At 59.6% G+C, this 57,366-nt stretch carries 52 protein-coding genes (1 of these 52 only partly in view); 27 read left to right on the top strand and 25 right to left on the bottom strand.

The annotated features are described in order from the left end of the window. From ACM6I0_RS19235 to ACM6I0_RS19195, 9 genes are all read right to left on the bottom strand, one after another. Nucleotides 1-940: the beginning of a glycosyltransferase gene (locus ACM6I0_RS19235; RefSeq protein ID WP_414923030.1), read on the bottom strand. 2,657 nt of this gene lie to the left of the window's left edge; only the first 940 of its 3,597 coding nucleotides appear in the window; the start codon lies at nt 938-940; its stop codon lies off the left edge, out of view. Nucleotides 941-1,056: 116 nt separating this feature from the next. After that, nucleotides 1,057-2,634 (bottom strand): flagellar hook-associated protein 3, encoded by a 1,578-nt coding sequence (locus tag ACM6I0_RS19230; RefSeq protein WP_414923029.1) that lies wholly within the window; start codon nt 2,632-2,634, stop codon nt 1,057-1,059. 13 nt (nt 2,635-2,647) lie between these two features. Further along, nucleotides 2,648-4,687 carry a flagellar hook-associated protein FlgK gene (flgK, locus tag ACM6I0_RS19225; RefSeq protein WP_414923028.1) on the bottom strand — a complete coding sequence of 680 codons (2,040 nt, stop codon included), beginning with the start codon at nt 4,685-4,687 and terminating at the stop codon, nt 2,648-2,650. 23 nt (nt 4,688-4,710) lie between these two features. Beyond that, entirely contained in the window at nt 4,711-6,003 is a 1,293-nt protein-coding gene (gene flgJ, locus ACM6I0_RS19220; RefSeq protein ID WP_285434533.1) for a flagellar assembly peptidoglycan hydrolase FlgJ, read from the bottom strand. Nucleotides 6,004-6,014: 11 nt separating this feature from the next. Next, nucleotides 6,015-7,103 carry a flagellar basal body P-ring protein FlgI gene (locus ACM6I0_RS19215; RefSeq protein ID WP_167360535.1) on the bottom strand — a complete coding sequence of 363 codons (1,089 nt, stop codon included), beginning with the start codon at nt 7,101-7,103 and terminating at the stop codon, nt 6,015-6,017. Between the two features lie 27 nt (nt 7,104-7,130). Then, nucleotides 7,131-7,826 (bottom strand): flagellar basal body L-ring protein FlgH, encoded by a 696-nt coding sequence (gene flgH / locus ACM6I0_RS19210; RefSeq protein WP_222585212.1) that lies wholly within the window; start codon nt 7,824-7,826, stop codon nt 7,131-7,133. A gap of 51 nt (nt 7,827-7,877) precedes the next feature. Next, nucleotides 7,878-8,663 carry a flagellar basal-body rod protein FlgG gene (flgG, locus tag ACM6I0_RS19205; RefSeq protein ID WP_222585211.1) on the bottom strand — a complete coding sequence of 262 codons (786 nt, stop codon included), beginning with the start codon at nt 8,661-8,663 and terminating at the stop codon, nt 7,878-7,880. Nucleotides 8,664-8,709: 46 nt separating this feature from the next. Further along, complete coding sequence (locus tag ACM6I0_RS19200) at nt 8,710-9,450, bottom strand: flagellar basal body rod protein FlgF (protein ID WP_222585210.1); 741 nt, start codon at nt 9,448-9,450, stop codon at nt 8,710-8,712. Between the two features lie 321 nt (nt 9,451-9,771). After that, nucleotides 9,772-11,334 carry a sigma-54-dependent transcriptional regulator gene (locus tag ACM6I0_RS19195; protein WP_414923027.1) on the bottom strand — a complete coding sequence of 521 codons (1,563 nt, stop codon included), beginning with the start codon at nt 11,332-11,334 and terminating at the stop codon, nt 9,772-9,774. Between the two features lie 405 nt (nt 11,335-11,739). Between ACM6I0_RS19195 and phhA the strand changes: the two genes are divergently transcribed. From phhA to ACM6I0_RS19160, 7 genes are all read left to right on the top strand, one after another. Beyond that, a complete protein-coding gene (phhA, locus tag ACM6I0_RS19190) occupies nt 11,740-12,525 on the top strand; it encodes a phenylalanine 4-monooxygenase (protein ID WP_222585208.1) in 786 nt (261 codons plus the stop codon). A 105-nt stretch (nt 12,526-12,630) separates the two neighbouring features. Beyond that, a complete protein-coding gene (locus ACM6I0_RS19185) occupies nt 12,631-12,987 on the top strand; it encodes a 4a-hydroxytetrahydrobiopterin dehydratase (protein WP_064679132.1) in 357 nt (118 codons plus the stop codon). Next, complete coding sequence (locus ACM6I0_RS19180) at nt 12,987-14,180, top strand: amino acid aminotransferase (RefSeq protein ID WP_414923026.1); 1,194 nt, start codon at nt 12,987-12,989, stop codon at nt 14,178-14,180. Before ACM6I0_RS19185 ends, ACM6I0_RS19180 begins: the two co-directional genes overlap by 1 nt. A 554-nt stretch (nt 14,181-14,734) precedes the next feature. Continuing rightward, the gene (locus ACM6I0_RS19175; protein ID WP_414923025.1) at nt 14,735-15,118 is read left to right on the top strand and encodes a DUF6124 family protein; all 384 of its coding nucleotides are present in this window, start codon (nt 14,735-14,737) and stop codon (nt 15,116-15,118) included. A 296-nt stretch (nt 15,119-15,414) separates the two neighbouring features. After that, a complete protein-coding gene (locus ACM6I0_RS19170; RefSeq protein WP_010461912.1) occupies nt 15,415-15,546 on the top strand; it encodes a hypothetical protein in 132 nt (43 codons plus the stop codon). Between the two features lie 76 nt (nt 15,547-15,622). Beyond that, entirely contained in the window at nt 15,623-15,805 is a 183-nt protein-coding gene (locus ACM6I0_RS19165) for a hypothetical protein (RefSeq protein WP_285434584.1), read from the top strand. 104 nt (nt 15,806-15,909) lie between these two features. Further along, nucleotides 15,910-17,109 carry an MFS transporter gene (locus ACM6I0_RS19160; protein ID WP_414923024.1) on the top strand — a complete coding sequence of 400 codons (1,200 nt, stop codon included), beginning with the start codon at nt 15,910-15,912 and terminating at the stop codon, nt 17,107-17,109. Here the strand turns inward: ACM6I0_RS19160 and arfB are convergent. Both arfB and ACM6I0_RS19150 read right to left on the bottom strand, forming a co-directional pair. Continuing rightward, nucleotides 17,106-17,519: an alternative ribosome rescue aminoacyl-tRNA hydrolase ArfB gene (gene arfB / locus ACM6I0_RS19155; RefSeq protein WP_090181465.1), complete on the bottom strand. Its 414-nt coding sequence runs from the start codon at nt 17,517-17,519 to the stop codon at nt 17,106-17,108. The two genes, ACM6I0_RS19160 and arfB, sit on opposite strands and share 4 nt — an antisense overlap. 223 nt (nt 17,520-17,742) lie before the next feature. Beyond that, nucleotides 17,743-19,158 (bottom strand): amino acid permease, encoded by a 1,416-nt coding sequence (locus ACM6I0_RS19150; protein ID WP_414923023.1) that lies wholly within the window; start codon nt 19,156-19,158, stop codon nt 17,743-17,745. A gap of 930 nt (nt 19,159-20,088) precedes the next feature. Here ACM6I0_RS19150 and ACM6I0_RS19145 point away from each other — a divergent pair. Beyond that, a complete protein-coding gene (locus tag ACM6I0_RS19145; RefSeq protein WP_167360483.1) occupies nt 20,089-20,226 on the top strand; it encodes a hypothetical protein in 138 nt (45 codons plus the stop codon). A 68-nt stretch (nt 20,227-20,294) separates the two neighbouring features. Next, on the top strand, nt 20,295-21,260 hold the full coding sequence (locus ACM6I0_RS19140; protein ID WP_414923022.1) for a leucyl aminopeptidase: 966 nt from the start codon (nt 20,295-20,297) through the stop codon (nt 21,258-21,260). Between the two features lie 200 nt (nt 21,261-21,460). On the opposite strand, the gene rluB is transcribed toward ACM6I0_RS19140, so the two are convergent. The 6 genes from rluB to ACM6I0_RS19110 all read right to left on the bottom strand — a co-directional run bounded on the left by rluB (nt 21,461) and on the right by ACM6I0_RS19110 (nt 26,537). Next, nucleotides 21,461-22,729, bottom strand: coding sequence for a 23S rRNA pseudouridine(2605) synthase RluB (gene rluB, locus ACM6I0_RS19135; RefSeq protein ID WP_285434545.1), 1,269 nt, complete (start codon nt 22,727-22,729; stop codon nt 21,461-21,463). Between the two features lie 143 nt (nt 22,730-22,872). Then, nucleotides 22,873-23,064 (bottom strand): DUF1289 domain-containing protein, encoded by a 192-nt coding sequence (locus ACM6I0_RS19130; protein WP_414923021.1) that lies wholly within the window; start codon nt 23,062-23,064, stop codon nt 22,873-22,875. Nucleotides 23,065-23,207: 143 nt separating this feature from the next. After that, nucleotides 23,208-24,200 (bottom strand): SMC-Scp complex subunit ScpB, encoded by a 993-nt coding sequence (gene scpB, locus ACM6I0_RS19125; RefSeq protein WP_414923020.1) that lies wholly within the window; start codon nt 24,198-24,200, stop codon nt 23,208-23,210. A gap of 11 nt (nt 24,201-24,211) precedes the next feature. Then, nucleotides 24,212-24,970: a segregation and condensation protein A gene (locus tag ACM6I0_RS19120; RefSeq protein WP_197678948.1), complete on the bottom strand. Its 759-nt coding sequence runs from the start codon at nt 24,968-24,970 to the stop codon at nt 24,212-24,214. Between the two features lie 60 nt (nt 24,971-25,030). Then, a complete protein-coding gene (locus tag ACM6I0_RS19115) occupies nt 25,031-25,660 on the bottom strand; it encodes an L-threonylcarbamoyladenylate synthase (RefSeq protein WP_285434549.1) in 630 nt (209 codons plus the stop codon). Between the two features lie 13 nt (nt 25,661-25,673). Then, the gene (locus tag ACM6I0_RS19110; protein WP_222585199.1) at nt 25,674-26,537 is read right to left on the bottom strand and encodes a PHP domain-containing protein; all 864 of its coding nucleotides are present in this window, start codon (nt 26,535-26,537) and stop codon (nt 25,674-25,676) included. 87 nt (nt 26,538-26,624) lie between these two features. Here ACM6I0_RS19110 and ACM6I0_RS19105 point away from each other — a divergent pair, with 87 nt between their 5' ends. The 6 genes from ACM6I0_RS19105 to ACM6I0_RS19080 all read left to right on the top strand — a co-directional run bounded on the left by ACM6I0_RS19105 (nt 26,625) and on the right by ACM6I0_RS19080 (nt 30,823). Then, the gene (locus tag ACM6I0_RS19105) at nt 26,625-27,221 is read left to right on the top strand and encodes a septation protein A (protein WP_090181450.1); all 597 of its coding nucleotides are present in this window, start codon (nt 26,625-26,627) and stop codon (nt 27,219-27,221) included. 1 nt (nt 27,222) lies between these two features. After that, entirely contained in the window at nt 27,223-27,522 is a 300-nt protein-coding gene (locus tag ACM6I0_RS19100) for a YciI family protein (RefSeq protein WP_414923019.1), read from the top strand. A 109-nt stretch (nt 27,523-27,631) separates the two neighbouring features. After that, nucleotides 27,632-28,045 carry a translation initiation factor 2 gene (locus tag ACM6I0_RS19095; protein ID WP_285434552.1) on the top strand — a complete coding sequence of 138 codons (414 nt, stop codon included), beginning with the start codon at nt 27,632-27,634 and terminating at the stop codon, nt 28,043-28,045. Nucleotides 28,046-28,052: 7 nt separating this feature from the next. Further along, nucleotides 28,053-28,730, top strand: a complete 678-nt coding sequence (locus ACM6I0_RS19090) for a response regulator transcription factor (RefSeq protein WP_414923018.1) — start codon at nt 28,053-28,055, stop codon at nt 28,728-28,730. 125 nt (nt 28,731-28,855) lie between these two features. Then, complete coding sequence (locus tag ACM6I0_RS19085; protein ID WP_285434554.1) at nt 28,856-29,314, top strand: Spy/CpxP family protein refolding chaperone; 459 nt, start codon at nt 28,856-28,858, stop codon at nt 29,312-29,314. 174 nt (nt 29,315-29,488) lie between these two features. Next, the gene (locus tag ACM6I0_RS19080) at nt 29,489-30,823 is read left to right on the top strand and encodes a sensor histidine kinase (protein ID WP_285434555.1); all 1,335 of its coding nucleotides are present in this window, start codon (nt 29,489-29,491) and stop codon (nt 30,821-30,823) included. Nucleotides 30,824-30,955: 132 nt separating this feature from the next. Here ACM6I0_RS19080 and ACM6I0_RS19075 read toward each other — a convergent pair whose 3' ends face one another. After that, a complete protein-coding gene (locus tag ACM6I0_RS19075; RefSeq protein ID WP_285434556.1) occupies nt 30,956-31,519 on the bottom strand; it encodes an NAD(P)H nitroreductase in 564 nt (187 codons plus the stop codon). Between the two features lie 122 nt (nt 31,520-31,641). Here ACM6I0_RS19075 and ACM6I0_RS19070 point away from each other — a divergent pair, with 122 nt between their 5' ends. Then, nucleotides 31,642-33,096 (top strand): TrkH family potassium uptake protein, encoded by a 1,455-nt coding sequence (locus tag ACM6I0_RS19070; protein ID WP_285434558.1) that lies wholly within the window; start codon nt 31,642-31,644, stop codon nt 33,094-33,096. Here ACM6I0_RS19070 and ACM6I0_RS19065 read toward each other — a convergent pair. Next, nucleotides 33,053-34,114 carry an AraC family transcriptional regulator gene (locus tag ACM6I0_RS19065; RefSeq protein WP_285434559.1) on the bottom strand — a complete coding sequence of 354 codons (1,062 nt, stop codon included), beginning with the start codon at nt 34,112-34,114 and terminating at the stop codon, nt 33,053-33,055. The genes ACM6I0_RS19070 and ACM6I0_RS19065 overlap by 44 nt on opposite strands. A 163-nt stretch (nt 34,115-34,277) precedes the next feature. Between ACM6I0_RS19065 and ACM6I0_RS19060 the strand changes: the two genes are divergently transcribed. Next, complete coding sequence (locus ACM6I0_RS19060) at nt 34,278-34,589, top strand: Mpo1-like protein (protein WP_285434560.1); 312 nt, start codon at nt 34,278-34,280, stop codon at nt 34,587-34,589. Nucleotides 34,590-34,688: 99 nt separating this feature from the next. Beyond that, nucleotides 34,689-35,279: an HD domain-containing protein gene (locus ACM6I0_RS19055; protein ID WP_414923017.1), complete on the top strand. Its 591-nt coding sequence runs from the start codon at nt 34,689-34,691 to the stop codon at nt 35,277-35,279. 146 nt (nt 35,280-35,425) lie between these two features. On the opposite strand, the gene ACM6I0_RS19050 is transcribed toward ACM6I0_RS19055, so the two are convergent. Further along, complete coding sequence (locus ACM6I0_RS19050; protein ID WP_285434563.1) at nt 35,426-36,241, bottom strand: UDP-2,3-diacylglucosamine diphosphatase; 816 nt, start codon at nt 36,239-36,241, stop codon at nt 35,426-35,428. A gap of 129 nt (nt 36,242-36,370) precedes the next feature. On the opposite strand from ACM6I0_RS19050, the gene ACM6I0_RS19045 reads away from it, so the two are divergent. After that, on the top strand, nt 36,371-37,135 hold the full coding sequence (locus tag ACM6I0_RS19045) for an AraC family transcriptional regulator (protein ID WP_414923016.1): 765 nt from the start codon (nt 36,371-36,373) through the stop codon (nt 37,133-37,135). 93 nt (nt 37,136-37,228) lie between these two features. Next, nucleotides 37,229-38,122, top strand: coding sequence for a DMT family transporter (locus tag ACM6I0_RS19040; RefSeq protein ID WP_414923015.1), 894 nt, complete (start codon nt 37,229-37,231; stop codon nt 38,120-38,122). Here the strand turns inward: ACM6I0_RS19040 and ACM6I0_RS19035 are convergent. The 4 genes from ACM6I0_RS19035 to recQ all read right to left on the bottom strand — a co-directional run bounded on the left by ACM6I0_RS19035 (nt 38,116) and on the right by recQ (nt 43,042). Continuing rightward, nucleotides 38,116-38,403 (bottom strand): SelT/SelW/SelH family protein, encoded by a 288-nt coding sequence (locus tag ACM6I0_RS19035; protein WP_090181428.1) that lies wholly within the window; start codon nt 38,401-38,403, stop codon nt 38,116-38,118. The two genes, ACM6I0_RS19040 and ACM6I0_RS19035, sit on opposite strands and share 7 nt — an antisense overlap. Before the next feature lie 45 nt (nt 38,404-38,448). Then, the gene (locus ACM6I0_RS19030) at nt 38,449-40,233 is read right to left on the bottom strand and encodes a FimV/HubP family polar landmark protein (protein ID WP_414923014.1); all 1,785 of its coding nucleotides are present in this window, start codon (nt 40,231-40,233) and stop codon (nt 38,449-38,451) included. A 128-nt stretch (nt 40,234-40,361) separates the two neighbouring features. Further along, the gene (locus ACM6I0_RS19025; RefSeq protein WP_285434569.1) at nt 40,362-40,796 is read right to left on the bottom strand and encodes a MarR family transcriptional regulator; all 435 of its coding nucleotides are present in this window, start codon (nt 40,794-40,796) and stop codon (nt 40,362-40,364) included. A gap of 119 nt (nt 40,797-40,915) precedes the next feature. Beyond that, the gene (recQ, locus tag ACM6I0_RS19020; protein ID WP_414923013.1) at nt 40,916-43,042 is read right to left on the bottom strand and encodes a DNA helicase RecQ; all 2,127 of its coding nucleotides are present in this window, start codon (nt 43,040-43,042) and stop codon (nt 40,916-40,918) included. 401 nt (nt 43,043-43,443) lie between these two features. On the opposite strand from recQ, the gene ACM6I0_RS19015 reads away from it, so the two are divergent. From ACM6I0_RS19015 to ACM6I0_RS18985, 7 genes are all read left to right on the top strand, one after another. Further along, nucleotides 43,444-44,031 carry a YecA family protein gene (locus ACM6I0_RS19015; RefSeq protein ID WP_222585182.1) on the top strand — a complete coding sequence of 196 codons (588 nt, stop codon included), beginning with the start codon at nt 43,444-43,446 and terminating at the stop codon, nt 44,029-44,031. Nucleotides 44,032-44,041: 10 nt separating this feature from the next. Continuing rightward, nucleotides 44,042-44,437: a YbaN family protein gene (locus tag ACM6I0_RS19010; RefSeq protein WP_414923012.1), complete on the top strand. Its 396-nt coding sequence runs from the start codon at nt 44,042-44,044 to the stop codon at nt 44,435-44,437. Nucleotides 44,438-44,557: 120 nt separating this feature from the next. After that, nucleotides 44,558-45,265, top strand: coding sequence for a cysteine protease LapG (lapG, locus tag ACM6I0_RS19005; protein WP_414923011.1), 708 nt, complete (start codon nt 44,558-44,560; stop codon nt 45,263-45,265). A 22-nt stretch (nt 45,266-45,287) separates the two neighbouring features. Beyond that, a complete protein-coding gene (gene lapD, locus ACM6I0_RS19000; RefSeq protein WP_285434576.1) occupies nt 45,288-47,228 on the top strand; it encodes a cyclic di-GMP receptor LapD in 1,941 nt (646 codons plus the stop codon). A gap of 139 nt (nt 47,229-47,367) precedes the next feature. Further along, nucleotides 47,368-50,601 (top strand): hypothetical protein, encoded by a 3,234-nt coding sequence (locus ACM6I0_RS18995; protein ID WP_414923010.1) that lies wholly within the window; start codon nt 47,368-47,370, stop codon nt 50,599-50,601. Nucleotides 50,602-51,079: 478 nt separating this feature from the next. Then, the gene (locus ACM6I0_RS18990) at nt 51,080-51,436 is read left to right on the top strand and encodes a DUF6124 family protein (protein WP_285434580.1); all 357 of its coding nucleotides are present in this window, start codon (nt 51,080-51,082) and stop codon (nt 51,434-51,436) included. A 605-nt stretch (nt 51,437-52,041) separates the two neighbouring features. Next, on the top strand, nt 52,042-52,401 hold the full coding sequence (locus tag ACM6I0_RS18985) for a DUF6124 family protein (protein ID WP_414923009.1): 360 nt from the start codon (nt 52,042-52,044) through the stop codon (nt 52,399-52,401). 207 nt (nt 52,402-52,608) lie between these two features. Here the strand turns inward: ACM6I0_RS18985 and ACM6I0_RS18980 are convergent. Further along, nucleotides 52,609-57,366 (bottom strand): beta strand repeat-containing protein (locus ACM6I0_RS18980; RefSeq protein WP_414923008.1); only part of this gene is annotated, 4,758 nt, incomplete at its 5' end.

Here is a 57,366-nt window from a genome sequence, read left to right as displayed (position 1 = left end):
CCAGCCACTGGGCGTACAGCTCGGAGAAACTGACACTGGCAATGCCGACATGCCAGTCCTGAGTGGTCTGCTTGGTGCCCAGGGTTCGGCTCAGCGGTAACTCTTCCCAAACCCGGGGTAACTCGTCGGCCTTGGTCAGCGGCAAGTAGCGAACCCAACCCGGCGCTGGCGCAGATTCGCCGCTGCGGGCCTTGAGCATCTGCAACAGCCATTGCCGCTCGGCCTCGACCGAATCCCTCATCGATTGTTGACTGCTCAAACGCTCCGGGTACAGGCGCTCGACACTCAACACATGATTGGACACCACCAGATTACCGCGCCGCAGCAGGCACATGTACAAGGCGAAATCCAGGGTCGCGACAAAACAATGACCGGGTTGAGTCAAGGCCGGCAACAGCTCCAGTACATCGGCACGACGGAACATGGCATTGCTGAAACCGCCGAGGATATTGACCGGGAAACTCTCGAAGATCGCCAGCAGGTCTTCACCCTTGAATAGCCCGCACACAGGGGAAAGCGGTGTGTTTTCAAGCCGCGAAGGCAAAGGCAAATCATCGGCATCCCAGAACAACCGCTGGGCCAGTACCAGATTCACATCTTCACGATCGATGAGCACTTGTGCCTGACGCTCGATGCACGTGGCGAACAATTGGTCATCATCGCAAAGAAACTTGATGAACTCGCCTTGCGCTTCTTCCAGGCAGACTTGCAGGTTTCCCACCAATCCGAGCGTGCGGGGATTGCGCACATAGTGCACGACGACATCCGTCTGCCCGCTCAACGAATTGACCATCTCTTCGATTTCAGTGCCACGGCTATCGTCGCAAACAATGACCTCGAGATTGCCATAGTCTTGGCTCACGGCACTGTGCAACGCCCGACCAAAAAAGCGCGGATTGAAGGCGGGAATGACGAGGCTGACAAGAGGGAGTGAATTCACGGCGGACTCGCAGGCGGCGAGAGCTCGCCCAGAAAAGCGAGCCCTTGGAACCGCGGAAAAAGACAGTAGATATGGGAGGGTCAGCGGTCACCGGACGCTTGCGCGCCCGGCGGCCGTCAGATCTTGTTGAACAGCCCCAGCGAAGTGATCTTGCTGAACGCCAGTTGCGCGGCTTGCAGCATGGTCTGCTGCAGGGTCAGGCGCGTCATGACTTCGGCAGGGTCGGAGTCACGAATCGACGACTGGGTCGCCGTATTCGCCAGGCTCAGGCTCTGGTTAGTCGTGGTCTGATCGTCCAGTGACTGACCGCGCGCACCGATCGACGTAATGGCCGAGCCCAACTGGTTACTGGCGCTATCCAGATTCGCGAGGCCCGATTCCATGGCCGCCTGGAATTGCTGCTTGGCGTTCGTGTTGCCATCGACTGGCAAGCTCATCGCGCTGATCATCTTGCCCAATGTGTCGAGCACGTTCTGGGTCTGGTGATTGTTGGACTGGACCGCGAACTGATCGTTGGCGGCGGGTGCACCACCGCCCAGGGTGAATGTCACGCCCGCAGCAGTGGCGGTGGACGGAGGACCGGCCACCACGGCGCCCGAAGACACGGGGCGACTGTCGACGGTCACCGGCGCAGCGTAGAGGTCGAAGGCTGTCGGACTGGTGAACTTGAGGACCGCCCCACCCGTCGGGAACGCAGCATTGTAGGCCGCCGGGTTAGTGATGGCGGAACCGGTGATGACGGCTGTGGACGCGTTGCCGGCGCTGCGCGTGGCGTTGAACGAGTCCTGCGAGGCCGACAGCTGGAAGGTGTGACCGGCAATCACTGTGTCCGGTACATCGCCCGGCTTGAGGTTGATGTTCAGGTTCAGGTCGACGCCACGAAAGTTGACCACCTGGTTGGCGCCGTTGCTGTTGCTGAACGCGCCGTTCTGGCTGGCCTCGGTCGTTACGTCGTTGCCCAGTCCATCGGTGATCTTCAGCTGGGTGCTGCTCAAGAAGGTGACCGTGTATGGCTGGCCGCTGGCGAACTTGGCGTCGTAGGTTGCGCTGTTGCTGACCTGACCATTGGACAGGACCACGCGACCATCATCCACCGCCGGAGCGGTCATGGTGGCCTGGGTGCGGCTGGTATTGATGGTCTGCTGGAACGCGTCCCAGCCAGTGGTGTTGGATGCCACCGTCAACCCATCGCCGATGCCCAGGTTGATGCTGGTCTGGTCACCGTTGTAGGTGTAGGTGCCGTCGGAATTCTGTGAGTAAGGCGGGGTGTCGGTTTTCGAACCGGAGAACAGGAAGTTGCCGGAGGCATCCTTGGAGTTCATCAGGCCCAGCACTTGTTGCTGGATCTGGCCCAGTTCCGAGGCATACGCTTTACGGTCGTCGTCGGTGGCGATGCCGTTGTTGGCACTGAGGGCGATTTCCTTGGCGCGCTGCAAGGCGGTGCCAATGGAATCCAGGGTGGTTTCCTGCAGGCTCAATGAACTCTTGGTCGAACTGATGTTGGCGTTGTACTGATCCAGCATTGCGCTCTGCTGACCGAGCTGCAGCAAACGACCGGCACCGACCGGATCATCAGCGGCGGTGTTGACGCGCGTCAGGCTGCTGGCTTCATTGCTGGTCGCGATCGCCTTGTTGAAGTTGCGCTGATAGTTGGCAGCGGTTGTCTCGTAATACTGGGCGGTAGAAATGCGCATGAATTACGACTCCTTAAAGGCTGTTGATCAGCGTGCTGAAAATTTCCTGCGCAGCCTTGATGATCTGCGAAGACGCGGTGTAGTACTGCTGGTATTTGACGAGGTTGCCGGTTTCCTCATCCAGGTCGACCCCGGACAGGGAGTCACGGGCGCCCTTGGCCTGGGTCAGGATCGCCGAGGTGGCGGCGCTGTCAGACTTGCCTTGCGCGGCTTTGGTGCCGACGTTGGTCACCAGCGTGTTGTAGGCGTCGGTCAGGCTGATGCCCTTGCTCGCCGAACCGGTGTCCACGGTCTGTTTGGTTTGCAAACCGACCAGCGCTTGAGCGTTGCGGTTGTCCGAGGATGCCGCACCGGTCAGGGAGATCGAGAAGCTTTCGCCGTTGGTGGGCGAACCACCCACCGTGGTTTGCACGGTGAACGTTTTCTGCACCGGCGGAGCGCCACCCATGATCGGGTTGCCGCTGGCATCGATCATGGGCACTGTCAGGTTCAAGGTGTTGTTCTGACCCGGAACAATGGTGCCGCTACCCAACGGGTTGCCTTGTGCATCACTCAGGCTGTAAGTCTGGCTGCCACCGCTCGGGGAACCGAACGTCAACTTGACCGGCGTCGAGTACTTGAGCCCGGTCTGCATGTCGGCCTGGGCCGTCGGGCTGTAGATATCCAGCGTGCTGGTCAGCGTCGGCTGGGTGTAAGTGCCCGTGGCTTTGGAGCTGGCCACACCGCTCAGTGGCGCTGCCGCCGCGATCTTTTTCGGGTCGGTCAGGACTGTCTGGATGCTGGTTGCGGCGCCGCGAGTCGGGGTCACCTTGAAGGTATCGCCAGCGCTCAAGGCACCGCCGTTCAGTGACAGGCTGAAACCATCGATCACCGGAGGCGGCGTGGTCAAGGTGCTGAAGGCGCCCATGGCGGTGCCGTCAGAACGCTTGACGGTGTAGTCGGTAGGGGTGCTGAACGTCACCTGATAATCGCTGGTGGTCAGCTTGCCGGTGTCCTTGATGGTGACATCGAGGTTGCCCGAGCCGGCGCTATTGCCCGCCTGGCCGATACTGCGCTGACTGATCAGTGCGGCGCTGTTGATGTTGTTGAAAATCGCCGCGCCGAATTCACCGTTCTTGTCGATGCCCTGCGCCTGCTGACTGTTGATCTGGTCAGCCATCACCAGGGCCACACGCCCCAGCTCGTTGAGCGACGGGTCGAGCACTTCCTTGCGGTAAGTGAGCAGGCCGCCGATTTCGCCACCGCTGACCACCGACGTGATGTCGATGGTGCTGGAGCCGCGATCCATTTGCAGCGCCATGCGCGACGGATCGTCTTTGCTCGGCACGGTGCCCAGGGTGTTGGTGGTGTTGCCGATCACCAACGGCTGGCCGCTGCCGACGTAAATGTCGTAGCTGGTGCCACGCTCGACCACTTGGGCGCCGACCAGTTCGGACAGCTGACGTACCGCTTCGTTACGGTTGTCGAGCAAGTCGTTCGGCTGACCGCCGCTGGTGGAGACCTCACCGATTTTCTGGTTCAGCGACGCAATCGACGTGGCCAGCTTGTTCACCTTGGTCGCCATGTCGGACAGGCTGCCATTGAGGGTGGTGTTCTGGTCATTCAATTGCTTGGCGACGGTGTTGAAGCGATTGCTCAACGCCTGGGCACCGGTCAGCACCGACTGGCGCGACGTATCGTCGGTCGCCGATGACGAAACACCCTGCAGGGAGGTGAAGAACTTCTGCAGAACGCCGGTCAATCCGGTGTTGGTATCGGACAGCGTGGCGTCCAGTGGAGTGGCCTGAGCCTGGTACGCCGAGGCTTCGCTGTTGAGCGAGGTGGCGGTGCGCAACTGAGCATCGAGGTAGGAGTTGTAGACCCGGCGAACGTCCGCCAGGGTCGTCCCGGTGCCGATGAACACATTACCGAACTGCTGCGAAGCCTTGGTGCTCTGCACGGTTTGCTGACGCGAATAACCGGCGGTGTCGACGTTGGCAATGTTGTTGCCTGTCACAGACAAAGAGGATTGGCTAGCCGCCAGACCCGACATCCCGATATTGAGCAAACTCATGGTTCAGACCTTATGCCTTGTGCCTATAAAGGCGTGGTGGTAGCGCCCGCCGCAGCGTAGTTTTGGTAACTCGTCATCTGCTTGGCTATCTGCGAAATCTTGCTGGCGTAGGCCGGGTCGGTTGCATACCCGGCTTTCTGCAACTCGCGTACAAACTGTTCTGGGTTATCGGCAGACTTCACCACATCTTGATAGCGATTATTGGTCTGCAGCAAAGTCACCAGGTCATGGAAGCTGTCTTTGTACGAATCATAGGAACGGAACTCGGCCGTCTCCTTGACCATCTCGCCATTACGGAATTCGCTGGTGATCGCTCGCGCCGAATCACCCTTCCAGCTGCTGCCTGCCTTGATGCCGAACAGGTTGTGGCTGCTGCTGCCATCCTGGGCGCGCATGACCGATTTGCCCCAGCCGGTTTCCAGTGCGGCCTGAGCCACCAGGTAACGTGGATCGACGCCAATGCGGTCGGCGGCTTCCTTGGCCAGTGGCAACATCGTGTTGACGAATTCGTCGGCGGAGCTGAAGGCTTTTTTCGCGGGTGCCAAAGGAATCTGCGCCATGGCCCGACCATAAATCTGCATTTGCCCCTTTGACGATGTGTCCGTCTGCGAGGCCAGCCAATCGCCATTGAACAGCGGGCCGGCACCGGTCTTGCCGCTCTGCGGCAACTGGATCCTGGTCTGTGCGGTCGCGGCAGTGGCCGCGGTGTTGGAGACCGACGGCACCAGCCCGGCGAGCAAACGGTCCGCCAGTTTCGGCGGCAGCGCCAGGCGGCGCTGATTGAGCATCGCCACATCATTCGTGTGATCGGCGGTGTGCGCCGGCACCCTGCCCGAGCGCGACGTCCACAATGGACGCTGGCCATTGAGGCGCGACAACGGACCATTGGTGCCCGTCGTGCCTGCGTCTATCGGGGTTTGTACGGCTGCTTTCGCCGCCGCCTGTTTCGCCGCAGAGGCAGCCTCAGCCTCACCTGGCGCCAGCGGTTTGTTCTTCGACATCTGGCGCATCAGCACATCCGCCAGACCAATACCACCGCCTTCGCGGGACATGGAAATCGCCAATTGCTGGTCGTACATTTCCTGGTATTGCTTGGCGGCCGGCGTGTTGAGCGGGTTGTCCTTGCCCAGCGCTTCGGTGGCCGAACGCATGGACTTGAGCATTTCACCGAGAAACAGCGATTCGAACTCCTGCGCGACCTTGCGCATGTTGCCGTCGCTGTTCTTGTCGCCGACCTTGAGCTGGTTCAGGCGATTGAGGTCCGAATAGGACCCCGAATCGCTGGTACTGAGTGTGCCGGCCTTGCGCATGTCCATGGTCGCCGTCCTCAGATCACGATCAGGTCGGCTTGCAGCGCGCCGGCCTGTTTCAGTGCTTCGAGGATGGCCATCAAGTCACCCGGCGCCGCGCCGACCTGGTTCACCGCACGCACGATTTCGTCGAGGGTGGTGCCCGGGCCGAACTTGAACATCGGCTTGGCTTCCTGCTGGGCGTTGACCCGCGAGCGCGGCACGACGGCTGTCTGCCCGTTGGACAAAGGGCCGGGCTGGCTGACGATCGGGTCTTCGGTAATGGTCACGGTCAGGCTGCCGTGAGTGACGGCGGCCGGGGACACTTTCACGTTCTGGCCAATGACGATGGTGCCGGTACGGGAGTTGATGATGACTTTCGCCACCGCCTGGCCCGGATCGACTTCGAGGTTTTCAAGGATCGACAGATAGTCGACCCGCTGACTCGGGTCCAAAGGTGCCGTGACGCGAATCGAGCCGCCGTCGATGGCCTGGGCAACGCCAGGGCCGAGCATATCGTTGATCTTGTCGACCACGCGCTTGGCGGTGGTGAAGTCCGAACGGTTGAGGTTCAGGGTCAGGCTGTTGCCCTGGTTGAAACCGCTCGGCACTGAACGCTCGACCGACGCACCACCCGGGATACGACCCGCCGACGGAACGTTGACGGTGATCTTCGAACCGTCACGACCTTCAGCATCGAAACCGCCGACCACCAGGTTGCCCTGGGCGATGGCGTAGACGTTGCCATCGATACCCTTGAGCGGCGTCAGCAGCAAGGTGCCGCCGCGCAGGCTTTTGGAGTTACCGATGGAAGAAACGGTGATGTCGACCTGCTGACCCGGCTTGGCAAACGCCGGCAATTCGGCACTGATCGACACCGCGGCGACGTTCTTGAGCTGCACGTTGCCCGAACCTGGCGGCACCTTGATGCCGAACTGCGAGAGCATGTTGTTGAAGGTCTGCAGGGTGAACGGGGTCTGGGTCGTCTGGTCGCCGGTGCCGTTAAGCCCGACCACCAGGCCGTAACCGATCAATTGGTTGGTCCGCACGCCGGAAATGCTGGCGATATCCTTCAGGCGCTCAGCTTGAGCGTTGAAGGCTGCGGACAGCAACAGGGCGGCCACCATGAGACTTTTGAAGTTCAACGTAGCCACCTAGAAAGGGAACAGCGGGCTGAGGAAGAAACGGTCGAACCAGCCTGGCTGACTCGCATCGGCAAACGAACCGGTGCCCGAGTAGGTGATGCGTGCATCGGCAATGCGCGTCGACGAAACCGTGTTATCAGTGGCGATGTCATCGGCACGAACCAGGCCGGCAATCCGTACCAGCTCATCACCGGTATTGAGGGTCATCCACTTCTCGCCGCGCACCGCAATGATCCCGTTGGGCAACACGTCGGCGACGGTCACGGTGATCGAACCGGTGAGGCTGTTGCCCTGCCCGGCCTTGCTATCGCCCTTGGTTGCGCGGTCGCCGCTGTAGCTGGCATCCAGAGTCAGATCGCCGCTGCCGACCGGGTTATTCACGTTGGGCGTACTGCCAAACAGTGAGGACAGGCCAATGCTGGTCTTGCTGGTCTTGCCGACCTGGGAGTTGGCGTTCTTGCTGGCCTGGGTCTTCTCGTTCAGGGTGATGGTGATGATGTCACCGACCCGGAATGCCTTGCGGTCGCTGTACAGGTTCTGTTCGAAACCGGCCTGATAGATCGAGCCGTTGTTGGCGGCAGCCGGCAACGGCGTGCGCGGCAACACCGGGGCGTAATAAGGGTCATTGGGCTTGGGCGTCGGCGCGACGCAGCCTGCAAGCGAGACCACCCCACTCAGTGCCAGAACAGATACAAAGCGATTCATGACCCTACCTCACGGTGCTGCAGGCGGCTTCATGCCGCCTCATAGACTTGATTACAGATTCTGCGTTACGAACGAGAGCATCTGGTCGGCGGTGGAGATCACCTTGGAGTTCATCTCGTAAGCGCGCTGAGTGGTGATCATGTTGACCATCTCTTCAACGGTGCTGACGTTGGACCCTTCCAGGGTGTTCTGCAGCGTGGTACCGAAACCGTTCAGGCCCGGGGTGCCGACTTGTGGCGCGCCGCTGGCCGCGGTTTCCTGGAACAGGTTGTTACCGACCGCTTGCAGACCGGCCGGGTTAATGAAGTCGGCGGTTTGCAGGTTGCCGATCACCTGAGAGGCCGCGCTGCCGGGAACGGTGATGGACACCGTGCCGTCCGTACCGACCGTAAAGCTCTGGGCGTTGTTCGGAACGACGATCGCCGGTTCCAGGGCGAAACCGCTGGCATTCACGACCTGACCGTTGGAATCGAGGTGGAACGTGCCGTCACGGGTGTAGGACGTGGTGCCATCCGGCTGCAGGATCTGGAAGAAGCCGCGACCATTGACCGCCAGGTCGAGTGGCTGCTCAGTGGTCTGCAGGCTGCCGGCGGTGAAGTTTTTCTGGGTGCCGACAATGCGCACACCGGTACCCACTTGCAGACCGGTCGGCAGTGCGCTGTCCTGGGTCGACTGGGCGCCAGGCTGGCGTTTGATCTGGTACAGCAAATCCTGGAACTCGGCGCGGTCACGTTTGAAACCCGTGGTCGATACGTTCGCCAGGTTGTTGGAAATGGTGGTCAGGTTGGTGTCCTGGGCGGACAGACCTGTTTTGGCAACCCATAGAGCCGGAAGCATTTCGATTCTCCTCGTGCGCCTGTTTTACGGCGCGACGTTCTGGTAATTAGCTGATCTGCAAGACCCGAGCCATGGCCTGGTCATCGTCTTTGGCGGTGTTCATCATCTTGATGTGCAGCTCGAATTGCTTCGACAAGGCCAGCACCGAGGTCATTTCTTCCACGGCATTGACGTTGCTCGACTGAAGGAACCCGGACACCAGCTTGACGCTCGCATCGGCTTGCGCCGGCTTGCCGTCCTTGGTGTGGATTGAACCATCCAGGCCTTTGGTCATGTTCTTCGGGTCAGGGTTGACCAGTTTGATACGGTCGACTTGAGCGATCACCCGTGGGCCTTCACCCATCGAACGAATACTGATGGTGCCGTCCTCGCCCACTTCGATTTTCTGCTCGGGCGGCACGGCGATCGGCCCGCCATTGCCCATCACCGGCATACCGTTGCCGGCCCGCAGCACGCCCAAGGCGTCAACGTCCAGGCTACCGGTGCGCACGTAACTTTCGCTGCCGTCAGGGCTTTGCACGGCAATCCAGCCATCGCCGGTCACTGCAACATCCAGATCACGGCCGGTTTCTACCATCGAACCTGACGAGAAGTCGGTGGCCGGACGCTCGGTCATGGCAAAGGCACGCGCCGGAAAGCTGTCACCAAACACCGGCATCGAACGAGCCTGTTCCAGGTCTTTCTGAAAACCGTTGGTGGAGATGTTTGCCAGGTTGTTGGCATGAGCCTTCTGCGCCAGTGCATTCTGGCTGGCGCCGGTCATTGCCACATAAAGGTACTTGTCCACACTCTTTCCTCTGCATGCCGGACGTTTGCCGCCCACCGCTGTACTGTTGAGCGACAAGCAATTTGCAGACCAACTTTTTTCTGGCGGTGCCGGACCCGGCAAACAAAGGACTTTAGGGGTTTCAGAGGGGAATGGAGGATTGTGTCAAAGTCGAAAAACCGGCGGTGTTATGCCGCTTCGCGGCAATCTTAAATGCCGTTGTCCATATGATCGTTCCCACGCTCTGCGTGGGAATGCAGCCCGGGACGCTCCGCGTCCCATCAAGAGCCGAACGCGGAGCGTCCGTTGAGGCATTCCCACGCAGAGCGTGGGAACGATCAGTCAGGAGCCGGGCTCTTTGCCGACTTCGTACTCACGCAATTTATTGGCAATGGTGGTGTGCGAAACCCCCAACCGCTTGCCCAGTTGCCGGCTGCTCGGATGCTCGGAATACAGGCGCTCCAGCACGGCTTTCTCAAAGCGCCCGACAATCTCGTCCAACCCGCCCTCAAGCGAAAAATCGCCGAGCGGCTGACGCACACCGTAGTCCGGCAGCCGAATATGTTCGGCCTTGACCGTCCCGCCCTCACACAACGAAACCGCCTGGAACAACACGTTTTCCAATTGCCGGACATTGCCCGGCCAGTGGTAATGACTAAGCCGCTCCATCGCCGCTGGCGCGAGCTTCGGCAGCGGACAACCAATCTGCCGGCTGGCCTGATCGAGGAAGTGTTCCACCAGCGGTGTCAGTCCATCGAGGCATTCACGCAGCGGAGGGATGTGCAACGAGAGCACGTTCAAACGGTGATACAAATCCTGGCGAAACTCACCGCGCGCGCACAACTCGGACAGGTCCACCTGCGTTGCGCAGATCACCCGCACATCCAGATAAACCTCTTCGTCGCTGCCCACACGACGGAAGCAACCGTCCTGCAGGAAACGCAGCAATTTCACCTGCAAGCGCGGGCTCATTTCCCCGACACCATCCAGAAACAGCGTGCCGCCCGCCGTCAGTTCCAGCAACCCAAGCTTGCCTTCGGCCCGTGCGCCTTCGAAAGCGCCGGGGCCGTAACCGAACAATTCAGTCTCGGCCATCGATTCCGGCAGACCAGCGCAATTGAGCGCCATCAAGGGTGACTGCCCTCGCGGACTGGCAAGGTGACAGGCCCGCGCCAACAACTCTTTGCCCGTGCCGGTTTCGCCTTCGATCAAGAGCGGCGCATCCAGTGGCGCCATGCGTCGTGCCTCGCGCACCACCGCCGCCATCACCCTGGAGCTTTGGAAGATGCTGTCGAACCCGCGCAACTCCTGCTTGCGCACGTTATAAATGCGCTCGCCGACGCGGTCGGCGCGGTGCAACGTCAGCACCGCACCCGCCATCGCCTCGCTGTCGTCATGCTCCGATTGCAGTGGCGCGATATCGGCCAGAAACACATCGCCCTTGACCTTCACCCGTAAGCCATTGATCCGCGATTTGTTGGCGCGCACCAGTTCCGGCAAGTCGAAATCCTCGGCGTAACGCGACAGCGGAATTCCCGGCACCTCATCCACCCGTACCCCGAGTAGCTGCGCCGCCGCACGGTTGGCCGCGACAATCGAGCCGCCCATGTCGATCGACAACACCGGAAACTCCAAGGCACCAAGCAAGGCATTGAGCTCCATATGCCGACGCTCGCTGGGCATCAGTCCTACGCGCTTGACGCCGAATACGCCGGCAATCGATTCAAATTTCGGACGCAGGGCCTGGAACTGAATGTTGATCAGGTTCGGGCAGTGCAGGTAGATCGCGTTGCCATGCTCACCGCCGACCTCGCCGCGAGCGACGTTGATTCCGTACTCGACCAGCAAGTTGAGAATGTCGCGCAGAATGCCGATGCGGTTCTGGCAGTGGACTTTGATACGCATATAAAAGGCCCGAAAAAGCGGTGAATGAGGTTTTGTGCTGGACGCATAACCTGTGGGAGCGAGCTTGCTCGCGATGAGGGTGAGTCAGGCGACAATAATTTGCATGACCCACCGCTATCGCGAGCAAGCTCGCTCCCACAGGGGGGTTGGCAGCGCTCTCGGCCCTAATTATTTGCCGAGCCACTCAGATAGCTGTCAAGATTATGTGACACCTGTGAGCCAATTCAACCCCGCAAATCGCAATACCTGCGCCATAGCGGACAAACCGTAACGAATTATTTACGGAAATTGACGAATTTTCCTACTCTCGACGTCCGGCACCTGCTGCAACGCGTTACACCTTGGGGTATTTCTAGGTCCATAGCAGGACATAACAAGAACGAAATCCCCTAGCAGGAGAGCAGCATGAAGCAGACGCAATACGTGGCTCGCGAGCCCGATGCGCAAGGTTTTATCGACTACCCCGCCGAAGAACATGCGGTGTGGAACACGCTGATCACTCGTCAACTGAAAGTGATCGAGGGTCGTGCGTGCCAGGAATACCTGGACGGTATCGAAAAACTCGGTCTGCCCCACGACCGCATTCCGCAACTTGGCGAGATCAACAAAGTCCTCGGCGAAACCACCGGGTGGCAAGTTGCCCGTGTGCCGGCGCTGATCCCCTTCCAGACCTTCTTCGAATTACTGGCCAACAAGCAGTTTCCGGTGGCGACGTTTATCCGCACCCGTGAAGAGCTGGACTACCTGCAAGAGCCGGACATTTTCCACGAGATCTTTGGCCACTGTCCGCTGCTGACCAACCCCTGGTTCGCCGAATTTACCCACACCTACGGCAAACTCGGCCTACAGGCTTCCAAGGAAGAACGCGTGTATCTGGCGCGCCTGTATTGGATGACCATCGAGTTCGGCCTGGTTGATACCGAGCAAGGCTTGCGCATCTACGGCGGCGGCATTCTTTCTTCGCCGAAAGAAACCGTTTACTGCCTGTCGGACGAGCCTGAACATCAAGCCTTCGATCCGCTGGAATGCATGCGTACGCCGTATCGCATCGACATTCTGCAACCGCTGTACTTTGTCTTGCCGAACCTCAAGCGCCTGTTCGATCTGGCCCATGAAGACATCATGGGCATGGTCAAGCAAGGCATGCAGTTGGGCTTGCACACCCCCAAATTTCCACCCAAAGCTGCTTGATCCGCAGCTTTTAGAATCAAGTGAGTCTGTCAGGACCCGACGCTTTGGTTTAGCGTGGGGGTACTGACGGCCGAATTCCAATAATCAGATTTCAGGAATCTCATCATGTCCACTTTGAACCAAGCCCACTGCGAAGCCTGCCGCGCCGATGCCCCTCAGGTCAGCGACGAAGAATTGCCGGTGCTGATCAAGCAGATCCCCGACTGGAACATCGAAGTTCGCGACGGCGTCATGCAGCTGGAAAAAATCTTCCTGTTCAAGAACTTCAAACATGCGCTGGCGTTCACCAACGCGGTCGGCGAAATCTCCGAGGCCGAAGGTCACCACCCTGGCCTGCTGACCGAGTGGGGCAAAGTCACCGTGACCTGGTGGAGCCACTCCATCAAAGGTCTGCACCGCAACGATTTCATCATGGCCGCGCGCACTGACGAAGTGGCCAAAGACGCCGAGGGCCGCAAATAATGCATTTTGACGCCATAGGTCGAGTGCCCGGCGACCCGATTCTCGGCCTGATGGAGGCCTATGCGCAGGACCCTAATCCGCGCAAATTCGACCTTGGCGTGGGTGTCTATAAAGACGCCCAGGGCCTGACCCCGATTCCCCAGTCCGTGAAGCTCGCCGAGCAGCGCCTGGTGGATCGCCAGACCACCAAGACCTACATCGGCGGCCACGGTGAGCCCGCCTTCGGCAAAGCGATCATTGAACTGGTGCTCGGCACCGATTCGCCGCTGATCGCCGAACAACGCGTTGGCGCCACCCAGACACCGGGGGGCACCGGCGCGCTGCGTCTGAGTGCGGACTTCATTGCCCAATGCCTGCCCGGCCGTGGCGTGTGGCTGAGCAACCCGACCTGGCCGATCCACGAAACCATTTTCGCGGCAGCCGGGGTCAAGGTCAGTCATTACCCGTACGTCGGCAGCGATAACCGCCTCGATGTCGACGCCATGCTGGCCGTTCTCAACGAAGCGCCGAAGGGCGATGTGGTGCTGCTGCACGCCTGCTGCCACAACCCGACCGGTTTCGACCTGTCCCATGACGACTGGCGCCGTGTGCTGGACGTGGTGCGCAGCCGCGACCTGGTGCCGCTGATCGACTTCGCTTACCAAGGCTTCGGCGATGGCCTGGAACAGGATGCCTGGTCGACCCGTCTGTTCGCCGACGCGTTGCCGGAAGTGCTGATCACCAGTTCCTGCTCGAAGAACTTCGGCTTGTACCGCGACCGCACCGGTGCGCTGATTGTCTGTGCGAAAACTGCTGAGAAATTGGTGGATATCCGCAGCCAGTTGGCCAACATCGCCCGCAACCTGTGGTCGACGCCACCGGATCACGGCGCCGCTGTGGTCGCGACCATCCTTGGCGATCCGGAGCTGAAAAGCCTCTGGGCCGACGAAGTGGAAACCATGCGCTTGCGCATCGCCCAATTGCGCAGCGGTCTGCTGGAAGCGCTTGAACCGCACGGCTTGCGTGAGCGCTTTGCGCACATGGGCGTGCAGCGCGGGATGTTTTCCTACACTGGCTTGTCGCCGGCGCAGGTCAAACAGCTGCGTGATCACCACAGCGTTTATATGGTTGGCACCGGCCGGGCCAACGTCGCCGGAATCGATGCAACCCGCCTGGATCTGCTGGCCGAGGCAATCGCCGAAGTCTGCAAGTAACCCAAGCCATTGCACTTACCCTGTGGGAGCGAGCCTGCTCGCGATAGCGGTGAGTCAGTCGACAGATGTATCGACTGACTCACCGCTATCGCGAGCAGGCTCACTCCCACATTTGTTTTGTGTTGGCGCTTCCAACAAGCCAATCGCTGAAATCGCTCCCGACTACGTAAGACCTTTCTCAAAAAAATCCAAATCCAATAAACACGATCAGCCACGGCTGTTTATCGACACGTCGTGATACGTCCCAAGGGCTACAAAACCTTGCGCCGTTGCCTACGGCTACGCCAGAATCCGCTGGCTTGTGCGCCTGGTGCTTGCTGGGTAATTTGATTGCGTCACTGATTCCAGTGATCGAGCTTAGCGGCTCGGCTAGTCGTCTACGGTTGCACATGTCGAATCCAGTCAGGCACTCGCCTGCACTTGATGGTGGCTGTGCGCATGGCACCTTCGGGTGCACCGGGTTTTAGGTGACTACCGGTCCGCTAACTTGCGCACAGCTGCCACCCCTTGCTTAGCGGCGAGAGGGTCGCAGCCTCATCAGAGGTTAGTCACCCATGTTCAAGGTAACGCCAAACCCGCCAGTCATCGAACCGGCCTCCATCACCGATCCAGCATCTCCCTACGAATGCCCTGATTCGAAAAAATTCAACGAAGCCGCCGAGCGCGCCCTCGACTATTATCTGGGTCCACCAACCGCCCGAATCATGGCGGCCCCCTATTGCCCCAATCGCCTCTACATGACCAATCCGAAGTCCAGCAACGAATCCCTGCTGGTCGACGCCAGCGAGACCCTCGGCTCAGCCAACGTCATGCTCAACGACTTCGCCGCCCTGCTCGAAGGCACCCATCGCAAAACGCTGTTAGGGATCGCCCAGATCGTCATGTTGGGAGAGTTGGCGGTTAATCAGGTGCTGGATAACCTGGTACCGACTGAGTAATACCGGCTGGATCACGCCATTTTCCTAGTCTGCAAATAACGAAATGGGAGAGAGAGCCCGCTCGCGAATGCGCAGTGTCAGTCGACATCATCATTGACTGACACACCGCTATCGCGAGCAAGCTCGCTCCCACATTGTTTTTGCGTCACTGCTGTAGACCTGTCTAGACAACTCCATCCGTCGAAACAAATGGATATATAAGTCTATTTGTCATTTCTCCTGCTGTATCCTGCCCAAGCTTTGTAAAAGCGCGGATCTACCAGATCTATCAACAGACTTTGCGAGGAGCGCGAAACATGCACGAGATCCCTAATCTCCCCTTCCCAAGCCTGCACGAAACTGAGCAGACAACCACGCAACAAGCCGGTGCCCAACAGCCCGAGCCGAAAGAAGCCACTGAACGCCGCCAGGCTGACAGCGAAGACTGAAACACCCGCAATGCCAGACCGTGTGGAAAGCGCTAACATGCGCTTTCCACACCGCCTGAACCGCGAGTTCGACACCATGAGCGATGATTTCACTGAAACCCAAGCCAGCGTCCTGATCGGCACCGCCGAGAAAATGATCGAGATCTGGAATCGCCTTTCCCCCGAGAAACAAGCCGCGCTGCTCGCCCGTTTCGGCAGCGAAGAAAACGCCTTGGCCGCCCTGGTCACGACACAACTGGTCGCCCCCGCCAAACCCTGACTTATGCCACCCGGCAAATAGTTTTACTTTTTCCACGCCCCTCGGCCGCCCGCGCCGGTATCATAAGCAGCCTATCTATCCTGCTTTCCCGTGGACCTTTACCCATGTCTGAAAACCAGCGCCCCCTGGCGGTCACGCTGCAAGTCGTTTCCATCGTCCTGTTCACCTTCATCGGCTACCTCAATATCGGCATTCCCCTGGCCGTATTGCCCGGCTACGTCCACAGCGACCTGGGCTTTGGCGCCGTGATCGCAGGGCTGGTGATCAGCGTGCAATACCTGGCCACCCTGCTGAGCCGGCCTTACGCCGGGAAAATCATCGACAACAAAGGCAGCAAGCTGGCGGTAATGTACGGCCTCGCCGGCTGCGGCTTGAGCGGTGTGTTCATGCTGATCTCGGCTTGGACTCAGAGTTTGCCGATGCTGAGCCTGATCAGCCTGTTGATCGGCCGACTGGTGCTCGGCAGCGCTGAAAGCCTGGTGGGTTCCGGTTCGATTGGCTGGGGGATTGGCCGGGTCGGTGCGGCGAACACCGCCAAGGTGATTTCCTGGAACGGTATCGCCAGCTACGGCGCACTCGCGGTCGGCGCGCCGCTGGGGGTGTTGTTGGTCAGTCAGTTGGGCTTGTGGAGCATGGGGGTGAGCATTGTGCTGCTGGCCATTCTCGGTCTGGTGCTGGCCTGGCCGAAAACCGCCGCGCCGATTGTGGTCGGCGAACGGCTGCCGTTCATGCACGTGCTCGGCCGCGTACTGCCACACGGTTGCGGCCTGGCACTGGGGTCGATTGGTTTCGGCACCATCGCCACTTTCATCACCTTGTATTACGCCACGCAACACTGGAACAACGCCGTGCTGTGCTTGAGCCTGTTCGGCGCCAGTTTCATTGGCGCGCGGCTGCTGTTCGGCAACCTGATCAACCGCCTCGGCGGCTTTCGCGTGGCAATTGCCTGTCTGTCGGTGGAAACCCTGGGCTTGCTGCTGTTGTGGCTCGCACCGGATGCGCATTGGGCGCTGGCCGGCGCGGCATTGAGCGGTTTCGGCTTCTCGCTGGTGTTTCCGGCGCTGGGAGTTGAAGCGGTCAACCTGGTGCCCGCCTCCAGCCGTGGCGCAGCGGTCGGTGCCTATTCGTTGTTCATCGATTTGTCGCTGGGGATCACCGGACCGCTGGCCGGTGCGATTGCCGCAGGCTTTGGTTTTGCCTCGATCTTCCTGTTCGCCGCGTTCGCTGCGTTGAGCGGATTGGCGCTCAGCGTGTACTTGTACCGGCAGGCGCCAAAGTATCGGGAAGAACGCGACGCCCGCTAGAAATCCACCTTGCCGCGCCCGGCCTTGATGCTGCCGCGCTTGGTCTTGGATTCGAGCCGACGCTTCTTCGAACCGAGGGTCGGCTTGGTCGGACGACGTTTCTTTTCGACCTTGGTCGCGCTGAGAATCAACTCGACCAGCCGCTCCAGCGCATCCGCGCGATTGGCCTCCTGCGTGCGGTATTGCTGGGCCTTGATGATCAACACCCCGTCACTGGTGATGCGACTGTCACGCAGCGCCAGCAACCGCTCCTTGTAGAACTCGGGCAAGGAAGATGCCGCAATGTCGAAGCGCAAGTGCATGGCGCTGGAGACCTTATTGACGTTCTGCCCACCGGCGCCCTGGGCGCGAATGGCCGTCAACTCGATCTCGGCATCCGGCAGATGCACATTGTTGGAAATCACCAGCATGGAAAAGCGTCCGTATTCAGAAAGCGCAGGATACCGCGAATGGACTGAACGAATGCGATCCCTGTGGGAGTGAGCCTGCTCGCGATAGCGGTGTGTCATGCAACAAAGATGTTGACTGACACACCGCTATCGCGAGCAGGCTCACTCCTAAAGGGGGCGTGTGTGAAGCCCGAAAACAACAAACCCGGCACATGGCCGGGTTTGTTGTTTCTATGTGCCGCGCTTACTTCGCGTTTGCCGCGTGCAGCGCATGTTGCGCACTGCGCTTGTTCTTGATGCCGTAGCAAACCCACATGAACGCCACCCACACCGGGATCGCGTACACCGAGATCTGAATCCCAGGGATCAGCAGCATCACGCCGAGAATGAACACCACGAACGCCAGGCAGATGTAGTTCCCGTACGGGTACCACAGGGCCTTGAACAGCGGCGTCTGCTTCGTCTTGTTCATGTGCTGGCGGAACTTGAAGTGCGAGAAGCTGATCATCGCCCAGTTGATCACCAGGGTCGCAACCACCAGCGACATCAACAGTTCAAGCGCGTTTTGCGGAATCAGGTAGTTGAGCAACACCGCAATCAGCGTTACCGCCGCCGACGCGAGGATCGAACGCACCGGCACACCGCGCTTGTCGATTTTCGACAAGACTTTGGGCGCATCGCCCTGCTCGGCCATGCCCAGCAGCATGCGGCTGTTGCAGTAGGTGCCGCTGTTGTAGACCGATAACGCCGCGGTCAGCACCACGAAGTTGAGGATGTGCGCGGCGGTGTTGCTGCCGAGCATCGAGAACACCTGAACGAACGGGCTGCCGCTGTAGGAATCGCCAGACGCGTTCAAGGTAGCCAGCAGGCTGTCCCAAGGGGTCAGCGACAGCAGAATGACCAGCGCACCGATGTAGAAAATCAGGATCCGGTAGATCACCTGGTTGATGGCTTTGGGGATCACGGTTTTCGGTTTGTCGGCTTCGGCGGCGGTGAAACCGAGCATTTCCAAGCCACCGAAGGAGAACATGATGATCGCCATCGCCATCACCAGACCGCTGACGCCGTTCGGGAAGAAGCCGCCGTGGGACCACAGGTTACTCACCGAGGCTTGCGGGCCGCCATGGCCGCTGACCAGCAAGTAGCTGCCCAACGCAATCATGCCGACAATCGCCACGACCTTGATGATCGCAAACCAGAACTCGGCCTCGCCAAAGACTTTGACGTTGGCCAGGTTGATCAGGTTGATCAAGACGAAGAAGCCGGCTGCGGAGACCCAGGTCGGGATGTCCGGCGCCCAGTAGTGGATGTATTTGCCGACCGCAGTCAGCTCCGACATGCCCACCAGAATGTACAGGATCCAGCAGTTCCAGCCCGACAGGAAGCCGGCGAAACCACCCCAGTATTTGTGCGCAAAGTGGCTGAAGGAACCGGCCACGGGCTCTTCGACGATCATTTCGCCGAGCTGGCGCATGATCATGAACGCGATGAAGCCGCAGATGGCATAGCCGAGGATCATCGACGGGCCGGCGGATTTGAGTACGCCAGCCGAGCCGAGGAACAACCCCGTACCGATCGCGCCACCAAGGGCGATCAGTTGAATATGGCGATTTTTCAGGCCGCGTTTCAGCTCGCCTGAATGCGAGTTTTGTCCACTCATGAAAAGGGTCTCACGCAAGGTTTGATGATGTTCAGTCGACGTTGCTGCTCAGTTGCACTTTCAAGCAGCGCCGATCAAACCCCAGCGCAAGCACCAGGAGTTCAGCGTATTTACTAAGGTCATGCGTCACCTGTTTGTTTTTATCTGTGACGAAATCGAACCCGACACGCTCGTGACGCGACGGAGTGAACAAGGCGGATAGCCTCGAAATTTGCGCATTTGCGCAGGAGGTCACAGGTAAAACGCGGCGCATTGTACACCTGTAACCCCCTGCTGCCAGACACCACTGGATCAGCGTGTCATTTGCCGGGATTGCCTGTGTCCGCCCCGAGGTTCTCGGGCGGCTGCATACATAAGGTCTGACCTTTGCGGGTCATCGACGGGAGCAACGATAAAATCGCCCCACGGGGAGAGATGAAAATGCGTCACGGCGTTCATTGCGCCTCCTTCTTGTTATGCACCTGCACGACAGGCATGGGGCGCATCTCACCCTTCCAGCGCGCCTGAAACAAGCCAGCCAGAGCCCTGCCTTCGGGTTCAACGGTGTCAGGGCGGCAGGTTTTCCTTACAAGCTTGCCGTGCGCGTCAATCCAAGGGGTTTGAAGGGCATTTTCGTCAGCTTTTCTTTACAACCCGTAACGTAAAAATTCCAGACCAGATCTCTACGCAGGACGACTGCAAATTGACGGTAGGACGCTTCCTACGGAAAAGGTCGAGTTAGTTTTTTGTTTTTTATTAATAAATCCGTCGTTTAAAAACAGAATAAAAAGTTCAAATAAATCTTATTTAATTATTTTTTTGCAATTTAAAAAACCCTGAACTAGGTTTTCAGCGACTTGCCGAGACGCATCAACCGGCAAGTTGGCGCGTTATTCAATGACTGAAAAATGCGCCGTTGCACTTACCGAAAAGTCATCTAGGAGATTCACAATGCAAGCACTTGAAAAAGACTTGGACACTGAACTGCAACTGGACGATTGGTTTGAAGCACCGACCCATGAAGCCGCCGTTGAAATGATGCAAGCCGATGCGGTTGTTCCGTTCGGCACGGCGATGTGGCCTTTGTAAGCCATTCTGGCGGGCATAATCCGGCCGGTTGTGCCCGCCACTTTTCTCGGTTTGTCAGGGAGGACTACATGGATAAGCAACGCGCCATTTCGCATTTCCTTTACTACCTCGAACATCACCCTGCCGTCGCCGGCCTTCATCCGGCGAAGGTCTTGCTGGGCCATACGGCTGATTACGAGGCGCTGACCGGCGCCATCGCCGAACAGGCCACTGGCAGCCAGCCCTTCCGTTTCAGCACCCTGCGACTGGACCTCGAACCGACAGAAAGGCTCACCCAGGCGATTGTCGACAGCGACCTGTACATTTTCTTCTATGACTCTTCCACCCTGCCCAATCCACGGCCAGAAGGCCCGGAGTTTGTCCGCGCGCTGCAAGGCGTAATGGCCGAGAACTGGAAGAAGTCGCTGCTGTTCAAGGATTACGGCGATTACTTCTACGACACCTTCAGTGTCACGCCGCAACGTATTGCCGGGTTGAACAGCCATTTGATCCAGCGCATGTCGCAGGCGACCACCCTAAGTTTCAAAGATGATCGTGGCTCGTGGTTTGAAACACCGCTGAGCAGCATCAAGAAGTGGACCGACATCAACGGCGTCGGCAACTTTGACCTGGCCCCCGGTGAAATCGCAACGCACAGCGAAGCCATTAATGGCCGGGTAAAGTTTATGGGGACGTTCCTCAGCACCATTCCCTTTGCCCGCAAATACGGCGTATTGGATTCGCCGCTGGAGTTGTGGATCGAGAACTCGACCATCAGCAAGATCGCCACGGACGTGCCGGGGCTGGAACATGACTTCAACAAATACCTGCAAGCCAACCCATCGAATCGGCGGATCGAGGAGCTGGGGATTGGTACCAACGAAGGCGTGAAGGCGCTCTACGCGCGCAACGCCGGGTTTGAGGAGCGACATTGCGGGTTGCATCTGGGGTTGGGTGGCGGGGCCAAGGGCAGTCATCATCTGGACCTGATTTTTTCCAGCGGCGTGTTGGCGCTGGATGATGAGCCAGTGTTTGATGGACGATTTGTGTTTTAGCCACAAAGCAGGTGGTGCTACTACGGGCCTCATCGCGAGCAAGCTCGCTCCCACAGGTGACCGCGTTGTCTCATGGAAATGCGATCCACTGTGGGAGCGAGCTTGCTCGCGATGAGGCCCGAACAGTCACCACCTTACTTAAAGACAGACAAAAAAAACGCCAACCCGAAGGTTGGCGTTTTTTATGTGACGTTTACCGATTACTCAGGCTTGCGGCGACCAAAGCCCGGGCGCTGGCCCGAACCGGCTGGCGCACCGCGACGCTTGCCCGATGGCGCGTCCTTGTCGACCAGAACGATGCCTGGGCGTTTCTTCGGCGCTGGCTTGGCCGGGCGCTTGGTGTCCGAAGGACGCTCTGCCACAGGCGTACCGCGACCTGCTGGAGCACCGCGATCACTGCGACCACCGCTTGGCGCACCGCGGCCTTCGCCACGTTCAGTGCGACCATTGGCCGGACGCGGCGTGCGTGGACCGCGCTCGCCATCGGCACGCGGTGCCACTGGCTTGCGGGCCGGACGCTCGCCTTCAATCTTCGGCTCACGTGGAGAACGTGGACCGGCAGCCGGGGCGCCAGCCGCTGGGCGCAACGTACGCACGCGTTCGGTCTTGCCGACCGGACGGGACGATTTGCGCTGCATACGCTCAAGCTTGTCTTTGCTCTTGGCGTTCATCTGCGGCATGGCCACTGGGGTCAGGCCCACTTCAGCACTCAGAATGTCGACTTCGTACTGGCTCATTTCGCGCCAGCGACCCATCGGCAGGTCGGAGTTGAGGAACACCGGACCGAAACGCACGCGCTTCAGACGGCTGACCACCAAGCCCTGGGATTCCCACAGGCGACGAACTTCGCGGTTGCGACCTTCCATCACCACGCAGTGATACCAGTGGTTGAAACCTTCGCCGCCCGGAGCCTGCTTGATGTCGGTGAACTTGGCCGGGCCGTCTTCGAGGACGACGCCTGCTTTCAGACGCTCGATCATCTCGTCATCGACTTCGCCACGCACACGCACCGCGTATTCACGGTCCATTTCGTAGGACGGGTGCATCAGGCGGTTAGCCAGCTCACCGTCGGTGGTGAACATCAGCAGACCGGTGGTGTTGATGTCCAGGCGACCGATATTGATCCAGCGACCTTCTTTCGGTTTCGGCATTTTGTCGAACACGGTCGGACGGCCTTCCGGGTCGTCACGGGTGCAGATTTCACCGTCGGGCTTGTTGTACATGATCACGCGGCGTACCGACTCGGCGGCTTCTTCGCGCTTGATCACCTTGCCATCAATGGTGATGGCGTCGTGCAGGTCAACGCGCAGGCCAAGCGTGGCGTCTTTGCCGTTGACCTTGATGCGGCCATGACTGATCCAGGCTTCTACGTCACGGCGCGAGCCGACGCCGATACGGGCGAGGACTTTCTGCAGCTTTTCGCCTGCGGGGCCGATTTCCTGGTCGTCTTTCTGGTCGTTGATACTCATCTGGGCACCTCCCGGTGTGGTCTGTTCAGGCCTTGCCTGAAGCGATGTAAAACTGAGTCCTGGGCGAAGGGATCGCTCGGGGGTCGCGAATCATACGCTCATGGGAGCGTTCGCGCATCAGAGACTAGCTGAGGAATGGAGAGTTACTTGTTTTTCCGCCGACCGGTGGCGCCGAGTTTGATCAGTCGCAGGGAGGCTTCGGCGAGGACTGTGTGTTTGTCGGTCTTGTCGAGTTTCTTCCAGGCCCTGATCTCACGCTTGCTGCGGCCACAGCCGAGGCAGATGTCGTCGGTGAATTTGCAGAGGCTGATGCAAGGGTCTTTGGTTGAACTCATCAAATATTCCAGTCAACACTAAACCCTGTAGGAGCGGGCTTGCCCGCGATGGGCGAGTGTCAGTCGACATCATTGTTGCCTGACCCACCGCAATCGCGGGCAAGCCCGCTCCCACAGGGATGGCATCTTTCTTGGGGTAGGCGTCAGTCGTCGAATTCGCGGCGTTCGGCTTCGATTGCTTCGGCCAAGGCGCGGGCTTCGGCTTCTTCGTCGCTCAGTTCGGGCTCGGGCTCGGGTTTGTGTTGCTCAAGTGCAGCGACGGCCGCCAGGAGTTTCTCTCGCGCTTGGGCGACACCGAGAACGTCGTCTTCCAGCTCTTCTTCCTGATCTTCTTCGATTGTGGCTTCAGGCTCAGGATGAAGTTCAACTTCAATTTCCGGCTCCGGCTGCTCCAGAACTTCTTCAGTCTCAGTCAACGCGCCATCACGCAAAATGTCGTCGAAGTCGGTCTTGAGCCCCTCCTCCATGGTGTCCAGTTCCAGCAACAGCGTATGGAAACTGGTCTCCTCCTTGGGCTCTTCCGGCTCTGCACTGGCGTCGGCCAGTTCCTGCAAGCTGGCCGGGACTGGCGCGTCGTCGAAGTCGAGCACCGGATCAGGTTCCAGCTCACGCAAGTCAGCCAGTGGCGGCAAATCGTCGAGGTTTTTCAGGTTGAAGTGATCGAGAAAAGCCTTGGTGGTGGCGAACATCGCCGGTTTGCCGGGCACGTCACGGTAACCGACGATGCGAATCCACTCGCGTTCCAGCAGGGTCTTGACGATGTGACTGTTGACCGCCACGCCCCGCACGTCTTCGATCTCGCCCCGGGTGATCGGCTGGCGATAGGCGATCAGGGCGATGGTTTCGAGCATGGCGCGCGAATAACGCTGCGGGCGTTCTTCCCACAGTCGTCCGACCCACGGCGAAAACTTTTCGCGAATCTGCAGGCGATAGCCGGAGGCCACTTCCTTCAGCTCGAAGGCGCGACCGTCGCAGGACTTGGCCAGAATCGTCAGGGCTTTCTTGAAGACCGGCGGCTCCGGTCGCTCGCCCTCTTCGAAGAGTTCGAAGAGGCGTTCCAGCGATTGCGGTTTTCCCGAGGCCAACAGAAAGGCTTCAAGCAGTGGCGCCAGCTCGCGGGGTTCAGTCAGGTTCATGATTCAACTCGTTATTCGGCTCGGGCTCGCACGTGGATCGCCGCGAACGGCTCATTCTGCACCAGCTCGACCAAAGATTCCTTGACCAGTTCGAGGATCGCCATAAAGGTCACCACGACCCCCAGGCGTCCTTCTTCAGCGGTGAACAGCTCGACAAAAGGCACAAAACCGCCGCCCTTGAGCCGGTCCAGCACGTCGCTCATGCGCTCGCGGGTGGACAGCGCCTCGCGGCTGACCTGGTGACTTTCGAACATGTCGCCACGGCGCAGGACTTCGGCCATGGACAACAACAGCTCTGACAGGCGCACGTCCGGCAACAGCTTGCGCGCCCGGGCTTCGGGGGCATCGAGCTTGGGCACGACCACGTCACGCCCGACCCGACTCAGGCCGTCGATGCCTTCGGCAGCGGCCTTGAAGCGTTCGTACTCCTGCAAGCGCCGGATCAGCTCCGCGCGCGGGTCGTCTTCTTCGTCTTCGATGGTTTCGGCACGCGGCAGCAACATCCGCGACTTGATCTCGGCCAGCATCGCGGCCATCACCAGGTACTCGGCGGCCAGCTCCAGGCGCACCGATTGCATCAACTCGACATACCCCATGTATTGACGGGTGATTTCCGCTACCGGGATGTCGAGGATGTTGATGTTCTGTTTGCGGATCAGGTACAGCAGCAGGTCGAGGGGACCTTCGAAGGCTTCGAGAAAAACCTCGAGTGCGTCCGGCGGGATGTACAGGTCCAGCGGCATTTCCATGACCGCCTGGCCATAGACCATGGCGAAGGGTAGCTCTTGCTGCGCGCCAGCCTGACTGTCAACGGGTTCTACTGCGGACATCTACGCCTCGGCCATGAACGGCGCCGGGTCGCCGCAACCCACGCGGATCACTTCCGGCTCGCCGTCAGCGAGGTTGATCACGGTGGACGCCTTGATCCCGCCGAAACCGCCATCGATGATCAGATCGACCTGATGCTCGAGCACCTGGCGCATTTCGTAAGGATCGGTCATCGGATCGGTTTCGCCGGGCAGGATCAGGGTCACGCTCATCAGCGGCTCACCGAGTTCTTCAAGCAGCGCCAAGGCTATCGGATGGCTTGGCACCCGCAGGCCGATGGTGCGTTTTTTCGGATGCAGCAACAGCCGCGGGACTTCGCGGGTGGCGTTCAGAATGAAGGTGTACGGTCCCGGCAGGTGCGCCTTGAGCAAGCGAAACAGGCCGGTGTCGATCTTGGCGAACAGCCCCAACTGCGACAGGTCGCTGCAAATCAGCGCGAAGTTGTGCTTGTCGTCCAGCCCGCGCAACCGGCGCACGCGCTCCACGGCGTTCTTGTCGCCGATCTGGCAACCGATTGCGTAGGACGAGTCTGTGGGATAAATCACCACCCCGCCTTTGCGGATGATCTCGACAGCCTGCTTGATCAGGCGCGCTTGCGGGTTTTCCGGATGAATCTGGAAAAATTGACTCACATTCTCTACCTGTTCAGACGACGGCAATAATTGGGTCATGTTTGAATCGACACCACAGTGGTGGCAGATCCTCCGGGAGCGGGCGATATTCACCGATCTCGGACCAGCCTCCAGGGCCATGAAAATCACTGCCGGCGCTGACCAGCAGACCGAATTCACGGGCGAGAATCGCCAGGCTGCCCACTTGTTCGGCGGGCTGATGGCCATTGACCACTTCGATAGCGTGGCCCCCAGCTTGAATATAGTCAGAAATCAGCCGACGACGCTTGCTGCGAGTGAAATCGTAGTGCCACGGATGCGCCAGGCTGACCCAGGCTTGTGCGGCTCTCAGGGTTTCGACCGTGTCTTCCAGGGTCGGCCAGTGTTGCTTGACGTCGCCCAGCTTGCCGGCGCCCAGCCATTTGCGGAACGCTTCGGCGCGATCCTTGACGAAACCTTCACGCACCATCCAGTCGGCGAAGTGCGGACGGGCCGGCGCATTGCCGCTGTCACCCAGCTCTTGTTGCATGGCCCGGGCACCGTCCAGCGCTCCCGGCATGCCTTTCAGCGCCAGTTTGCGGCTTATTTCTTCGGACCTTAGCCAGCGGCCATCGTGCAATTTGGCGATGGCCTCGACCAACGGGGCGGCATTGACATCAAACCCGTAGCCCAGCACATGAATGGTCGCGCCGCCCCAAGTGCAGGATAATTCGACGCCATTGACCAGTTGCATTCCCAGTTCGGACGCAGCGGTGCGGGCCTCATCGAGGCCTTCCAGGGTGTCGTGATCGGTCAAGGCCAGGACTCGCACGCCTTTCTCGTACGCACGCGCAACCAGAACTGCCGGCGCGAGTGCGCCATCGGAAGCGGTGCTATGGCAGTGCAAATCGACATTCACGGGGATGTGTTACCTCAAATCAGCTGGCGCTATCGCGCGCCCATATGTTTGTTATTATGCCGCCACATCCTGCTTCTGGCTGCCACTGTGAAACAATTCATCGATTTCATCCCGCTTCTGCTGTTTTTCATCGTCTTCAAGATCGATCCACGGGTCGTCGACGTCGCCGGCCATGAAGTGACTGTAGGCGGTATTTACAGCGCCACCGCGATGCTGATCATCAGTTCCCTGGTGGTTTACGGCGCGCTGTTCATCAAACAGCGCAAGCTGGAGAAGAGCCAGTGGCTGACCCTCATCGCCTGCCTGGTGTTCGGTAGCCTGACATTAGCGTTCCACAGCGAGACCTTCCTTAAATGGAAAGCGCCGGTGGTCAACTGGCTGTTCGCCCTGGCCTTCATTGGCAGCCACTTCATCGGCGACCAACTGCTGATCAAGCGCATCATGGGCCACGCACTGACGCTGCCGGACCCGATCTGGACGCGTCTGAACATCGCCTGGATCGGGTTTTTCCTGTTTTGCGGTGCCGCCAACCTGTTCGTCGCGTTCACGTTCCAGAGCTACTGGGTCGACTTCAAGGTCTTCGGCAGCCTGGGCATGACGTTGCTGTTCCTGGTCGGCCAGGGCATTTACCTGTCCCGCCACCTCCATGACGCCGATACCACAACGCCAAAAACCGAGGACTGACATGCTTTACGCAATCATTGCCACAGACGTTGCCGACTCCCTCCAAGCCCGCCTGGCCGCACGGCCTGCACACCTTGAGCGCTTGCAACTGCTCAAGGGCGAAGGGCGTATCGTGTTGGCCGGTCCGCACCCGGCGGTCGACAGCAATGATCCGGGCGCTGCGGGTTTCACCGGCAGCCTGATCGTCGCCGAGTTCGATTCCCTGAGCGCGGCACAAGCCTGGGCCGATGCCGATCCTTACGTCGCCGCAGGCGTCTACGCCAACGTTTCGGTCAAGCCGTTCAAGCAAGTCCTGCCATAAAGTCCTGTCTCGCGGTGAACCTTGTCGGTTCATCGCGCTCTCAACGCTCATTATTCTCGTCTGACGGCCGACAACCTGCCCAATACTCGTATTGGAATCAGGAGTGGCGATGCGCAAAGGTCCGTTGTGTCTGATGTTGGTGACGTTGTCGATTGTGGCCCCTGTCCATGGTGAGGAACGCGCCGAGGGCGCCGGTTCGACGCCGTTGTCATTGAGCGCCGGCAGCCAGATCGCCGAGTTGCAACAACGCTTGAAAGCTAGCGAACAGCAACGAGAAGAACTGAGCAAACAACTGCAAAGTACCGATACTGAGCGTGAAAGCGCTCAACTGGCCCGGTTGCGCCAAGAGAATCAGCGCCTCAAGCTGCAACTCAAGGAAACCCAGGCCAGCAATCCGCTTCCACGCCTGCTGACCGATCAACAGCAGTGGTTCGTCATTGGCGCCGCAGTTGCGCTTTTGGCACTGCTCTGCGGTATCTTCGCCAGCGGTGCCACAAGAAAACGTAGGCAATGGCTAAATTGAGTGAGTCATGAGCGAGCTGTTATTAATTGATGATGACCAGGAGCTGTGTGAGCTCCTGAGCAGTTGGCTGAGCCAGGAAGGCTTTCAGGTCCGTGCCTGTCACGACGGCCATAGTGCCCGCCGTGCGCTGGCCGAAACGTCTCCGGCAGCCGTGGTGCTGGACGTGATGCTGCCCGATGGCAGTGGCCTGGAGCTGCTCAAGCAATTGCGCAGCGATCATCCCGACTTGCCGGTGCTGATGCTCTCGGCCCGTGGCGAACCACTGGATCGCATCCTCGGCCTGGAACTGGGCGCCGACGATTACCTGGCCAAGCCGTGCGACCCGCGGGAACTGACAGCCCGTCTGCGCGCGGTATTGCGCCGCAGTCATCCGGCGGCCGTGTCGAGCCAGCTCGAACTGGGCGACCTGTGTTTCAGCCCGGTGCGCGGTGTGGTCAGCATCGACGAACAGGAATTCACCCTCACCGTTTCCGAAAGCCGCCTGCTCGAAGCCCTGCTCAAGCAACCTGGCGAGCCGCTGGACAAGCAGGAACTGGCGCAAATCGCCCTCGGCCGCAAACTGACCCTGTACGACCGCAGCCTGGACATGCACGTCAGCAACCTGCGTAAAAAGATCGGCCCACACCCCGACGGCCGTCCGCGCATCGTTGCCCTGCGTAGTCGCGGTTATTACTACAGCCTGTAAGATTTGTCAGGTCAGCACAAAATCGTCTTTACCCAAGCTTTACGCTCCGCTGACCGCCGCTTACCTTGATCCTCGTAATCTGTACTCATCCGGAACGTACCGGGAACGAGACAAGGAGATACACCATGCGCAAGACTCTTATCGCTCTGATGTTCGCTGCCGCCCTGCCGACCATTGCCATGGCTGCGCCTGAAGGTACCGGCCCGATGGGTGGCCCGATGGACGGTTCGCACCACGGCGGTCAGATGCACGGCATGCACGGCAAAGGCCCATACAGCCAGCTCGACCTGAGCCGTGAACAGCGCGACCAGATCCGCAAGATCATGGGCGAGCAGATGCACGAGCGTAAGCAACTGGTCGACAAATACCTGGAAAAACTCTCGCCAGCCGACCAGAAAGCCATGAAAGACGAAATGGCCGCCAACCACAAGAAAGCCGAAGCAGATGTACGTGCCCTGCTGAAACCGGATCAACAGAAGAAATTCGACGAGATCCAGAAAAAACAGGCTGAACGTCGCGCCGAATGGGCTGAGTTCAAGGCCTGGAAAGCGCAGCAACAGCAGCAACAGCCAAAAGCGCAATAATGCGCTAACCCCGGACCCGACGACTAAACCCGTCGGGTCTGTTTCTAATCAGTTCATTGTGGGAGTGAGCCTGCTCGCGATAGCGGTGCACCAGTCAATAAATGCTTGTCTGGCACACCGCTATCGCGAGCAGGCTCACTCCCACACTGATTTGTGATTGTTCGAGGATTTCCTGTGCGCTCATTGTTCTGGCGTATTCTGGCCAGCTTCTGGCTGGCCATCGCTCTGGTTGCAGGGCTGTCCATTTTGCTGGGGCACATGCTTAACCAGGATGCGTGGATACTCAGTCGCCATCCGGGCTTGAACAACTTGGCTGAACAGTGGACGCAAACCTATGAATCCCAGGGCGAGGAAGCGGCCCAGGACATTCTGGAACAGCGCAAACGCCAATATCACATCGACGTTCAAGTGCTCAACGAGAGCGGCGACCCAGTGGTGCGCGGCACGTTCCCCCGTCGTGCGGCCGCCTTCGAAGCACGGCAGAACAATGACGATAGGCGCCTGCCGTGGCGGCGTCTGACCGCGGAATACACCAGCGACAAAACCGGCGAAACCTACCTGCTGATCTACCGCATTCCACACCCGGAACTGGACGCCTGGCACCGCGAAAGCCTGCTCTGGCCGTTGAGCGCATTGGGTATTGCCCTGGTGGTGCTGACCCTTTTCAGCCTCTTCGTCACATTGTCCATCACGCGACCGCTGAGTCGCTTGCGCGGCGCGGTGCATGATCTGGGGCAAACCACCTATCAGCAGAACAGCCTGGTGAAACTGGCCAATCGCCGCGATGAATTCGGCGTGCTGGCCAACGATTTCAACCGCATGGGTGCACGCCTGCAAAGTCTGATCGGCAGCCAGCGGCAATTGCTGCGCGACGTGTCCCACGAATTGCGCTCCCCTCTCGCCCGACTGCGTATTGCGCTGGCGCTGGCCGAACGGGCAACGCCCGAGGAACGGGAAAAGCTTGCGCCGCGCCTGACGCGCGAGTGTGATCGGCTGGAAGCGTTGATCAGTGAAATCCTGGTGTTGGCGCGAGTCGATGCCGACAACGCGAGCGCCGAAGACGTTGATCTCAATGCGCTGCTCAACACCCTGCAAAAGGATGCTCAGCTGGGTTCGCCGGAGCAGAACGTACACCTCGAGGCCGAACCGCAGCTGAACCTCAAGGGTTGGCCGACGATGATCGAACGCGCCGTGGATAACCTGCTGCGCAATGCTCAGCGATTCAACCCGGTGGGGCAGGCGATTGAAATGCAGGCGGTGCGTCAGGGCGAACGGATCGTGGTCAGCGTGCGTGACCATGGGCCGGGAGTCGATGCCGGCCACTTGAGTCAGTTGGGCGAACCGTTCTACCGGGCACCCGGGCAAACAGCGCCCGGACATGGCCTGGGATTGGCGATTGCGCGCCGAGCGGCAGAACGACATGGCGGGGCCCTGGTGCTGGCCAACCACCCGGATGGCGGGTTTATCGCCAGCCTGGAATTACCGTTGGTGCCCGGAGTCACCTCTTAACTGATCGAGATAGAGAACGCGCTGATGATCGTTCCCACGCTCCGCGTGGGAATGCCTCAAGGGACGCTCCGCGTTCCAATGGGACGCAGAGCGTCCCGGGCTGCATTCCCACGCAAAGCGCGGGAACGATCTTTACTGACCAGGCCAGGCGCTGACGAATTCGGCCAGATCAACCTTCTCCGCCACGCGCGGCTCTTTCTGCGGCGTGCCGAGGTAGAGAAACGCGATGACCTGTTCACCCTCCGCCAATCCCAACCCTTTGGCCACATGCGCCGAATAGGCCAGATCACCTGTGCGCCAGACCGCGCCAATGCCTTGCGCATACGCGGCCAGCAAAATTCCGTGAGCCGCACATCCCGCTGCCAGTAATTGCTCGGACTTTGGATACTTGATGTGATCCTGCAACCGCGCGATCACCACGACCACCAACGGCGCGCGCAGTGGACCGTTACGCGCCTTGTCCAGCGCTGCTTCAGACACGTCGCTGTCCTGCAGCGTCGCCGCCTCAGCCAGCAACTCGCCCATCTGCTCACGCGCCGCGCCTTCGACTGTCAGGAAGCGCCAAGGCTGCAAGTGGCCGTGGTCGGGTGCGCGCATCGCGGCGGCGAACAGCGCTTCGCGTTGTTCAGCGGTGGGTGCCGGGTCGATCAGTCGTGGAACGGAAACACGGTTGAGCAAAGCGTCGAGAGCCTGCATCGGCCACCTCCTGTAAAAAATGTTTGGCTATTCTAGCGGTAACCACCTCAGGAGTGCCGGTTTACATAGCAGGCCCCACGGGTAGAATGGCGCCCTTCCCATTATCAGCCCGAGCGGACTTCATGGCGTTGCCGACCTTACGGACTATTGGTTTCATCATCGGCATCTTCCTGATCACGCTGGCCATCGCCATGGTTGTGCCCATGGCCACACTGGTGATTTTCGAACGCACCAGCGACCTGCCTTCGTTCCTTTGGGCGAGCATGATCACCTTTGTCGCCGGCCTCGCGCTGGTCATCCCCGGTCGCCCCGAACACGTGCACCTGCGCCCGCGCGACATGTACTTGCTGACCGTCAGCAGCTGGCTGGTGGTGTGCATTTTCGCCGCGCTGCCGTTCCTGCTGACCCAGCACATCAGCTACACCGACTCGTTTTTTGAAAGCATGTCCGGCATCACCGCCACGGGTTCCACGGTATTGACCGGCCTGGACACCATGTCCCCTGGCATCCTGATCTGGCGCTCGCTGCTGCACTGGATCGGCGGCATCGGCTTCATCGGCATGGCGGTTGCGATTCTGCCGTTGCTGCGAATCGGCGGCATGCGCCTGTTTCAGACAGAGTCGTCGGACCGATCCGAAAAAATCATGCCCCGTTCGCACATGGTGGCGCGCCTGATCGTGGCGGCCTACGTCGGCATTACCATCCTAGGCAGCCTGGCGTTCTGGTGGGCCGGGATGAGCCTGTTCGATGCGATCAACCACGCCATGTCAGCCATTTCCACCGGCGGATTCTCCACGTCCGATCAGTCACTGGCGAAGTGGACACAACCGGCGGTGCACTGGGTGGCGATTGTCATCATGATCCTCGGCAGCCTGCCGTTCACCCTGTACGTGGCGACCTTGCGCGGTAACCGTCGAGCACTGATCAAGGACCAGCAAGTTCAGGGTTTGCTCGGCATGTTGCTGGTGACCTGGCTGGTGCTCGGCACCTGGTATTGGTGGACCACCAAACTGCACTGGCTCGATGCCCTGCGCCATGTGGCACTGAACGTGACGTCGGTGGTGACGACCACCGGTTTTGCACTGGGGGATTACAGCCTCTGGGGCAATTTCTCGCTGATGCTGTTTTTCTATCTGGGTTTTGTCGGCGGTTGCTCGGGCTCGACGGCCGGCGGGATCAAGATTTTCCGCTTTCAGGTCGCCTATATCCTGCTCAAGGCCAACCTTAATCAGCTGATTCACCCGCGCGCGGTGATCAAGCAGAAGTACAACGGTCACCGTCTCGACGAAGAAATCGTGCGTTCGATCCTGACGTTTTCGTTCTTCTTCGCCATCACCATTTGCGTGATCGCATTGCTGCTGTCGCTGCTCGGCGTGGACTGGATGACCGCCCTGACCGGCGCGGCCAGTACCGTCTCCGGCGTCGGTCCGGGCCTGGGCGAAACCATCGGCCCGGCGGGCAACTTCGCCACCCTGCCGGACGCCGCCAAGTGGATTCTCTCGTTCGGCATGCTGCTGGGACGACTGGAGATCATTACGGTGTTTGTTCTGTGCATTCCTGCGTTCTGGCGCCACTGACAGTCGCGGGCGCTTCCATCAGCCGTGCCCGGTACTCGCCGGGCGTGGCGTCGAACCAGCGGCGGAAGGCGCGGAAGAAATTACTCGGATCGGCAAACCCCAGCAGGTAGGCGATTTCCAGCAGGGTCATGGTTGGCTGCGCCAGGTATTGCTCGGCCAGTTCGCGCCGCGTGTCGTCCAGCAATGTCTGAAAACTCGTGCCTTCTTCCTGCAAGCGTCGCTGCAGGGTCCGTTGCGACAAGTGCAGCGTCTGCGCCACGGTATCGCGCTTGGGTTCGCCCTGGGGCAGCAAACGGCACAGCACCTGCCGCGCCTTATGGGTCACCCGACTCTCGGAAAACCGCGCCAGATACTCACCGGCAAACCGGTCATGCAGCAGCGCCATCGCCTCGTTGGCGGTCGGTAGCGGCGCCTCCATGTCGGCGCGCTCGAAGATCAACGCGTCATAAGGTGCGTTGAACACCAACGGTGCATGGAACGCTAGTTTGTAGGGTTCAAGATTGCTCGGCTGATCGCCCTGCACCAGCACTTTGCGCGGTTGCAGCGTGCGTCCGGTCAACCAGCCGCACAGCGCCAGCGCACAGGCCAGCGAAGCTTCGGCACTTTGTCGGGTTGGCGGCAGGTGGTCGCCATGCACCGTCAGAATCAGCGCATACCCTTCATCCAGCAGCCGGAAGCTCAGGTCAGCACTTTCGGCAATGATCCGCTGATAGCGCACCAGCCGTTGAAAGCCTTCGGCCAGGGTTTGGCTGGACATCAGCGCGTAACCGGCGACATGAAAGGAGGCCGGGCGCACCACTTTGCCCATGTTCAGGCCGATAGCGGGGTTACCGGACAGCTCGACCGCACGCTGCCACAGTCGTGTCATGGAGTCTTGCGGGAAGCGCGCATCGGGGTCATCCAGTGCCGCGTAGTCGAGCCCCAGTTGCTTGAACAGAACCCGGCAATCCAGGCCGTCCATCTCCAGTGCTTTGACAATCCCCATCGCCCAGCTTGCAGAAGTCGTTCGTTCGCTCATGGCGTTTACTTACTACGTGGTGAGCCGTCTAACGCGGCAAGTTTTCAAAGGATACTAAAGTGGCGCCTATTGTCACTGGCTGACGCCATTGATCACTCTAGACTCAAATAAGCTACCCGCAGAACAACTTGCAATCAGAACAACAACCACAGAGATCGCAGTCGTGGAAAACATCAGACGTTTCAACAGTTTCGCTGAGTTTTACCCGTACTACCTCAGCGAACACAGCAACAGCACCTGTCGACGATTGCATTTTGTCGGTACCAGCCTGGTCATCTTCATTCTGGCGTTGGCCATCGGCAAAGGCGCATGGCTGATGTTGCTCGCCTTGCCGCTGGCCGGTTACAGCTTTGCCTGGGTCGGCCATTTCTTCTTCGAGAAGAACCGCCCGGCGACTTTCCAGCACCCGTTGTACAGCCTGCTCGGCGACTTCGTCATGTACCGCGACATGGTGCTGGGTCGCGTGCCGTTCTAGGTCCCCCTAGCCACAAAAGCGTCCTGCACGGCCAGTGCAAAATTGGATCCAAGTCCTACACTCAAAATGTCCCTTTCGCTTAGAACAAGAGGATAGCTGATGAATGCCAGTGCTCGTTTCACCCACATGCAGGATGGCACGCAGGAAGACTGGGCGATTATTGCCGCGGACTTCAGTGCCTATGCGAGGCAGCTGCCGACCCGGATTGTGGCGCACCTGAAATTACTGGAAGGTGATTTTGGCGGCTTCCCGGTGGATCGCCTGACCCATTCCCTGCAAACCGCCAGCCGTGCCTGGCGCGATGGCCGTGATGAAGAATATGTGGTCTGCGCACTGCTTCACGACATCGGCGACACGCTGGGCTCCTACAACCATCCGGACATTGCCGCGGCGATCCTCAAGCCGTTCGTCAGCGCCGAGAACCTGTGGATGGTGGAGAAGCATGGGATTTTCCAGGGCTATTATTTCTTCCACCACTTGGGGATGGACCGGCACCTGCGCGAGCAATTCAGCGAACATCCGCAGTATCAGGCGACCATCGAGTTCTGCGCCAAGTACGATGCGGCGGCGTTTGATCCGGCGTATGACACCCTGCCGTTGAGTTTTTTCGAGCCGATGATGGAGCGCTTGTTTGCGCAGCCCAAGCATTCGATCTACAAGGCGGCGATGGAAGAACACGCGCCGGCCTGATGGATCCAGCGGGACCGCTGCGCGGTCCATCGCGAGCAGGCTCACTCCCACAGTGGATTTCCAGTGGACACACTATTTGTGACCACCTCAGTTCAAATGTGGGAGTGAGCCTGCTCGAGATGGGGCCAGCCCGGTCACCGCAAATTTCAAGCCGGTTCGGCAACCTTCAGCGCCTTCAATTCAGCCTCCCGCGCCTGCGCATCCGCCAACCGATACAACTCAATCGACCCGTCCCAGTGCTCGATCAACGCCGTGCACGACTCCACCCAATCCCCGCAATTGAGGTAATCCACCCCGCCGACCTTGCGGATCTCGGCATGGTGAATGTGCCCGCACACCACGCCGTGCAATTCGCGCTTCACGCATTCGTGGGCAATGGCCTCTTCAAAATCGCTGATGAAGCTGACCGCCGTTTTCACCTTGTGCTTGAGGTACGCCGACAGTGACCAGTAGCCATAGCCATAACGGGCGCGCCAGTGATTCAGCCAACGATTGAGGGTCAGGGTGAATTCGTAGGCCGAATCGCCAAGGAAGGCCAGCCAGCGGTGATAGCGGGTGATGACGTCAAACTGATCGCCGTGGATCACCAGCAGATGGCGGCCATCGGCGGTCACGTGCACCGCCTCGTCCACCAACTGGATATTGCCCAGCATCAGCTTCGAATAACGACGCAGGAATTCGTCGTGGTTACCGGTGACGTAGATCACCTCGGTGCCCCGCTTGCTCATGGTCAGCAGCCTGCGGATCACATTGGTGTGCGCCTGCGGCCAGTACATGCCGCTGCGCAGTTTCCAGCCGTCGATGATGTCGCCGACCAGGTAAATCTTGTCCGCGTGATAGCCCTTGAGAAACTGCGACAGGTGTTCAGCCTGGCAATCCCGGGTGCCCAGGTGCACATCGGAAATCCACAAGGTCCGCACACGTTGCTTACGGCTGGGTTTGGCGAGCTCGGCGCTGGTCATGGGTAACCCTCAGGACAGGTTTTGGCAAGCTTGCGCCGGTCGGGTTAATGGCCCATGACAGTGGCGAGTCAGTCCTGTGACAGCGCCCTGGCGGTGTAGACTGGCCGCATCTTGCCCGGGAGACCTGCGATGAGACCGATCCTCACGCTACGCCAGTACACCGAAGACCTGATCGTCCACAGCCACGACCACGCGCAACTGGTGTTCGGGCTCTCGGGCGCGCTGGATTTTGAAGTCGGCGGGCGTGGCAGTCAGGTGGTGCAACAAAGTTTCGTGGTGGTGCCGTCCGGCTTCCATCACGCCTGCGGCAGCAGCAATGGCAGCCGCTGCCTGGTGCTGGATGTGCCGAGCGATCAATGGATTTCAAAGTCCCTGGGCGATCACGCCGAGGCCAGCCGACGTCTGCTCGACAACGCCGGTCGCCTGCCGCTGGACGCCGGGCAAAGCCAGTTGGTGAGTTGGCTTGCGGCCAGTCAGGTCAGTGATCCGTTGATTGCCCAGCAAGGCGCGGTGCTGTTGCTGGCCAGCCTCAACAACGCCAGGCCCGACGTCGTGGGCGGTCGACGCTTGCCATATGCCGCCCTGAACGCGCACATCGATCAGTACGCGGCTTATCCGCTGCAGGTCGCCGATCTGGCGCGCATCGCCGGGTTGTCGAGCGCTCGGTTGCATGCACGGTTTGTCGCGGAATGCGGGCAGACGCCGATGGACTACATTCGCAGTCGACGCCTGCATATAGCGGTGGGATTGCTGCGGGACTCGCCGCTGCCTGTCGGCGAGATCGCCAGTCGGGTCGGTTACAGTTCCCAGAGCGCATTCGCTGCGGCGGTGTTGCGCGAGTTCGGTGCGACGCCGGGCGAACTGCGCCGCGAGTCTGGCAACAAAGGACGATAGTCTGGCGACAGACATGGCCAGCATTGCGCGATTAAATAATGAGCAGCTGCCGATGTCTGTCGGCTTGGCTCACTACCGTTATCAAGGATTGCAATGACTCCGCGTACCGCCCTCGGCGCCCTGCATATCGGCGCACTGATGTTTGGCCTGACCGGTGTGTTCGGCAAACTCGCTGCCGCCTCCCCCTCGGTCATCGTTTTTGGTCGGGCCGCGTTTGCCGTACTGGCATTGGCATTCTTCGCACGGTTCGCCAGCAACACACGCTGGCAGAAACTCGAAGCGCAGGACTGGCGCCGCCTGCTGCTCAGCGGCTTGCTGCTGGCGGGGCATTGGGTGAGTTTTTTCATTGCGGTGAAAGTCGCGGGCGTGGCGATTGCGACCCTGGGGTTCGCCAGCTTCCCGGCGTTTACCGTGATTCTCGAAGGGCTGATTTTCCGTGAGCGGATTCGCGCCAACGAAATCCTCTTGGTCGTGCTGGTGAGTGTCGGGCTGGTGCTGGTCACGCCTGACTTCGATCTGGCGAGCGGTGCCACCGTGGGCCTGCTCTGGGCCGTCGGGTCAGGTTTGCTGTTCGCCCTGCTGTCGCTGACCAACCGCGCCAGCTCCGGGCGAATCCCGGCGGTGCAGGCCGCGCTGTGTCAGAACGTAGTGGTTGCTTTGTGCCTGCTGCCAATGGCAGCGCCGCAATTGAGCGAGGTGCGCGCTATCGACTGGCTGTGGATCGGTCTGCTCGGCGTGTTCTGCACCGGGGTTGCCCACAGTTTGTTCGTCGCTAGCCTGGCGGTCATCAAGGCGCGCACCGCCGCCGTGGTGTTCGCCCTGGAGCCGGTCTACGGGATCACCATGGCGTGGCTGTTGTTCGATGAAAACCCGACGCTGCGCATGCTCATCGGCGGTGCATTGATCATCGTCGCGATTGTGGTTTCCAGCAGGCTGTCGGGCGGTTCCAGTAAAAAAACCGTGGCGGCCGAAGCCGCCTCTCACTGAGTCCGGTCGTTATGGCCGAGGTCGCGGTCGGGATCGATCTGATCGCGGACTCGCTGCTTGAGCACTTTGGCTTCCGGGAAACCTCCGTCGGCCTTGCGCTCCCAGAGCTGCACTTCGTCACAGAAAATGTGGAAGACACCGCCAGTGCCGGGCACCAGCGAGACTTTGCCCAGGTCATCGCCGAAAGTGCTGAGCAGTTCTTGCGCCAGCCAGGCAGCGCGCAACAGCCATTGGCATTGCGTGCAGTAGGTGATGACGATTTCCGGTTTTTGCGTGGTCATGATGGGCCGAATTCCTGAACCTGAGTGCGCCGCCAGTTTAGTTGCTCAGCGGATTCCGGCCAACAGACTCCGGGCGGTCTGCTTGAGCGGCTCATCACCTTCCTTGAGCAACTCATTGAGCAGCTCGATGGCGCTGTCCAGATCACCGTCGTCGATGCAGTTCTGGGCTTGTTCCAGCTTGCCGGCGCTGGTCGGCCTGGCCGGCTCAAGGTTGAGGGGTTCGAGTTCCAGCGATTGTCCGCTGTCGCTGAACGAGTCGAGAAAATCGTCATCCAGTGACTGTGAGTCAGGTTCGGGCACCCATTCGAGTACGGATTCGGGTTCTTCCAGGGTCGTCTCGTCGGGCATCTCAAACACATCGGGCAATACGTGCAGGTTTGAAGCGAACGCGGGCTCTGCTGCTTTGGCCGGTGCATTGCTGGATTTAGCCGTTTCGAAGGGGCTGACCAGATCCCAATTCGCATCCATCGACAGATCATCCAGGTTCAACTGGAATTCGTCGGCGGGCGCGCTTTCGGGCTTCATCGCAACGATGTTTGTCGCCACCGCAGGCACCGGCACCGGCACCGCGCTCAGTTTCGGATGACGTTCGCGAATATCCTGAAGCGTTTGCGGGTCGAACCCGGCGTCACGCAAGCTGTTTTCCTGCGCCTCATAGGCGCGAACATCACCTTGCTTACCGAGGACTTCCAGCAGTTGCACCGCCAGGTCCGTGCGCTGTGGTTGCTTGGCCAAGGCGTCTCGCAACAAACCGGCTGCTTCGGAATATCGCCCATAGGCCAGGTAGATGCCAACGCCTTCCAGCACATCACCCGCCGCCGTTTCTTCACGATGTTCGGGGGGCGATGCGGGCATTGGAGCGCTTTCCACCGCAGCAGCGGCTCGATCGAGCACCGGCTCGTGGCGCGATGGTAAAACGGCTGGATCCGGCGCCAATACTTGACCATGTTGTTGTCGGCGGCGAACAAACAGCCCCAGCAGCACCAATGCTATCAATCCCAGCAAGCCGATGATCAGCGGCCACTGGCTGTCGGCCTCTTCGACAACGACCGGGGCAGCAGGCACTACCGCGACTGGCGTTACAGGCGTTACAGGCGGTGCCTGCTTGATCTCGGCCAGTTGGGTTTGCAGTTCGGATACCTGTTTTTTCTGGCCAGCCGCCTGCTCGTCCTGAGCCTTGAGCTTCGCGCTCAACTCATCGACGGTCTTTTGCAGTTGCTGGTTTTGCAAAATGCTGGCGGCCAGTTGTTCGGCAACGGGATCGCTCACAGGGGCCGCGACAGGTGGATCGACCTTGGGCACCGTCGCTGACTTCTTCGCCACCGGTGCTGACGCAGTGGCCGGTTTTACGCTCGGGAAGGGAGAGTTTGGCTGGTCGGCGACGGGGACATCGTCGGCCGGCACAATCCCGGGTGAACCCGGTGGATCGATCAGTACCGTGTACTCGCGCAGCAAACGCCCGTTGGGCTGGTTGAGCTGCACCAGGAAATTCAGGAAGGGTTCGTTGACCGGTTTGCTGGAGGTCACCCGGATCAGGCTGCGGTTGCCCCGCAGCACTGGTGTGAACTTCAGGTCGTTGAGGAAGAACACCCGATCGACGCCGGCGCGGCCGAACTCATCCGCCGTCGCCAGGCTGACGGAGAGCTCGCCCTCCTCCAGACTGCCGACATCCACCAAGGCAATGTCGGCACGCAACGGCTGATTCAACGCGGAATGAAGGGTGATGTCACCCAGTCCCAGCGCAGGGGCCAATGCCGAGTAAGTGACAGCACCACCGACCAGAACCAGCCTGGCGCAACACCGCAAAACAACGTGCCAACTCTCGAGCATGTGCATCCCTTAGATAACCAGAACCAACCTGTACGTGTTCGCACATCCGGTACGAACACGATATTGCCTAGTAGTTCTTTATAGTCCGCTCAACGGGGTATCTCAAAAAGCTGATACGCGGTTATGCCTCAAGATTTTTCCAGGTTCGCCAGAATGTGCCCGTGAACGCGCATGCAGATCTTCAATTCCGCCTCATCCACGCCTTCGAACAGTTCGCGGCGCAGCTGATTGGCAATGGTTTCAATTTGTTCGATCAGGGGACGGGCTGGGGGACACAGGACGATCTTCTTCGCCCGACGGTCTTCCAGCACCGATTGGCGCTGGACCAGTCCCTGGCTTTCCAGGCTATCAAGCAATCGGGCCAGGGTCGGCCCTTCGACGCCGACGCTTTGCGCCAGTTCACGTTGGGTCGGCGCTTCGTCGAAACGGGCCAAGTGCAGCAGCACCAGCCAGCGCGCCTGGGACAATCCGAGGCCTGCCAGACGGCGGTCCAGTTCGGCACGCCAGCCACGCGACATCTGGGCCAGTTGCATGCCAAAACGGTGTTGATCGGTTAACGGCATAAAACACTCATGATCAGACTGAAATAGAGAAAAACTAATTATTAGTCAGCTAAGCATGACCATTGGCTTGAGGCAAGGACTGGTCTGTAGTGAATCGTTACATCACCCTGACAGATCACTTAAACCTCAAACTCAGATTGCAGCGCCGCCCGCACGCAATACAAAACCCCTTCCGGCACTCTCCCCGCAAACAACGCGGCGATCTCCGAGACCGGTGGCAACTCGCCCTCGCCGTCGAGGAATGCGTCCTGGACTTCGCCCATCAATTCTTCCGGCAGGTCCAGCGCTTGTTCCAGCGATAGCTGCTGCTTGCCAATGGCCTCGGCGAGCATGGTGTAGACATTCTTTTCCGAGCATTGCAGCTGACCGGCAATTTGCAGCGGCGTCATGCCGGCCCGGGCCAGGGTAATCAGCTCGTGGCGTACGTCGGCCACCACTTTCGGCGCCTCGACCTGCCCGCCCAACACTTCGAGAAAGGCTTCGCCGTAACGCTCCAGCTTGCGTGCGCCGACGCCGCTGACCGTGGCCATTTCCGCCAGCGAGGTCGGCTGGCTGCGGAGCATTTCCAGCAAGGTCGAGTCGGGGAAAATGACGTAGGGCGGTACACCATGTTCTTCGGCGAGCTTGCGACGCAGGGCGCGCAAGGCTTCCCACTGTTCGCGCTCTTCGCCGCGCACCAGTTGGCTGGCTTGGCTCTTGCTGCTTTTGGCAGTGGTTTGCGGTTTGAGGTCGCGGCGCAATTCCAGGGTCACTTCGCCCTTGAGCAGCGGTCGGCAGGTGTCGCTCAGACGCAGGCCGCCGTAGCCTTCTAGGTCGATGTCGGCCAGGCCACGGGCCACCAGTTGGCGGAACAGGGAGCGCCATTCGCTCTCGCCCATCGCTTTGCCGACACCATAAACCGACAGATGCTGATGGCCGAAGCTGCGGACTTTTTCGTTGTCCTTGCCCAGCAATACATCCACCAGATGCCCGACGCCATAACGCTGGCCGGTGCGGTAGATCGCCGAGAGTGCCTGACGGGCCGGCTCGGTGGCATCCCAGGTCTGCACGCCATCGACGCAGTTATCGCAATGGCCGCACGGCTCGGGCATGTCTTCGTCGAAGTAGGCCAGCAGGGTCTGGCGACGGCAGCGGGTTTCTTCGCACAGCGAGAGCATGGCGTCGAGCTTGTGCTGCTCCAGACGCTTGTGGCGCTCGTCGCCTTCGGAGTTTTGCAGCATCTGCTTGAGCATCACCACGTCTTGCAGGCCGTAGGCCATCCAGGCATCCGCCGGGAGGCCATCACGGCCGCCGCGACCGGTTTCCTGATAGTACGCCTCAAGGGATTTCGGCAAGTCGAGGTGAGCGACAAAGCGCACGTTGGGTTTGTCGATGCCCATGCCGAACGCCACGGTAGCGACCATGATCAGGCCTTCCTCGTTGAGGAAGCGTTTCTGGTTATGGGCGCGGGTCTCGTTGGGCAAACCGGCGTGATACGGCAGCGCCGGGAAGCCTTGCTCGCTGAGAAACACTGCCACTTCGTCGACTTTCTTGCGCGACAGGCAATAGACGATGCCGGCATCGCTGCGACGCTCGGCGAGGAACGCCAGCAACTGCTTGCGCGGCTGCTCCTTGGGCACGATGCGGTAGAAAATGTTGGGGCGGTCAAAGCTCGACAGAAAGCGCTCGGCATTGTTCAGATGCAGCCGGTCGACGATTTCTTCACGGGTGCGTTTGTCTGCAGTGGCCGTCAGGGCAATACGCGGGACATTGGGGAACAACTCCGCCAACTGCCCCAGTTGCAGGTATTCGCGACGGAAATCGTGGCCCCATTGGGACACGCAGTGCGCTTCGTCGATGGCGAACAGGGAGATTTCAAGACTTTGCAGGAAGGCCAGCATCCGTGGCTGGACCAATCGTTCGGGCGCCAGATACAGCATCTTCACTTCGCCGCGCTTGATGCGCGCAGCGAGGTCGCGCTGCTGCTCGGCACTGAGCGTTGAGTTCAATGCGGCGGCGGCGACACCCAGTTCTTCGAGGGTGGCGACCTGATCGTCCATCAGTGCGATCAGCGGCGACACCACCACGGCCAGGCCATCACGCAGCAGCGCGGGCACTTGGAAACACAAGGATTTGCCGCCACCGGTAGGCATCAGCACCAACGCGTCGCCGCCACTGGCCACGCGCTCAATGATTGCACCCTGACGGCCACGGAAACTGTCGTAGCCGAAGATGTCCTTGAGGACGCGTTGAGCCTGCTCGAGCATAAAAACTCCAAAAATCACCGAAACATCCCTGCAAGGCTGGTTCAGAACCACGAAGGCTGCACCGACAAATCGTAAGTGCGCGTTGCATGACGCTTCACATTTCAGCCGCGACGCCAGCAGGGCATCACAAAACGCACGAGTATACCCGAGGCCTCCTCTTCAAAGGGTGCCGCTGAGAAGACACACAAGGTCAAAACCGTGCGAGACCCTGTGGGAGCGAGCTTGCTCGCGATGAGGGGGTGTCAGGCAACAAAGATGCTGAATGTATAACCGCCATCGCGAGCAAGCTCGCTCCCACAGGGATTGTGGTGTTCCGGGGCGCAAATATGCCGCGCGGCTGGCCTGTGTGCTCAAGAAGGCCTAGAATTCCCGCATCTGTTAATTCCCAAGGTAGCCCTTTAATGTCCTTCGCTGAGCAACTAACCCGTTTGCAAGTCTTCCTCGACGCCGACGAACTGCATGACGAGGCGCTGGACTACGTGGCCGCCCACGGCTACCTCACCGCGCTGTCGATCTGCTCCGAAGTGGTTCCGGATCGTGAATGGATCGACGCTCTTTTCGCCGAAGAGCCGCATTACGCCGACGACACCGAGCGTGAAGCCATCGAATCCACCCTGCTCGCGCTAAAGGCACACATCGCTCGCCAGCTGGCCTCAGATGAAGAATTCGAGTTGCCGTGCGAGCTGGACCTGGGCGAAGAGCCGGACGATTCCGACCTGCGCGGCTGGTGCATCGGTTTCATGGAAGGCGTCTTCCTGCGCGAAGCGGCCTGGTTCGAAACCGCCGAAGACGAAGTCAGCGAAATGCTGCTGCCGATCATGGTCGGTTCGGGTCTGTTCGACGAACAGCCTGAGTTCGAAGACATCGCCAAAGACCCCAACCTGATGGACGACATGATCGTACAGATCCCGGAAGCCCTGACCGCGCTGTACCTGCTGTGCCAGGCGCCAGACGAAAAACCGGCGATCCTCAAGCCACGTCACCACTAAGGTTTTGCCTATGGACAACCCCATAGGCAACCGCTCCCTGATGTTGCGTTACGTGCTGCTGGCCATCGGCTGGCTGAGCGTAGCGCTGGGGGTGATCGGGATTTTCCTGCCGGTGTTGCCCACCACCCCGTTCCTGCTGCTGGCGGCCGCCTGCTTCGCCCGCAGTTCGCCACGTTTTTATCAGTGGCTGGTCGAGCATCCGCAGCTGGGCCCGTGGATTCGCGACTACCTCGACGGCAACGGTATCCCGCTCAAGGGTAAGGTCTACGCCATCGGGCTGATGTGGGCGAGCATCCTGTTTTCCTGCTATCTGGTGCCACTGCCGTGGGCCCGTGGATTCATGCTGACCAGCGCAGTGCTGGTGACGATCTACCTCCTCAAACAGAAAACCCTGCGCAAATCCTGAAAAATGATCGCTCCCACGCAGAGCGTGGAAACGATCAGCGCGCGAACCGACCCGACGATCAACCCTCCCTTTTAAAGAACTGCGCCTAGACTTCAGTCATCTGCACCCGAGCAGCCAGACATGTCCCGTCGCCGGCGTAGTCCAGGATGGCCAGCGCTCCGACTTCGGCTCGGCGGATGGCTGCTGCTGGCGAGTTTTCTGCTGGCGGGACTGGGTAGCGTCGGGGCCAACTGGGAGTTTTCACAGATTTTGCAGATCGCCGAACAGCGCTACGGTCCGCTCGGCGCTGCCCAAGGAAGAATCGAGGCCTGGAGTCAAATGCTCAAAAGCGAAACCAACCAGCCCGAGCGCGAGCAACTGGACGCGGTCAATCGTTTTTTCAATCAACAACTGAGTTTCCAGGACGACACCCGCATCTGGCGTCAGACCGATTACTGGGCAACGCCAGAAGAATCACTGATCAAGGGTGCAGGTGACTGCGAAGACTACGCCCTGGCAAAGTATTTCAGCCTGCGCCAACTCGGGATTCCCAGCGAAAAGCTGCGCATCACCTACGTCAAAGCCCTGACCCAGAACCAGGCGCACATGGTGCTGACCTTCTACAGCAACCCCGCGGCCGAACCGCTGGTACTGGACAACCTGATCGGCGACATCCGCCCCGCTTCCCAACGCAAAGACCTGTTGCCGGTGTACGCCTTCAATGCAGAAGGCCTGTATTTACCGGGGGCCAATGGCGGCAAGCGCAGCAGCGACTCGAAAAAGCTGTCGCGCTGGCAAGACGTGTTGAAAAAGATGCAGGCTGAAGGGTTCGCCGTGGGCGAAGGCTAGCGGCCATCGCAAGGAGCGTTGTATGTCACTGCGCAAACAGTTGTTCATCGCCATTTGCCTGTTCTTGCTGGTGGCGTTCAGCGGCAGTTTTTTTGTCAGCCTGGAAAGCTCGCGCGAACAAATGCTCGGCCAGTTGCGCTCCCACGCCCAGGACGCTGCCACCGCACTGGGCTTGTCGCTGACGGAGCAGATCGATGATCCGGCAATGATCGAATTGATGGTCAGTTCGATCTTCGACAGTGGCTATTTTCGCAGCATTCGTGTGGTCAACATCGTCGATGGAGAGGTGCTGGTCGAGCGCAACGCAGCCACGCATATCGACGGCGTGCCCGGCTGGTTCGTGAGCCTGGTCAATCTGCGCCCGGAAGGTGGCGATGCGCTGGTCACGCGAGGCTGGGAACAGGTGGCGCGCGTCGAAGTGTTGAGCAATCCACAGTTTGCCTTGGCCAAACTCTGGGACAGCACGCTCGGCAGCCTGATCTGGTTGCTGATCTGCGGACTGCTCAGCGCCGTGTTCGGTGGTTGGCTGCTACGCCGGCAATTGCGCCCGCTCGACAAAATGGTCAAACAAGCCCAAGCCATCAGCAAGCGCGAGTTCCTGAGCCTGCCAAAACTGCCACGCACACCCGAATTGAAACGCGTGGTGCTGGCGATGAACCAGATGGTCGAAAAGCTCAAGGCGCTGTTCGCCGAAGAGGCCGCCCGCAGTGAAAAGCTGCGCGCCGAGTCCTATCAGGACGGCCTCACGGGACTGGCCAACCGGCGCTTGCTGGATGAGCAACTGGACGATCATTTACTGGTCGGCGAACAAAGCAGCGACGGCCATCTTCTGATGTTGCGGATCAACGATCTGATTGGTCTCAACCAACGCCTGGGCGGTCAGCGCACGGATGCGCTGATCAGGACCGTCGGCGAACTGCTCAAGCGTCTGACTCAGGTTCCGGCACGGCGCACCTGGCTGGCAGCGCGCAATCGGGGTGGCGAGTTCAGCTTGCTGACTCCCGGCCTGGACAGCACGGACGCCGCGCGCCTGGCCTCGGAAATCAGCGCCACCCTGGAAAACCTGCGCCTGACGGGCGCCAGCGACTGCATGCCCGTGGCGCACCTGGGCGTGGTCGCCTATCACCCCGGCGAACGGGCCAGCGACGTGTTCCTGCGCCTAGACCAGGCGCTGACTCAGGCCCAGCAGCATCCCGAACGCCCATGGATACACCTGGCTCACGCCGATACCGTGCCAAATCACGCTCAACACGACTGGCGCACCTGGATCGACGACGCCCTGACCGAAGGCAAGATGCAGTTGTATTTCCAACCCGTTGTGCAATGCGCCGACACCAGCCAGGTGCTGCACCACAAAGTCCTTGCACGTTTGCTTGACCCACAGGGCGAGGCAATTCCCGCCGGGCATTTCCTGCCGTGGATCGAGCGTCTTGGCTGGTCGGCGCGCTTCGATCTGGCAATGCTCGAAGCCACCCTCGAATACCTCGTCGTCAATCGTTGGCCGCTGGCATTAAGCCTGTCGGGCAACACCCTGCGTGATCAAACGCAGCTCAAACACATTATCGACATGCTCGAATCACTGCCTGAACTGGCGCCCCTGCTGATCCTGGAAATCGACGAACGCCAACTGCCGCCGCCGGAAGAATTACAGCGCCTGAGCCATAGTTTGCTCAACACCGGGTATCGCATCGGATTGCAGCATTTCGGTGGCAGCTTCAGCCAGATCGGCAATCTGACGCAATTGGGCCTGGCGTACTTGAAAATCGATGGGGCGTACATCCGTCACATTGACGAGCAGCCTGACAAGCGGCTGTTCATCGACGCGATCTACCGGGCAACCAACAGCATCGATTTGCCGTTGATTGCGGAAATGGTCGAGACCAAAGGGGAACTGGAGGTGATTCGGGAGCTGGGATTGTTCGGGGTGATGGGGCGGTTGATCGGGCCACCGGAGCCGATGTGAGGGGCATGACCGCTTGTCTTAAAGCAGCGAGGACCTGTCAGATCTGACAGTAGGCAAACATGAGCGGCAACGCTCTAATCCTTCCATATCGGTGCCGCCCAATCGGGAAGCCGGGCGCCTCTCTGGAAGGTACGCATTCATGAACAGCCCCATGACAAACGCTGATTCCGCCGCCAATGGACAAGTCGTCGTCTTCCCGCCCGAACGCGGCATCGGCGTGCTGGCGGTCGCTCCGCCCTACCCGCCTGGCTACAAACCGCAGAGCGACGGTGCGTTGGGAATCAACATCAACATGGTGCACGGTGATCGTGACGGATTGCTGGTCTTCATTCTGGCCTACTTGAACATGGCCATCGGTGACTACATCAAGGTGTACATCGAAACAAAAAACGCTCCCGTCGCTGAGTTCTCGGTGACCGAAGCTCACTTCGATGCCGAAGGCAACGCGAAAAACATTCCTTTCTATATTTCCGCCAAAAACATGGAAGCCAGGTTTGCGCCGTTGCTGCCCAAGAACCAGCTCTTCTGGTTCGAAGTTGAGCGCGTGAGCGGGAACGGCACCGAGGGATCGCCACCCGTACCGTTGCTTTACAAGTACCCGGCGCCGGGCGAAGCGGACACGGACGGGGGCAAGCCGTTCAACCAGGGCCTGAAATTGCCCGTCTCCTCGGAAAGCATCATCGATCAGACCGTGATCGACGAAGGCATGTTCGTGACTGTGCTGGCGTACTTTAACCAATCCATCGGTGATGTGGTGGTGCTTGCCTTTGGACCTCTGCTCCTGGAAAGCACCGTCACCACGTTGGGTGACCTTAATTTTGAACTGACACCGCAAATGCTCGCCAGCCTGGCGCCCACCAACAGTCTGGTGGTGCGCTGGGAAGTGTTTGATGTAGTGGAAAACACCAGCGGCTGGTCGGATGCGCTCATTCTCACGGCCAAACCTGGCACGGTGTTGCTGACCGCGCCGATTTTTGAACAGGCTGATCTGGACAATGTGGTGAATCACGATGGGCTTATGGACGGCCCCCTGAATGTCCTGATCACCGGGGTATTTGCAGCGAAAGATCTGATCGAGCTAGTGCTGGAAGGGCTCACCAAAGGCGGCGACCCGGTTATCCAGACTTTCAGTCGCACCCTCACTGCCGCCAGCAGGAGCATGAACTTTGCGGTTGAGAATGAATGGGTGCGCAACCTGATTGGAGGTTCGGCGCGGGCGTCCTACCAACTGATCAGAGCCGGCAAGACCCAGTTCTCGAAACCCGCCGACGCCACGTTCAGCGGCTCGTCCCTGCCCTTGGGCTTGCCGATTGTCGATCCGCTGGTGAACAACAAGCTACCGGTCGACACCGCCACGGCCACGGTGCAGGTCGCCAAATACTGGCCATTGAAAATAGGCGCGATTGTCAAACTCAACTGGCAAACCACGGATCAGGACGGGATTAAAACCCTGTTCATTTTTCAATTGATCGTCACCGACCCGACACAGCAGGTCATCTTTCATGTACCCGCCAAATACATCGCCCCCTACGCCAACACCCCGTTGACCGTGCAATGCACGGTGACTAACCCGGGTGAGGTGGAAGTGTTTTCCAATTTGCTGCAATTGATGTTTGGCGAGGAAGTGATCGGAACGCCCCTGCCGCCTCGCGTGGATGAGGCCGAGGTCGACGGCAAGAATCTTGTTCCGTTCAAGGCCCGAAATACACTGACCATTGTGGTGCCGACCAACCCCGCTTTCAAACCGGATGCCCGGCTGACCGTGTCCTGGATCGCAGCAGCCGGAACGCCCTCCGGTGGTTCCCATACCTCGCCGGCCACCTTGGTCAGTGCCGGTCTATCTATTCGCATTCCGAACTCGGTAGTGGCGTTCTGCTTGGGCACCGTCGTGAGAGTGTTCTACACCATTATTCAAGGCGGCAAAACGTACGTCTCAGGCGATTTGAATCTGTCGGTGCTACTCATCCCTCAGGAAAGCAGCGACCTGCCAACACCAGCAGTCGCCGGCGTAACGACTAAGGAACTGGATGTTTCCAAACTGGTGGGCAATGAAAAATTCAGCGTGGCGCAGTGGTTCTTGCAAGCGTATGGACAGGGTGTCTGGCTGCGCTACGACGGCTTCCTGCCAAACGGCAACGCCACCGAATACGTGCTATGGACCGGCCAAGCGCATAAATATCCTCCTTCAGAGTTAATCACGCAGGCACCCATCCCGTGGTTGAAGACCCTGGCGGATCAAAGCGTCATGACGGTTAGATTTGGGGTGAACTTCAACGGCGTGGCCAACAAGGCGAAGATGGTCAATTTTCCGCGCCGGACGTACATCGTCAAGGCACTGGTGGCCACCAAACCAAGCATCCCCGAAATAAGGGATTCCAAAGGTTTGGTCCTCCATAACGGAACGACTTACGACACCAAGGTCACGGTGACCGTCACTGCCGATCCGAACCAGAGTATCCAGCTCTACGATGGAGCCAAGGCCATTGGGGCGCCTATTCCACTTGATAGCAAAGGGAATGGGACTACGACGTTATCGGCTCTGGAGCAGAAGGTTTTTTCCCTCACTGCCAGAGCCGTTTATGGAAATCAGCTGGAATCCTCCGTGCGCATCTTTACACGCAAAGCCCACTTGGCAGTGACCTTGACGTCGGTCAAGCATTCGCGAGGAGAGCTGGGCGAGGGAGGCAGTACCGCGAGTGTCTCTGTCACACTGGAAGGACAGGTGACGCCTTTGTATCGCGTACAGATCTATCACAACAACAGTGCCAAAAATATCGTGCAGAGCAACGCAAGCGGCTTCTGGACTACCCCCCTGCCCATCGGCGCTGGCCTCAACACGGTATACGCCAAAGCAGTAGCGACCGGGTTGAATTCCAACTCACGGAGTTTCACCAGAGTAGTGCCAATCACGTCTGAAAATTTCGATCAATACTCAACGAGACACGTATCGCCAGGTCTCAACATCCCACTGAACAGCATGACTATTTACTATTTAGGGGGCACCGGCTTTATCGGGATAGCTCCACTGGCTGACTTGTTCACTGGTCCCTATCCTCAGATACCGGGTAGAAGTTATGGGCAGACTCTGGAGATGCATTGGAAAGGCCTTGGCACGTCACAACATATGCGTATTCGATTCAATTGGGGCTATTCCAGCGTCAGTTTTTTTGTCCGGTTCGCACAAACCCCTAATCTATGGATCAGATTTTTAGACATAAACAACAGCATAATCCATCAATATACGCTCCCACCTAATTTCGATGCGCAATCTGTTAGTTACTCGCATCCCAGTATTGATATTTGGGGTATAGAAGTCCAAACGTCGCAGATGGATTTAATTTCTTTTGATTGTTTCCAGATGACTTACAGATAATTTAAAGGCTGAAATACTACTCCTATAAAACGGCCTTTCTAGGCCGTTTTTTGGGCAACGCTCAACGGACCAAAAAGGACGTATCTATTTTCCGTCCGATCCTGATGGCGAAGTCTGATTAAACAGCGATGTTTAACAGACATCCCCAAACACACTCTCACCCTACACATCCTTGCGTCGTTGCCTACGACTGCGCCAGAATCCGCCGGCTTGTGCGCCTTGTGCCGGGTCTCTATTGTTTCCCGGTCGCTGACTAATCAGCGATCGGGTTTAGCGACCCGAACCTATGTAGGCGCAACAGCACTCCAATCTCTCTTGCGGATTATTCATATCTGCAATTGATGTCATGGCGGCTGTGCGCGGGAGACCTTCGGGTCTGCCGGGCGCCTACACCCGGTTCGCTAACCTGCGTGCAGCCGCCACCTTTACTTGTTTAGCGACAGGTCTTGGTGGCTCCATTTCTTGTAGGAGTTTCACCATGCCCAAGATCACCCCCAACCCACCTGAAACCGACGACGTTTCCCCCTACGAATCCACCGATCCCAAAAAGCTCAACGAAGCCGCCGACCGCGCCCTCGATTACTACCTCAAACCGGTCATCTCCCAAGACCTGCCCCGCAAACCCAGCACTATCTACTTCATCGCCCCCGACGCAAACGACGAAACACTGCTGGTCAATGCGTGTGAATCCCTGGCGTCCGCGAGTGTGATGCTGAGCGATTTCGCCGGGTTGATGGAGGGCACGCATCGCAACACCTTGCTGGGGATTCAGCAGGTGGTGATGCTGGGTGAACTGGCGGTGAATCGGGTGCTGGATAATTTTGATCCGCAGTAATTGCGGCCATTGAAGAGTTGATTGATCGTTCCCACGCTCTGCGTGGGAATGCAGCAAGGGACGCTCTGCGTCCCAAAAGCGGACGCGGAGCGTCCGGGGAGGCATTCCCACGCAGAGCGTGGGAGCGATCGAACGGACAACAAAAAACCCGCCATTCCCTGAACAGGAATGGCGGGTTTTGTCGTTTCAGGTCAGACGGTATCTACCTTCAGAATTCAGCTAAGGGGACGTATCCATTTATCACTGGAGTGAGAATTAAACGGTGATGTTTAAAAGACATCTCCAGATACTCTCTCAGGCTACACATCCTTGCGCCGTTACCTACGACTGCGCCAGAATCCGCCGGCTTGTGCGCTTTGTGCCTGGTCTCTATCGTTTCCCTGCCACTGCCTATCAGTGGTCGGGTTTAGTCGCCCTGCGGTAATTGAAGCTGCACGAGTGTCCGTCAGGCAGGTGGTTTTTACCTGCTCTTGATGGTGGCTGTGCGCAGGGCATCTTCGGGTGCGCCGGCTTCTTCAATTCCCCGGTCGACTAACCTGCGCACAGCCGCCACCCCTTCGTTTAGTCGCGAGGTGGTGTCAGCATTACTGACGGAATTGAAGACCATGCCCAAGATCACCCCCAACCCACCCGAAACCGACGACGTTTCCCCCTACGAATCCACCGATCCCAAAAAGCTCAACGAAGCCGCCGACCGCGCCCTCGATTACTACCTCAAACCGGTCATCTCACAAGACCTGCCCCGCAAACCCAGCACTATTTACTTCATCGCCCCCCACGCAAACGACGAAACACTGCTGGTCAATGCGTGTGAATCCCTGGCGTCCGCGAGTGTGATGCTGAGCGATTTTGCCGGGTTGATGGAGGGCACGCATCGCAACACCTTGCTGGGGATTCAGCAGGTGGTGATGCTGGGTGAACTGGCGGTGAATCGGGTGCTGGATAACTTTGATCCGCAGGGTTAGCCCCTCAGGCTGACCGTTTCTTTCCTAAGCTGATTGATCGTTCCCACGCTCTGCGTGGGAATGCAGCAAGGGACGCTCTGCGTCCCAAAAGCGGACGCGGAGCGTCCGGGGAGGCATTCCCACGCAGAGCGTGGGAACGATCGAAGACAACAAAAAACCCGCCATTCCTAACCCAGGAATGGCGGGTTTTGTCGTTCAGACTTCAGGTCACACGGTATCCACCTTCAGCGAATGGTCGTTCAACATGCCATTGATGATGGTCGCGGTGTCATGTCCTCCTGCAATCACGCCGCCCGCCCCCGGCGTGACGCCGTAGTGGCTGGCCAGGTTCACGCCGGCCAGGTCGATGGTCTGGTTCGGGGCCGCGCCGGCCATGGCGCTGACGTCGATGCTGGTGACGACAGAAGCGCCGCTGCCGACAACTTTGAAGTGCAGATAGTCATCCAGCGACGCCGCCGTGCCGTTTTCGCCTTGCAGCAGTTGCGACAAGTCGAGTTTGTCGGTGCCCGGGGTGAAGTCGGTGACGACGTCGTGGCCACTGTTGCCTTTGAGCCATTGGAAGGTGTCGGCCCCTGGCCCGCCGGTGAGGGTGTTGTTGCCGAGACCGCCAATCAGGATGTCGTCGCCGCCACCACCATTGAGGATGTCGTCACCCAAACCGCCGTTGATGACGTTGTTATGGCTATCGCCCGTGAGGGAGTCGTTGAAGTTTGAGCCGACGAGGTTTTCGATCCCGGTCAGGGTATCGGTGCCAGCGCCTCCGGTGTTTTGCGCGGTCGTCAGACTCAGGTCGACCGTGACGCCCGCCGTAGCATGTGCGTAGCTCACGGTGTCGATGCCGGGGCCGCCGTCGAGCAGGTCGTTACCCGGGCCGCTGAACAGCAAGTCATTGCCGGCGCCGCCGTGCAGCTCGTTGTTGCCGGAACCGGCGGTCAGCACATCGTTGCCGTCGCCGGCATTGATCACGTTGTTGCCGGTGCCTGCCACCAACACGTCGTCGCCCGCAGTGCCAGTGAGGGTGTGGCCGTCCTGATAGCTGATGGTCACGCCGGCACTGTCGCTGCCGCCGTGGTTGTCGTTGGCGGTGTAGGTGCCGTGGGCATCCGGGGTGATGTCATGGGCGCCGGCGTAGTTGACGGTCATGGTCAGCTGGTAGTTTTCCGACCCCGACCCGCTGTTGCCCGGGCCATTGGGGATGTTGGTGATGTGGATCTGGTAGGTGCCGTCCGCCGCAGCCGTGATGGTCTGGCCGTCGGCGATGGGGGTCCATGCGCCGCCGTTGAGCGAGTACTCCATCGTGACGTGCCCGGCCGCCAGGTTGTGGTCCAGGTTGAGCGTTTCGCCCTGTTTGAGACTGACGGTGATGCGGTCCTCATCGTTGGTGCTGTTGTTGCTGACCGAACCGAGTGCCCCGCTGACCACCAAGACCGCGGTCATAGCGGCGGTGTTGGCGACGAAGGCGCTGCGGGCGATGGTCACCGCCTGGGCGTTGCTGCCGGTGAAGTTGAAGCTCTGATTGGTGCCGATGAAGTCTGCGCCCTTGGCCACCCAACCGGTGTTGAAAGTGGTCGGCGATGCGGTCATGGGATCCTTGTCCGCATCGGTGTCGTTGGCCAGCAGCAATTCGCCTGGCACCACGATATTGCCCGACAGCACGTTGGTGATGATGTGGTCATCGACCGCCACCGGCGCCGTATTCGGAATGACTTTGACCGTCAGCGTCGAGCTGGCCAGGTCGCCATCGTTGTCGCTGAGCGTGAAGCCGATGTTTTCGGTGATCACCACCGATGTGGTTTTTTGCGAGGTGTAGTTGTACTCGCCGGTGTCGAGGTTCACCACCAGGGTGCCGCCATTGTTGGTGGCGATGCTGAGGGTGTTGTTCACGGTGTTGAACGTGCCGTGGTTGGCGCCGCCGCTGAAGTTCAGCGCGCCCTGGTTGCTGTTGCCTTTAGGGTCGTAGGTGTATGTCGTGCCGTCGACCACAAGGGTTTTGATGAAGCCGCCATCGGCACCGAATGTTCCGCCCTCCAGCAAGGTGCCCGTCACAGGCGCGCCCATCACCGTGCCCGAGAGCACCGAGTTGAGTTGGTTGAGGTCAGTCACCACCACCGCGTTGGTGTTGGTGTGGGAGCTGCCGTCATAGGCCAGCGGATCGAGGTAGGTGTTGCTCACGCCACTGCCCAGGCCGATCGCATAGTTCTTGATGCCGTTGGCGTCGAGGAAGGCTTTGAGCGCGGCCTCATCCGCGCTGCCGATGTCGCCTTCGTTGGGTTTGCCGTCGGAGAAGAAGTAGCCGACGTTCTGCGCGCCGGTCAGTTTGCCCGCGGTGTCGAACGCGGTTTGCATCGTCGCGACCGCTGCATCGTAGTTGGTGCCACCGCCGGCAGTCAGGCCGGAAATAATCGACTTGGCCGTCGCCACATCGACCCAGATCGAAGTTTTGTCGGTGGCATTGCTGCTGAACGTGACGATCTGCACTTTCACATCGCCCAGGTCGTCATATTTGTCGAGCAAGGCACTGATCGCCTGCTTGGCCAGTTCGAGGCGCGAAAACCCCGGCACACCCGAGGGGTCGACCATGCTGCCGGAGACGTCGATCACCAGCAGCAGGTTGGAATCGATCTCCACCGCCGCGACCGAACGTTCGGCGCCAACCGCCTTGGGCACGTCATCGACGATGTTGACCACGATGGTGCTGGTGGTGCTGTTGCCCAGCGCATCGGTGGCCTTGTAGGTGAAGCTTTCGGTCAGCGTATTGGCGCCGTCGTTGGCATGCGGCGTGGTGGTCGCCGGCGAGGTCAGAGTGTAGGTGTAGGTGCCATTGGGGTTGAGCAGGATTTGTCCGTACGTCCCGGTGGCGCTGCTGACCAGGGTGTACGTGATAGCCCCAGTCGCACCGGTGACGGAGCCGACCAACGTGCCCGTGGCGGTTTCGCCGGTATGGCCGGGATCGCTGCCAGTGACGGTGCCGGCAGCCAGATCCTGCCCGTCCTTGCTCAGGTCCAAGGCTTTTTCGTAGACGGTCACGTCATTGTCGCTGACCGCTTTGATGCAGCTGTTGTAGACGTCGATAGTGATGGTGGTGGTGCTTTCATCGCCATCGGCATCGCGCACGGTGTAGGTGAAGGTGTCGGTGGCACCTGCCCCGCTCACGGCGTCCGGATTGCTGTGATAGACCGCGTTGCCGTGGGCATCCAGGGTCAAGTAGCCGTAGGTGCCGTTGATGTTCGAACCGAGGCCGCCGATGGCCGAGGTCGACGTGTCGCCGCCTGCGCGCACGCCGACCACCGCACCACTGACTGCAGGGCCGTCGGCACCGCCGATGTCGTTGTCCAGCACATTGCCGCTGACCGTACCGCCTTCGACCACGCTTGCCGTATCCGCTTTGGCGGTTGGCAAATCATCGATGATGTTGACGTTGATCTGCCCCGACGCAGTGCTGCCGTCGGTGTCCGTGGCGACCACGTTGATGTTCTCGGTGAGGCTGTTGGCACCGTTGCCGGTTGGATGGGTTTCGTTATCCACCAGGGTGTAGCTGTAGCTGAGCACGCCGGTGGCCGGATTGAAGCCGGTGATGGTCAGCGTACTGCCGAGCGGCGTGACAATTGATTGCGGGAAGCCTGCCGCGACGCCACCGACCACCACATGAATGCCGCCGACATCGAGGGTTTGCAGACCATCGAGGGCCGTTACGGTGAAGGTGCCGCTCTGGGTCAGGGCCGGCGCATTGGGGCTGGTGCCATCGCTGAGGTTTTTCTCGTAGACGGTCAGTTCACCGCCGCTGACGTTCAGGCCGTTGAGGGTGACCGGGTCGTCGTTGTTGTGGACGTTCAGCACCAGGTTGGCGGTGCTGGTATCGCCGTCGGCATCGGTGAGGGTGTAGGTAAAGGTTTCCGTGCCATTGCCGCCGCCGTGCAGATTTTTGAAGTCTGCATCGTTGGTGTTCAGCGTGTAGGTGTAGGTGCCGTTGGCATTGAGCACCAGGGTGCCATAGGTGCCGGTGAATGTGCCCGGGGTGATAGGCCCGGCGTTCGGCCCGGTGGCGACGTGGTCCGCGCCTTGAACATCGTTGGTCAGCACGTTGCCATTGAGGGTCAGAACGTTTTCCGATGCGGTGCCGGCGTTGCTGTCGTGGAAGGCTTTGGGCACGTCATCGACGATCTTGACCACGATGGTGCTGGTGGTGGTGTTGCCCAGCGAATCGGTGGCCTGGTAGGTGAAGCTTTCGGTCAGCGTATTGGCGCCGTCGTTGACATGCGGCGTGGTGGTCGCCGGCGAAGTCAGGGTGTAGGTGTAGGTGCCGTTGGGGTTGAGCAGGATTTGTCCGTACGTCCCGGTGGCACTGCCAACCAGGGTGTAAGTGATCGCGCCAGTGGCGCCGGTGACGGAGCCGACCAGGGTGCCCGTGGCGGTTTCGCCGGTGCTGGTGGGGTCGCTGCCGGTGACCGTCCCGGCGGCCAGGTCCTGGCCATCCTTGCTCAGGTCCAGGGCTTTTTCGTAAACGGTCACGTCGCTGTCGCTGACCGCCTTGATGCAGCTGTTCGACACGTCGATGGTGATGGTGGTGGTGCTTTCATCGCCGTCGGCATCGCGCACGGTATAGGTGAATACATCGGTCGCGCCCGGGCCGTTCACCGCGTTGGGATTGCTGTGGTACGTCGCGTTGCCGTGGGCATCCAGGGTCAGGTAGCCGTAAGTGCCATTGATGTTCGAACCGAGGCCGCCGATGGCGGAGGTCGAGGTGTCCGAGCCAGCTCGTACGCCGACCACCGCACCACTGAGGGCCGGACCGTCAGCGCCGCCGATGTCGTTGTCCAGCACGTTGCCCGAGACCGTTGCGCCCTCGGCCACCGAGGTGTGGTCCGGGTTGGCGGTAGGCAAGTCGTCGACGATGTTGACGTTGATCTGCCCCGACGCGGTGCTGCCGTCGGTATCCGTCGCCACCACGTTGAAGTTTTCGGTAAT

Origin of the sequence: Pseudomonas sp. IT-P294 (assembly GCF_949767865.1) — a bacterium.
Taxonomy (GTDB): domain Bacteria; phylum Pseudomonadota; class Gammaproteobacteria; order Pseudomonadales; family Pseudomonadaceae; genus Aquipseudomonas.
The sequence above is the reverse complement of the archived record's forward strand: the minus strand, read 5'-3'. Positions and strand labels throughout refer to the sequence as shown.

What these genes read in the sequence shown, in the direction of transcription:
- ACM6I0_RS19230 (WP_414923029.1), bottom strand. Translation starts at nt 2,634, where the DNA reads ATGCGCATTTCTACCGCCCAGTATTACGAGACAACCGCTGCCAACTAT.
- flgK (WP_414923028.1), bottom strand. Translation starts at nt 4,687, where the DNA reads ATGAGTTTGCTCAATATCGGGATGTCGGGTCTGGCGGCTAGCCAATCC.
- flgJ (WP_285434533.1), bottom strand. Translation starts at nt 6,003, where the DNA reads ATGGACATGCGCAAGGCCGGCACACTCAGTACCAGCGATTCGGGGTCC.
- ACM6I0_RS19215 (WP_167360535.1), bottom strand. Translation starts at nt 7,103, where the DNA reads ATGGTGGCCGCCCTGTTGCTGTCCGCAGCCTTCAACGCTCAAGCTGAG.
- flgH (WP_222585212.1), bottom strand. Translation starts at nt 7,826, where the DNA reads ATGAATCGCTTTGTATCTGTTCTGGCACTGAGTGGGGTGGTCTCGCTT.
- flgG (WP_222585211.1), bottom strand. Translation starts at nt 8,663, where the DNA reads ATGCTTCCGGCTCTATGGGTTGCCAAAACAGGTCTGTCCGCCCAGGAC.
- ACM6I0_RS19195 (WP_414923027.1), bottom strand. Translation starts at nt 11,334, where the DNA reads ATGCGTATCAAAGTCCACTGCCAGAACCGCATCGGCATTCTGCGCGAC.
- phhA (WP_222585208.1), top strand. Translation starts at nt 11,740, where the DNA reads ATGAAGCAGACGCAATACGTGGCTCGCGAGCCCGATGCGCAAGGTTTT.
- ACM6I0_RS19185 (WP_064679132.1), top strand. Translation starts at nt 12,631, where the DNA reads ATGTCCACTTTGAACCAAGCCCACTGCGAAGCCTGCCGCGCCGATGCC.
- ACM6I0_RS19180 (WP_414923026.1), top strand. Translation starts at nt 12,987, where the DNA reads ATGCATTTTGACGCCATAGGTCGAGTGCCCGGCGACCCGATTCTCGGC.
- ACM6I0_RS19175 (WP_414923025.1), top strand. Translation starts at nt 14,735, where the DNA reads ATGTTCAAGGTAACGCCAAACCCGCCAGTCATCGAACCGGCCTCCATC.
- ACM6I0_RS19170 (WP_010461912.1), top strand. Translation starts at nt 15,415, where the DNA reads ATGCACGAGATCCCTAATCTCCCCTTCCCAAGCCTGCACGAAACTGAG.
- ACM6I0_RS19165 (WP_285434584.1), top strand. Translation starts at nt 15,623, where the DNA reads ATGAGCGATGATTTCACTGAAACCCAAGCCAGCGTCCTGATCGGCACC.
- ACM6I0_RS19160 (WP_414923024.1), top strand. Translation starts at nt 15,910, where the DNA reads ATGTCTGAAAACCAGCGCCCCCTGGCGGTCACGCTGCAAGTCGTTTCC.
- arfB (WP_090181465.1), bottom strand. Translation starts at nt 17,519, where the DNA reads ATGCTGGTGATTTCCAACAATGTGCATCTGCCGGATGCCGAGATCGAG.
- ACM6I0_RS19150 (WP_414923023.1), bottom strand. Translation starts at nt 19,158, where the DNA reads ATGAGTGGACAAAACTCGCATTCAGGCGAGCTGAAACGCGGCCTGAAA.
- ACM6I0_RS19145 (WP_167360483.1), top strand. Translation starts at nt 20,089, where the DNA reads ATGCAAGCACTTGAAAAAGACTTGGACACTGAACTGCAACTGGACGAT.
- ACM6I0_RS19140 (WP_414923022.1), top strand. Translation starts at nt 20,295, where the DNA reads ATGGATAAGCAACGCGCCATTTCGCATTTCCTTTACTACCTCGAACAT.
- rluB (WP_285434545.1), bottom strand. Translation starts at nt 22,729, where the DNA reads ATGAGTATCAACGACCAGAAAGACGACCAGGAAATCGGCCCCGCAGGC.
- ACM6I0_RS19130 (WP_414923021.1), bottom strand. Translation starts at nt 23,064, where the DNA reads ATGAGTTCAACCAAAGACCCTTGCATCAGCCTCTGCAAATTCACCGAC.
- scpB (WP_414923020.1), bottom strand. Translation starts at nt 24,200, where the DNA reads ATGAACCTGACTGAACCCCGCGAGCTGGCGCCACTGCTTGAAGCCTTT.
- ACM6I0_RS19120 (WP_197678948.1), bottom strand. Translation starts at nt 24,970, where the DNA reads ATGGTCTATGGCCAGGCGGTCATGGAAATGCCGCTGGACCTGTACATC.
- ACM6I0_RS19100 (WP_414923019.1), top strand. Translation starts at nt 27,223, where the DNA reads ATGCTTTACGCAATCATTGCCACAGACGTTGCCGACTCCCTCCAAGCC.
- ACM6I0_RS19095 (WP_285434552.1), top strand. Translation starts at nt 27,632, where the DNA reads ATGCGCAAAGGTCCGTTGTGTCTGATGTTGGTGACGTTGTCGATTGTG.
- ACM6I0_RS19090 (WP_414923018.1), top strand. Translation starts at nt 28,053, where the DNA reads ATGAGCGAGCTGTTATTAATTGATGATGACCAGGAGCTGTGTGAGCTC.
- ACM6I0_RS19085 (WP_285434554.1), top strand. Translation starts at nt 28,856, where the DNA reads ATGCGCAAGACTCTTATCGCTCTGATGTTCGCTGCCGCCCTGCCGACC.
- ACM6I0_RS19075 (WP_285434556.1), bottom strand. Translation starts at nt 31,519, where the DNA reads ATGCAGGCTCTCGACGCTTTGCTCAACCGTGTTTCCGTTCCACGACTG.
- ACM6I0_RS19070 (WP_285434558.1), top strand. Translation starts at nt 31,642, where the DNA reads ATGGCGTTGCCGACCTTACGGACTATTGGTTTCATCATCGGCATCTTC.
- ACM6I0_RS19065 (WP_285434559.1), bottom strand. Translation starts at nt 34,114, where the DNA reads ATGAGCGAACGAACGACTTCTGCAAGCTGGGCGATGGGGATTGTCAAA.
- ACM6I0_RS19055 (WP_414923017.1), top strand. Translation starts at nt 34,689, where the DNA reads ATGAATGCCAGTGCTCGTTTCACCCACATGCAGGATGGCACGCAGGAA.
- ACM6I0_RS19050 (WP_285434563.1), bottom strand. Translation starts at nt 36,241, where the DNA reads ATGACCAGCGCCGAGCTCGCCAAACCCAGCCGTAAGCAACGTGTGCGG.
- ACM6I0_RS19045 (WP_414923016.1), top strand. Translation starts at nt 36,371, where the DNA reads ATGAGACCGATCCTCACGCTACGCCAGTACACCGAAGACCTGATCGTC.
- ACM6I0_RS19040 (WP_414923015.1), top strand. Translation starts at nt 37,229, where the DNA reads ATGACTCCGCGTACCGCCCTCGGCGCCCTGCATATCGGCGCACTGATG.
- ACM6I0_RS19035 (WP_090181428.1), bottom strand. Translation starts at nt 38,403, where the DNA reads ATGACCACGCAAAAACCGGAAATCGTCATCACCTACTGCACGCAATGC.
- ACM6I0_RS19030 (WP_414923014.1), bottom strand. Translation starts at nt 40,233, where the DNA reads ATGCTCGAGAGTTGGCACGTTGTTTTGCGGTGTTGCGCCAGGCTGGTT.
- ACM6I0_RS19025 (WP_285434569.1), bottom strand. Translation starts at nt 40,796, where the DNA reads ATGCCGTTAACCGATCAACACCGTTTTGGCATGCAACTGGCCCAGATG.
- recQ (WP_414923013.1), bottom strand. Translation starts at nt 43,042, where the DNA reads ATGCTCGAGCAGGCTCAACGCGTCCTCAAGGACATCTTCGGCTACGAC.
- ACM6I0_RS19015 (WP_222585182.1), top strand. Translation starts at nt 43,444, where the DNA reads ATGTCCTTCGCTGAGCAACTAACCCGTTTGCAAGTCTTCCTCGACGCC.
- ACM6I0_RS19010 (WP_414923012.1), top strand. Translation starts at nt 44,042, where the DNA reads ATGGACAACCCCATAGGCAACCGCTCCCTGATGTTGCGTTACGTGCTG.
- lapG (WP_414923011.1), top strand. Translation starts at nt 44,558, where the DNA reads ATGTCCCGTCGCCGGCGTAGTCCAGGATGGCCAGCGCTCCGACTTCGG.
- lapD (WP_285434576.1), top strand. Translation starts at nt 45,288, where the DNA reads ATGTCACTGCGCAAACAGTTGTTCATCGCCATTTGCCTGTTCTTGCTG.
- ACM6I0_RS18995 (WP_414923010.1), top strand. Translation starts at nt 47,368, where the DNA reads ATGAACAGCCCCATGACAAACGCTGATTCCGCCGCCAATGGACAAGTC.
- ACM6I0_RS18990 (WP_285434580.1), top strand. Translation starts at nt 51,080, where the DNA reads ATGCCCAAGATCACCCCCAACCCACCTGAAACCGACGACGTTTCCCCC.
- ACM6I0_RS18985 (WP_414923009.1), top strand. Translation starts at nt 52,042, where the DNA reads ATGCCCAAGATCACCCCCAACCCACCCGAAACCGACGACGTTTCCCCC.